The sequence below is a fragment of the Phyllobacterium bourgognense genome (assembly GCF_003337575.1).
GTDB classification, from domain to species: domain Bacteria; phylum Pseudomonadota; class Alphaproteobacteria; order Rhizobiales; family Rhizobiaceae; genus Phyllobacterium; species Phyllobacterium bourgognense.
The window spans coordinates 1-56830 of record NZ_QPJM01000014.1; the positions used below are offsets into that span (position 1 = coordinate 1).

General features: G+C 55.9%; 55 protein-coding genes and 1 pseudogene (1 of these 56 cut by a window edge). 35 read left to right on the plus strand and 21 right to left on the minus strand.

All coding sequences use genetic code 11. The features are described from left to right. Positions 1–153 (minus strand): acetyl-coenzyme A synthetase N-terminal domain-containing protein (locus tag C7476_RS29155; RefSeq protein WP_147274691.1); only part of this gene is annotated, 153 nt, incomplete at its 3' end. A gap of 294 nt (positions 154–447) precedes the next feature. On the opposite strand from C7476_RS29155, the gene C7476_RS20305 reads away from it, so the two are divergent. Beyond that, positions 448–984 carry a YcbK family protein gene (locus C7476_RS20305; protein WP_114431689.1) on the plus strand — a complete coding sequence of 179 codons (537 nt, stop codon included), beginning with the start codon at positions 448–450 and terminating at the stop codon, positions 982–984. Between the two features lie 13 nt (positions 985–997). Here the strand turns inward: C7476_RS20305 and C7476_RS20310 are convergent, their stop codons facing one another. Further along, on the minus strand, positions 998–1660 hold the full coding sequence (locus C7476_RS20310) for a YggS family pyridoxal phosphate-dependent enzyme (protein WP_114431690.1): 663 nt from the start codon (positions 1658–1660) through the stop codon (positions 998–1000). A gap of 279 nt (positions 1661–1939) precedes the next feature. Between C7476_RS20310 and leuS the strand changes: the two genes are divergently transcribed. From leuS to C7476_RS20345, 7 genes and pseudogenes are all read left to right on the plus strand, one after another. Further along, positions 1940–4558 (plus strand): leucine--tRNA ligase, encoded by a 2619-nt coding sequence (gene leuS, locus C7476_RS20315; protein ID WP_114431691.1) that lies wholly within the window; start codon positions 1940–1942, stop codon positions 4556–4558. Next, complete coding sequence (gene lptE, locus C7476_RS20320) at positions 4545–5123, plus strand: LPS assembly lipoprotein LptE (protein ID WP_114431692.1); 579 nt, start codon at positions 4545–4547, stop codon at positions 5121–5123. Before leuS ends, lptE begins: the two co-directional genes overlap by 14 nt. 24 nt (positions 5124–5147) lie before the next feature. After that, positions 5148–6305, plus strand: coding sequence for an AAA family ATPase (locus C7476_RS20325; protein ID WP_114431693.1), 1158 nt, complete (start codon positions 5148–5150; stop codon positions 6303–6305). 205 nt (positions 6306–6510) lie between these two features. Next, positions 6511–7466 (plus strand): annotated as a pseudogene (locus tag C7476_RS20330) (sulfonate ABC transporter substrate-binding protein). A 78-nt stretch (positions 7467–7544) separates the two neighbouring features. Then, positions 7545–8699: an FMNH2-dependent alkanesulfonate monooxygenase gene (gene ssuD, locus C7476_RS20335; protein WP_114431694.1), complete on the plus strand. Its 1155-nt coding sequence runs from the start codon at positions 7545–7547 to the stop codon at positions 8697–8699. Then, complete coding sequence (locus C7476_RS20340; RefSeq protein WP_114431695.1) at positions 8696–9475, plus strand: ABC transporter permease subunit; 780 nt, start codon at positions 8696–8698, stop codon at positions 9473–9475. Before ssuD ends, C7476_RS20340 begins: the two co-directional genes overlap by 4 nt. Before the next feature lie 9 nt (positions 9476–9484). Continuing rightward, positions 9485–10279 (plus strand): ATP-binding cassette domain-containing protein, encoded by a 795-nt coding sequence (locus C7476_RS20345; protein WP_114431696.1) that lies wholly within the window; start codon positions 9485–9487, stop codon positions 10277–10279. 55 nt (positions 10280–10334) lie between these two features. Here the strand turns inward: C7476_RS20345 and fsa are convergent, their stop codons facing one another. After that, positions 10335–10988, minus strand: a complete 654-nt coding sequence (fsa, locus tag C7476_RS20350) for a fructose-6-phosphate aldolase (RefSeq protein ID WP_114431697.1) — start codon at positions 10986–10988, stop codon at positions 10335–10337. 123 nt (positions 10989–11111) lie between these two features. Here fsa and C7476_RS20355 point away from each other — a divergent pair, with 123 nt between their 5' ends. From C7476_RS20355 to C7476_RS20410, 11 genes are all read left to right on the plus strand, one after another. After that, positions 11112–13295: a primosomal protein N' gene (locus C7476_RS20355; RefSeq protein ID WP_114431698.1), complete on the plus strand. Its 2184-nt coding sequence runs from the start codon at positions 11112–11114 to the stop codon at positions 13293–13295. Positions 13296–13465: 170 nt separating this feature from the next. Beyond that, positions 13466–13855 (plus strand): AGROH133_08824 family phage infection protein, encoded by a 390-nt coding sequence (locus tag C7476_RS20360; RefSeq protein WP_114431699.1) that lies wholly within the window; start codon positions 13466–13468, stop codon positions 13853–13855. A 245-nt stretch (positions 13856–14100) separates the two neighbouring features. After that, positions 14101–14661: a F0F1 ATP synthase subunit delta gene (locus C7476_RS20365; RefSeq protein WP_114431780.1), complete on the plus strand. Its 561-nt coding sequence runs from the start codon at positions 14101–14103 to the stop codon at positions 14659–14661. Next, positions 14661–16190 carry a F0F1 ATP synthase subunit alpha gene (gene atpA, locus C7476_RS20370; RefSeq protein WP_114431700.1) on the plus strand — a complete coding sequence of 510 codons (1530 nt, stop codon included), beginning with the start codon at positions 14661–14663 and terminating at the stop codon, positions 16188–16190. Before C7476_RS20365 ends, atpA begins: the two co-directional genes overlap by 1 nt. A 21-nt stretch (positions 16191–16211) precedes the next feature. Next, positions 16212–17090, plus strand: a complete 879-nt coding sequence (locus tag C7476_RS20375; RefSeq protein ID WP_112532178.1) for a F0F1 ATP synthase subunit gamma — start codon at positions 16212–16214, stop codon at positions 17088–17090. 18 nt (positions 17091–17108) lie between these two features. Further along, complete coding sequence (gene atpD / locus C7476_RS20385) at positions 17109–18734, plus strand: F0F1 ATP synthase subunit beta (RefSeq protein WP_181872531.1); 1626 nt, start codon at positions 17109–17111, stop codon at positions 18732–18734. Between the two features lie 57 nt (positions 18735–18791). Next, on the plus strand, positions 18792–19199 hold the full coding sequence (locus tag C7476_RS20390) for a F0F1 ATP synthase subunit epsilon (protein WP_114431701.1): 408 nt from the start codon (positions 18792–18794) through the stop codon (positions 19197–19199). Positions 19200–19369: 170 nt separating this feature from the next. Next, complete coding sequence (locus C7476_RS20395) at positions 19370–19612, plus strand: hypothetical protein (protein ID WP_114431702.1); 243 nt, start codon at positions 19370–19372, stop codon at positions 19610–19612. A gap of 94 nt (positions 19613–19706) precedes the next feature. After that, positions 19707–20492 (plus strand): LssY C-terminal domain-containing protein, encoded by a 786-nt coding sequence (locus tag C7476_RS20400; protein WP_114431703.1) that lies wholly within the window; start codon positions 19707–19709, stop codon positions 20490–20492. Between the two features lie 85 nt (positions 20493–20577). Further along, complete coding sequence (locus C7476_RS20405; RefSeq protein WP_114431704.1) at positions 20578–21420, plus strand: phytanoyl-CoA dioxygenase family protein; 843 nt, start codon at positions 20578–20580, stop codon at positions 21418–21420. Between the two features lie 106 nt (positions 21421–21526). Further along, positions 21527–22279, plus strand: a complete 753-nt coding sequence (locus C7476_RS20410; protein WP_114431705.1) for a GGDEF domain-containing protein — start codon at positions 21527–21529, stop codon at positions 22277–22279. A gap of 24 nt (positions 22280–22303) precedes the next feature. Here C7476_RS20410 and C7476_RS20415 read toward each other — a convergent pair whose 3' ends face one another. The 3 genes from C7476_RS20415 to C7476_RS20425 are packed head-to-tail and all read right to left on the minus strand — an operon-like array spanning position 22304 to position 24755. Then, complete coding sequence (locus C7476_RS20415; RefSeq protein ID WP_114431706.1) at positions 22304–23197, minus strand: SIS domain-containing protein; 894 nt, start codon at positions 23195–23197, stop codon at positions 22304–22306. A 2-nt stretch (positions 23198–23199) separates the two neighbouring features. After that, on the minus strand, positions 23200–24153 hold the full coding sequence (locus C7476_RS20420) for a shikimate dehydrogenase family protein (RefSeq protein ID WP_114431707.1): 954 nt from the start codon (positions 24151–24153) through the stop codon (positions 23200–23202). A gap of 29 nt (positions 24154–24182) precedes the next feature. Next, positions 24183–24755: a glucose-6-phosphate isomerase gene (locus tag C7476_RS20425; RefSeq protein ID WP_181872538.1), complete on the minus strand. Its 573-nt coding sequence runs from the start codon at positions 24753–24755 to the stop codon at positions 24183–24185. Positions 24756–25059: 304 nt separating this feature from the next. Here C7476_RS20425 and C7476_RS20430 point away from each other — a divergent pair, with 304 nt between their 5' ends. The 6 genes from C7476_RS20430 (at position 25060) to C7476_RS20455 (ending at position 32051) form a co-directional block, all read left to right on the plus strand. Further along, a complete protein-coding gene (locus C7476_RS20430; protein ID WP_114431709.1) occupies positions 25060–25935 on the plus strand; it encodes a carbohydrate ABC transporter permease in 876 nt (291 codons plus the stop codon). Then, complete coding sequence (locus tag C7476_RS20435) at positions 25932–26960, plus strand: carbohydrate ABC transporter permease (RefSeq protein ID WP_114431710.1); 1029 nt, start codon at positions 25932–25934, stop codon at positions 26958–26960. The genes C7476_RS20430 and C7476_RS20435 overlap by 4 nt, the downstream gene beginning before the upstream one ends. Before the next feature lie 43 nt (positions 26961–27003). Continuing rightward, positions 27004–28458 (plus strand): extracellular solute-binding protein, encoded by a 1455-nt coding sequence (locus tag C7476_RS20440; protein ID WP_114431711.1) that lies wholly within the window; start codon positions 27004–27006, stop codon positions 28456–28458. 116 nt (positions 28459–28574) lie between these two features. Continuing rightward, complete coding sequence (locus tag C7476_RS20445; RefSeq protein ID WP_114431712.1) at positions 28575–29666, plus strand: ABC transporter ATP-binding protein; 1092 nt, start codon at positions 28575–28577, stop codon at positions 29664–29666. Continuing rightward, positions 29656–31158, plus strand: a complete 1503-nt coding sequence (locus tag C7476_RS20450) for a xylulokinase (protein WP_114431713.1) — start codon at positions 29656–29658, stop codon at positions 31156–31158. The genes C7476_RS20445 and C7476_RS20450 overlap by 11 nt, the downstream gene beginning before the upstream one ends. 32 nt (positions 31159–31190) lie before the next feature. Further along, positions 31191–32051, plus strand: coding sequence for an alpha/beta fold hydrolase (locus tag C7476_RS20455; protein WP_114431714.1), 861 nt, complete (start codon positions 31191–31193; stop codon positions 32049–32051). Positions 32052–32087: 36 nt separating this feature from the next. Here the strand turns inward: C7476_RS20455 and C7476_RS20460 are convergent, their stop codons facing one another. The 4 genes from C7476_RS20460 to C7476_RS20475 all read right to left on the minus strand — a co-directional run bounded on the left by C7476_RS20460 (position 32088) and on the right by C7476_RS20475 (position 36563). Next, a complete protein-coding gene (locus tag C7476_RS20460; protein WP_114431715.1) occupies positions 32088–32612 on the minus strand; it encodes an RNA pyrophosphohydrolase in 525 nt (174 codons plus the stop codon). 26 nt (positions 32613–32638) lie between these two features. Continuing rightward, complete coding sequence (locus C7476_RS20465; RefSeq protein ID WP_181872532.1) at positions 32639–33778, minus strand: divergent polysaccharide deacetylase family protein; 1140 nt, start codon at positions 33776–33778, stop codon at positions 32639–32641. A 99-nt stretch (positions 33779–33877) separates the two neighbouring features. Next, a complete protein-coding gene (locus tag C7476_RS20470) occupies positions 33878–35203 on the minus strand; it encodes a S41 family peptidase (protein ID WP_112532191.1) in 1326 nt (441 codons plus the stop codon). Beyond that, positions 35193–36563 carry a murein hydrolase activator EnvC family protein gene (locus tag C7476_RS20475; protein WP_245426438.1) on the minus strand — a complete coding sequence of 457 codons (1371 nt, stop codon included), beginning with the start codon at positions 36561–36563 and terminating at the stop codon, positions 35193–35195. The genes C7476_RS20470 and C7476_RS20475 overlap by 11 nt, the downstream gene beginning before the upstream one ends. Positions 36564–36862: 299 nt before the next feature. On the opposite strand from C7476_RS20475, the gene C7476_RS20480 reads away from it, so the two are divergent. Then, complete coding sequence (locus C7476_RS20480; RefSeq protein WP_114431785.1) at positions 36863–37582, plus strand: glycosyltransferase family 2 protein; 720 nt, start codon at positions 36863–36865, stop codon at positions 37580–37582. Here C7476_RS20480 and C7476_RS20485 read toward each other — a convergent pair. From C7476_RS20485 to C7476_RS20495, 3 genes are all read right to left on the minus strand, one after another. Then, entirely contained in the window at positions 37524–38990 is a 1467-nt protein-coding gene (locus tag C7476_RS20485) for an ArnT family glycosyltransferase (protein ID WP_114431716.1), read from the minus strand. The genes C7476_RS20480 and C7476_RS20485 overlap by 59 nt on opposite strands. Before the next feature lie 148 nt (positions 38991–39138). Beyond that, positions 39139–39303, minus strand: a complete 165-nt coding sequence (locus C7476_RS20490; RefSeq protein ID WP_027231091.1) for a DUF1328 domain-containing protein — start codon at positions 39301–39303, stop codon at positions 39139–39141. Positions 39304–39379: 76 nt separating this feature from the next. Then, on the minus strand, positions 39380–40174 hold the full coding sequence (locus tag C7476_RS20495; protein WP_114431717.1) for a response regulator: 795 nt from the start codon (positions 40172–40174) through the stop codon (positions 39380–39382). Positions 40175–40359: 185 nt separating this feature from the next. Between C7476_RS20495 and C7476_RS20500 the strand changes: the two genes are divergently transcribed. From C7476_RS20500 to C7476_RS20510, 3 genes are all read left to right on the plus strand, one after another. Further along, the gene (locus C7476_RS20500) at positions 40360–40563 is read left to right on the plus strand and encodes a NepR family anti-sigma factor (protein WP_112532194.1); all 204 of its coding nucleotides are present in this window, start codon (positions 40360–40362) and stop codon (positions 40561–40563) included. Positions 40564–40574: 11 nt separating this feature from the next. Beyond that, positions 40575–41126, plus strand: coding sequence for an RNA polymerase sigma factor (locus tag C7476_RS20505; RefSeq protein ID WP_112532195.1), 552 nt, complete (start codon positions 40575–40577; stop codon positions 41124–41126). A 208-nt stretch (positions 41127–41334) separates the two neighbouring features. Then, the gene (locus tag C7476_RS20510; protein ID WP_181872533.1) at positions 41335–42723 is read left to right on the plus strand and encodes a sensor histidine kinase; all 1389 of its coding nucleotides are present in this window, start codon (positions 41335–41337) and stop codon (positions 42721–42723) included. Between the two features lie 8 nt (positions 42724–42731). Here C7476_RS20510 and C7476_RS20515 read toward each other — a convergent pair whose 3' ends face one another. Further along, entirely contained in the window at positions 42732–42953 is a 222-nt protein-coding gene (locus tag C7476_RS20515) for a hypothetical protein (protein ID WP_114431719.1), read from the minus strand. A gap of 283 nt (positions 42954–43236) precedes the next feature. On the opposite strand from C7476_RS20515, the gene C7476_RS20520 reads away from it, so the two are divergent. Continuing rightward, positions 43237–44622, plus strand: coding sequence for an HWE histidine kinase domain-containing protein (locus tag C7476_RS20520; RefSeq protein WP_181872534.1), 1386 nt, complete (start codon positions 43237–43239; stop codon positions 44620–44622). Here the strand turns inward: C7476_RS20520 and C7476_RS20525 are convergent. The 3 genes from C7476_RS20525 to C7476_RS20535 form a co-directional block, all read right to left on the minus strand. After that, positions 44599–45018 carry a YwiC-like family protein gene (locus C7476_RS20525; protein ID WP_147274693.1) on the minus strand — a complete coding sequence of 140 codons (420 nt, stop codon included), beginning with the start codon at positions 45016–45018 and terminating at the stop codon, positions 44599–44601. The genes C7476_RS20520 and C7476_RS20525 overlap by 24 nt on opposite strands. Positions 45019–45076: 58 nt before the next feature. Continuing rightward, positions 45077–45415 carry an ElaB/YgaM/YqjD family protein gene (locus tag C7476_RS20530; protein ID WP_114431722.1) on the minus strand — a complete coding sequence of 113 codons (339 nt, stop codon included), beginning with the start codon at positions 45413–45415 and terminating at the stop codon, positions 45077–45079. 245 nt (positions 45416–45660) lie between these two features. Further along, entirely contained in the window at positions 45661–45819 is a 159-nt protein-coding gene (locus tag C7476_RS20535; RefSeq protein WP_114431723.1) for a DUF3309 family protein, read from the minus strand. A gap of 182 nt (positions 45820–46001) precedes the next feature. Between C7476_RS20535 and C7476_RS20540 the strand changes: the two genes are divergently transcribed. The 4 genes from C7476_RS20540 to C7476_RS20555 all read left to right on the plus strand — a co-directional run bounded on the left by C7476_RS20540 (position 46002) and on the right by C7476_RS20555 (position 49804). Next, positions 46002–47969, plus strand: a complete 1968-nt coding sequence (locus C7476_RS20540; protein WP_114431724.1) for an AI-2E family transporter — start codon at positions 46002–46004, stop codon at positions 47967–47969. 380 nt (positions 47970–48349) lie between these two features. Continuing rightward, on the plus strand, positions 48350–48541 hold the full coding sequence (locus C7476_RS20545) for a CsbD family protein (protein WP_114431725.1): 192 nt from the start codon (positions 48350–48352) through the stop codon (positions 48539–48541). 124 nt (positions 48542–48665) lie between these two features. Next, positions 48666–49472, plus strand: a complete 807-nt coding sequence (locus C7476_RS20550) for a transglutaminase-like domain-containing protein (RefSeq protein ID WP_114431726.1) — start codon at positions 48666–48668, stop codon at positions 49470–49472. A gap of 77 nt (positions 49473–49549) precedes the next feature. Continuing rightward, positions 49550–49804: a DUF768 domain-containing protein gene (locus tag C7476_RS20555; protein WP_114431727.1), complete on the plus strand. Its 255-nt coding sequence runs from the start codon at positions 49550–49552 to the stop codon at positions 49802–49804. Here C7476_RS20555 and C7476_RS20560 read toward each other — a convergent pair. The 4 genes from C7476_RS20560 to C7476_RS20575 all read right to left on the minus strand — a co-directional run bounded on the left by C7476_RS20560 (position 49798) and on the right by C7476_RS20575 (position 55808). Next, positions 49798–53043: an error-prone DNA polymerase gene (locus C7476_RS20560; protein WP_114431728.1), complete on the minus strand. Its 3246-nt coding sequence runs from the start codon at positions 53041–53043 to the stop codon at positions 49798–49800. The two genes, C7476_RS20555 and C7476_RS20560, sit on opposite strands and share 7 nt — an antisense overlap. Continuing rightward, positions 53043–54488: a Y-family DNA polymerase gene (locus tag C7476_RS20565; RefSeq protein WP_114431729.1), complete on the minus strand. Its 1446-nt coding sequence runs from the start codon at positions 54486–54488 to the stop codon at positions 53043–53045. Before C7476_RS20565 ends, C7476_RS20560 begins: the two co-directional genes overlap by 1 nt. A gap of 13 nt (positions 54489–54501) precedes the next feature. Continuing rightward, complete coding sequence (locus tag C7476_RS20570; protein ID WP_114431730.1) at positions 54502–55287, minus strand: ImuA family protein; 786 nt, start codon at positions 55285–55287, stop codon at positions 54502–54504. 92 nt (positions 55288–55379) lie between these two features. Further along, entirely contained in the window at positions 55380–55808 is a 429-nt protein-coding gene (locus C7476_RS20575) for an Lrp/AsnC family transcriptional regulator (protein WP_114431786.1), read from the minus strand. Positions 55809–55929: 121 nt separating this feature from the next. Between C7476_RS20575 and C7476_RS20580 the strand changes: the two genes are divergently transcribed. Continuing rightward, on the plus strand, positions 55930–56830 hold the 5' portion of the coding sequence (locus C7476_RS20580; RefSeq protein WP_114431731.1) for a saccharopine dehydrogenase family protein. 203 nt of this gene lie beyond the right edge of the window; 901 of the gene's 1104 nt are visible here — the first part of the coding sequence; its start codon is at positions 55930–55932; the stop codon falls past the right edge of the window.

The following is a 56830-nucleotide window of genomic DNA, read 5'->3' on the forward strand; positions in this document are numbered from 1 at the left end:
AAAAGGCTTGAACCAATCGATGCGCTTTCCATGCTTGGCCCAGAACTTCTCCGGATCCTTGATGCTCTGCTTGTACCAGCTCTGATAGGTTTCATTGTCGATAAGCGCGTTTTTCTTCGCGCTTGCCAGCACGGGATGAACCTTCTCGGACATCAACTTCCTCCAGAACCTGAGATGACGGGCCTCCACCCGAATACCTCCCGAGCGGGAGGCGGATCGTTCTCATTATCATCAAGCAAATCAATGCGTAAATATGGCAAATCACCAGAATCGAGTGTTGTCAGGTCATGCAACACACCACGCGTAGTAATATACCGTTACATTTTGTCATGGAACCCGGTCCATTTTGAACACATTTCGGCGTGAACGGTCGCCGCATTGACTTGGGAGGACACATAAGGCGCGCCGTACAATCATAAAAATCTGCGCCACACCAAGGATCGAAGAATGACAATTCAACCCTTGCGCAGTGTTGTGTTCCGCGCGAAATTCACGGTGCTCTTTCTGATGGTGCTCGCGCTGGCAATCCCCGCGGATGCAGGAACGTTGCCTGAACCGTCAAATCCTCAAGAGCGGATCGGCGCTCACATGTTCGATGACGAGCACGCACATCTCTTGAAAGATTCCGTCTTCGACAAGATAAGCCCTCTGGTGCTCGCTGCCATGCCTCGCGGCAAGGCCTATATCGATTACAAGGCCCCGTCGAAGTGTGTCCCGGAACGTTTAAGGAGTGTACTCAATCGCGTGTCCGCCAAGTATGGCCCGATAACCGTCAACTCTACCGTTCGTTCGCGATCACGCAATCGTAGTGTCGGCGGCCGGGACAAGTCATATCATCTCAACTGCCAAGCTGTTGATTTCCGTGTACATGGCGGCGCGTCCGGATTGATCGGGTTTCTTTCTTCCGCGAAAGATGTGGGTGGGCTGAAGCGCTACCCGGCGGGTTATTATCACATCGATACCGGGCCGCGCCGTAGCTGGTAGGCCAATCTACGACCTAGCGAGTGCCGAAAATCGCCGAGCCGACGCGCACCGACGTCGCGCCGAAACCTATGGCGATCCGGTAATCGCCCGACATGCCCATGGAAAGCTTCTCCACGCCGGCATCGGCCGCAATCTTGCGCAAAAGGGCAAAATGTGGCCCGGGGTTTTCATCGGCTGGCGGAATGCACATCAGGCCCTCGATTATCAGGCGATGCACTTCACGGCAGCGCGTTATGAAGGCCAAGGCTTCCTTTGGTTCTATACCGGCTTTCTGGGGTTCCGAGCCGGTGTTGACTTGAACGAAGAGTTTCGGAAAGCGGTTCTGCTTCTTCATTTCCACGGCCAGAGTTGAAGCAATCTTCTCGCGATCGACAGTTTCGATCACATCAAAAAGAGCGACAGCTTCCTGCGCTTTGTTGGATTGCAGCGGGCCGATCAGGTGCAATTCGATATCCGGAAAATCGCTACGCAGGTACGGCCATTTCGCTTGAGCCTCCTGCACGCGATTTTCACCGAAAACGCGCTGCCCCGCTTCGATGATCGGGCGAATAGTGTCGCCATCAAAAGTCTTGGAGACGGCTATCAATGTCACCGAGCCTTCTGAGCGATTGGCCTCGGCTTCGGCTTTGCGAATTTCGCTTTGAACGGCAAAAAGTTGTTCAACGGCATTGGGCATGGCGCAGTTGAGTCCTATTTATGATACACGAGCCCGGTTTTCGCGGGTTCCTTCAGCTTCAAATGGTTGACGGTCCCACCAATACGTGGTGAAGGTCCCGCAAGGGTGTGTCGAGATTCACGCCATGGTGGCCTGCAAATGGTACTTTTCTGCGCTTCCGGTACTCATGAACCAAAAAGTTCACTCCGTTCCGGTTCTCGAAAATTACCATTTTCGGCTCACCCTGACTTGAACTTCGACGCACCCTAATCCAGTATCCTTTGCAAGAGAATCCCGTTCATGGCAACCGAACGATACAATCCCCGTGTAGCCGAAAAGCATTGGCAGAAGGTTTGGGACGACGCCAAACTTTTCGAAACGCCGAATGACGATCCGCGTGACCCGTACTACGTGCTCGAGATGTTCCCCTACCCTTCGGGTCGCATCCATATGGGCCACGTGCGCAACTATGCGATGGGTGATGTCGTTGCACGCTACAAGCGCGCCAAGGGATTCAATGTGCTGCATCCGATGGGCTGGGACGCCTTCGGCATGCCCGCGGAAAACGCCGCGATGCAGAACAAGGTTCACCCGAAGACCTGGACCTATCAGAACATCGCGACCATGCGCAGCCAGCTCAAATCCATGGGGCTGTCGCTCGACTGGTCGCGCGAGTTCGCAACCTGCGATGTCGAATATTATCATCGCCAGCAGATGCTGTTCCTCGACTTCGTCGAAAAGGGGCTGGTGACGCGCAAATCCTCCAAGGTCAACTGGGATCCGGAGGACATGACCGTTCTTGCCAATGAACAGGTGATCGATGGCCGCGGCTGGCGCTCCGGCGCGCTGGTCGAACAGCGTGAGCTAACGCAATGGTTCTTCAAGATCACCGATTTCAATGAGGAATTGCTGAGCGCGCTGGACGATCTCGACCAATGGCCCGACAAGGTGCGGCTGATGCAGCGCAACTGGATCGGCAAGTCCGAAGGCATGCTGATCCGCTGGGCGCTGGATGATACATCGCACGCCGGCGGCGAGAACGAGATCGAGGTTTATACGACACGTCCGGATACGCTGTTCGGTGCGTCATTTATCGCGATCGCGGCAGATCATCCGTTGGCGAAGAAGGCCGCGGAAACCAATGCAGCGCTGGCGAAGTTCAACGAGGAATGCCGCCAGGCCGGCACGTCCGTTGTTGCGCTGGAGACGGCTGAGAAGAAGGGCTTCGACACCGGCCTGCGCGTTGAGCATCCGTTCGATCCGAACTGGAAGCTGCCGGTTTACGTCGCCAACTTCGTGTTGATGGATTACGGCACGGGTGCTATTTTCGGCTGCCCGTCGGGCGATCAGCGAGATCTTGATTTCGCCAACAAATATGACTTGCCCGTAGTCCCTGTGGTCATGCCGAAGGATGCGGATGCAGCGACATTCCAGATCACCGAGACGGCCTATGTCGATGACGGGGTGATGATCAATTCGCAATTCCTTGACGGGCTGACGCCTGCTGCGGCCTTCGATGATGTGGCGAACCGGCTGGAAAAGCAGACCATCGGCAACCGGCCACAAGGGGAGCGGAAGGTCAACTTCCGTCTGCGCGACTGGGGCATTTCACGCCAACGCTACTGGGGTTGCCCGATCCCGATGATCCATTGTGACGACTGCGGTGTTGTTCCTGTGCCGAAAGCCGATCTGCCGGTCAAGCTACCGGACGATGTCGAGTTCGACCGTCCGGGCAATCCACTTGACCGTCACCCGACCTGGCGACACGTCAACTGTCCGCAGTGCGGCAAGGCCGCGCGTCGTGAAACCGACACGATGGACACTTTCGTCGATTCGTCCTGGTACTTTGCGCGATTCACGGCGCCCTGGGAGAATGAACCCACCGATCCGAAGATCGCCAATCACTGGCTGCCGGTCGATCAATATATCGGCGGCATCGAGCATGCGATTCTGCATCTGCTCTATTCGCGGTTTTTCACGCGGGCGATGAAGGTCGCGGGCCATCTGGACATCAGCGAGCCGTTCAAGGGCCTGTTTACCCAAGGCATGGTCGTACACGAGACCTACAAGGGCAAGGACGGCTGGGTTATGCCAGCGGAGGTCAAGGTCGAAGAGACTGAAGGCAAGCGCCGCGCGATCCTGATCGAAACTGGCGAAGAGATCGAGATCGGCTCGATCGAGAAGATGTCGAAGTCCAAAAAGAACGTGGTCGATCCGGACGATATTATTGCTTCCTATGGTGCCGATACAGCGCGCTGGTTCATGCTGTCGGATTCGCCGCCCGAGCGCGACGTGATCTGGACGGAGGCAGGTGCCGAAGGTGCACATCGCTTCGTGCAGCGCGTGTGGAGATTGATATCGGAGGCAGCAGACGTGCTGAAGGCTGCCGAGCCTGCCACCGCCTCCGAGGGCGAAGCGCTGCAAATTTCCAAGGCAGCACACAGGACGGTCAAGCTGGTCGGCGAGGATATCGAAAAGCTCGCCTTCAACAAGGCCGTCGCCCGGCTGTACGAACTGGTGAATATTTTGTCCGGTCCCCTGCAGAAAATCGCCGCCGGGGAAGCTGACAAGGCGATGATCGCCGCGTGCCGCGAAGCGACCAACATGCTGTTGGCGATGGTCGGGCCGATGATGCCGCATCTGGCTGAGGAATGCTGGAAAGCGCTGAGCGACAAGGATCTTATAGCACATCAGCCATGGCCAACCTATGATGAGGCGCTGATCGTCGAGAACGATGTGACATTGCCGGTGCAGATCAACGGCAAGAAGCGTGGTGATTTGACAATTGCCCGCGATGCGGATCAATTGGCGGTCGAAAAAGCCGCCCTCGCGCTTGATTTCGTCAGGGCCGCGTTGAATGGTAATCCGCCAAAGAAAGTCATTATCGTACCGCAGAGGATCATCAATGTCGTTGCCTGATCGTTTTCAGCCAGGATCGCGTTCCGGGCGTCTGTTGTTGCGGGTCTGCGTGCTCGGTATGGCTCTCATTGCCGCCGGATGCCAGGTGAGGCCGCTGTACTCGACTCCCAGCCCCACGGTGACCGGAAGCGTCAACGACAACATACGCTCGAAGCTCGCCGGCATCTCGATCAACCAGCCCGGCGACCGCGTTACTCAAGAAGTACGCAACAACCTGATTTTCCTGTTTGCCGGCGGAGCAGGAGAACCGGCCAGTCCCGCCTATTCGCTGACGCTAAGCGTTTATTCCAGGGATCTGTCGCTGCTGCTCGTGCAGAATGCAACGAATGACAAATCCGGCCAGCCAACAGCTGGTTCGATGCGCATGACAGGCTCCTATACCTTGACGCGCCTCTCCGATGGAAAGGTTGTTGGTACCGGAACACGAATTGTCACTGCGGATTACGACGCGCCAAGACAGCGTTACGCCGTACTCAGGGCGCAGCGCGACGCAAACAATCGCGCGGCGCGGGAGCTCGCGGAGTCGCTCAATCTCAGTGTCGCGCAGGATCTATCCAAGATTTAGGCAGACAACGTCGAGATACAGACAATGCGCCTGACCTCGCTTTCCGCGAATGGTTATCGGTCGTTGCGTTCGATACGGCTCGATATCGGTTCGCTCGCACTGTTTGTCGGCGAGAACGGCGTCGGCAAATCCAATCTCTATCGAGCAATGCAGCTGATCAAGGCATCGGCGCAAGGGACGCTTTCTTACGAGATTGCGCGCGAAGGTGGCATGCAGTCGGCTCTGTGGACCGGCAAGCGCCGATCCGGTCCTGTCCGCATGGTTTTCACTGCTGAATTTGATGACGATGACACCGCAATCCGATCGGGTTATTCCGTTGAAACCGGTCTTGCCCCGAGTTACCAAGTGGAGGTCGGGCTGAGACCGCCCGCCGCCGCCGGTTTTGCTTTCGAGCCGCAGATCAAGGAAGAAACGCTGAGCATCGACAGCGGCCGTAGACCGGTCGAGATGATGAGCCGCAAGGGGCCGGCGGTGTTTGCAAGGGATGATTCCGGCCGGCGCGTCGAGCACCCGGTCAAGCTTCTCGATTCCGAGACGGGATTGGCAATTCTTGGCAGATCCGGGCGGTATCCCGAGATTGGCGATCTGCGCACCACGCTGCTTGGTTGGCGCTTTTATCACGGCTTTCGTACCGATCGCGATTCGCCCGTTCGACGGCCGACATTGGCAATTACGGCGCCGATGCTGGACGAAGACGGGGGCAATCTTGCTGCTGTCTTTGCAACGCTGGTGCATATCCGCCAAGACACCGTTGATCTCGATCGCTGCATTGCCGAAGCGCTAGCCGGTGCCACCCTTGAGGTGCCGGTTCCGGGAGAGACCGCAACTTTTGGTCTGCGCCTTCCCGAATTTCCACAGCGCCTGTTTCGTCCGGAAGAACTGTCGGATGGTCAGATAAGGTTTCTGGCGCTGGCAGGGGCACTTCTTTCTTATCGGCTGCCGCGGCTGATCGCCTTGAACGAGCCGGAGACCAGCCTGCATCCGTCCATGCTGCCGGCTCTTGCCGACATGATCAGCCAGGCAGCGGAGCGCACGCAGTTGTGGATCGTCACGCATTCGCGTGCGCTGGCAGATGAAATTTCTGCCCGGACCGGCGTGCGCGCCATGACCGTAGTCCGCCAGGACGGCGCAACATCCATCGAGGGATTGAGGCTAGACGGCCGTTTAGGCCACGATGACTAGTGAGTGGCGTTGGAGTTCATAGCCTGTAAGTAGATGCAATCGGCGGCTCCTTCCTAACCCAGCGATGAGAAAACTAATTCTTTCACACAAGATTCTATGGAATTTCTTTTCTCTATCAGATTGGTCGAGTTAACTAGCATTGGACCCAATTCCCGGTCGGGCGGGAAGGCTTTCATCAACAAAGCCCGCATCCGCAGAGGGACCAATGTCCAGATTGACACGTAGAGCATTTGGCGCGGCGCTTTTTACTGCGGCCATGCTCGCCACCACATTCCTGCACGCTGCCGAGCCCTTGAGGGAGTTGAAGATCGGCTTCCAGAAGACGGGCCTGCCGGTCGTGGCCCGACAGCAGCAGGTGATCGAAAAAGCACTTGAACCGAAGGGTATTGCGGTTAAATGGGTCGAGTTCACCGCAGGACCACCGCTTGTCGAAGCGCTGAATGTCGGCAGCATCGATGTCGGCTGGGTCGGCGATGCGCCGCCTATTTTTGGCCAGTCGGCAGGCTCCGCCATTGTCTACGCCGCGGCTCTAGCGCCCAATGGCAAGGGCGAAGCCATCATCGTCAAGCCGAACTCGCACATCCAGTCGCTTGCCGACCTCAAGGGCAGGAAAGTAGGCGTAGGCAAAGGGACAAGCGCCCACAATCTTCTCATCGCGGCGCTGGCGAAAGCCAATGTGGGCTACGATGAAATCACCCCGGTTTTCCTGAGCCCGGCCGATGCTGCGGCGGCGTTTGCGAGCGATAAGATCGATGCCTGGGCAATCTGGGATCCGTTCTTCGCTATTGCCGAGACGCGCTATAATCCGCGCATTCTGGTTCGCACGAGCGACGTTCTCAACGTCAACACCTACCTCATTGCCAATCGCGATTTTGCCAAGGTACATCCAGAAGTGGTGACGGAGACGATCGGCGCACTGAAGGTCGCAGCTGATTGGGCCAACGCCAACAAGGACAAGGTAGCCGAAGCTTTGCACGAAGTGACCGGCGTGCCTCTCGACGCACAGACCCTCGCGGCGAACCGTTCCGTTTCAGCGTCGAACCGATTACACCGGCAATAATCGCGCATCAGCAGGAAACCGCTGACCGCTTCTTCAAGCTGAAGCTCATTCCCAATGCCATCAGGATTTCCGATGCCGTATGGACGGCCCCAAGCAACTAGCAGCCGAGGATATTCACGCCATGCTGGCCTGCAAACATCTGCCAGCCTCGGCCCACAAAATCAGGATTGGATATTCTAATGACGCAGCAAGGCCCACTCGATTTCTTCTGGTTCATCCCGACGCACGGCGATGGCAGCTATCTTGGTTCGGAACGGCAGCAACGGCCGCCGGAACATGATTACCTCCGCGAGATTGCGCAAGCGGTCGATCGCCTGGGCTTCCCGGGTGTGTTATTGCCAACGGGGCAAAGCTGCGAGGATTCCTGGATCACCGCAGCGGGGCTCGCCGCGCATACGGAGCGGCTGAAGTTTCTGGTGGCATTGCGTCCGGGTGTGACGTCCCCGGTTTTCGCAGCGCGGCAGACGGCGGCACTGGACCGCCTGAGCAACGGGCGTCTGCTGCTGAACGTGGTCGTTGGCGGCAATCCCAAGGAACTTGCAGGCGACGGCGTCTTCCTGCCGCATGATCAGCGCTATGAACAGGCAGCCGAATTCCTGAAGATCTGGCGCGATCTTGTCTCCGGCAAAACGGTCGACTTCGACGGCAAACATTATCGGGTCGAAGGCGGAAGGCTTGACCTCCTGCCTGTACAGGAACGCGCGCCGCTCTATTTCGGCGGTTCATCCGATGCGGGACAGGATCTTGCTGCAGAACAGGTCGACATGTACCTGACCTGGGGCGAGCCGGTGGGACAGGTTGCCGAAAAGATCGAGCGTGCACGGGCAAAGGCGGCTCTCAAAGGTCGCAAGCTGCGCTTTGGCATCCGGCTGCATTTCATCGTACGCGAGACCGAGGATGAGGCGTGGGAGGCCGCAGACCGGCTGATCAGCAAGATCACCGATGAGCAAATCGAAGTCGCGCAAGCGCGGTTCCTCAAGGAAATGGATTCTGTCGGACAGCGCCGCATGGCGGAACTGCATGGCGGACGCCGCGACAAGCTTGTTGTCGGTCCCAACCTTTGGGCGGGCGTTGGCCTCGTACGTGGCGGTGCCGGCACCGCACTTGTCGGATCACCGCAAAGCATTGCTGCACGTATTCGCGAATATCAGGCGGTTGGCATCGATACGGTGATCGGTTCGGGCTATCCGCATCTGGAAGAAGCCTACCGTGTTGCGGAACTTCTGTTTCCGGAACTTGGTCTTGGCGGAAATGCGCGTGCCCCGCGCCGTTCGATCGAGAACGAGTTTGGCGTTGGCTTTTATGGCGACAAACGCCTGCAGGCTTCCTCATGAGCAGGGCGCTCCGTTCTATCGGGCGCAGCGCGCTGGGCTGGCTTTTGCCCGCCTTGCTGCTTGCGGGATGGGAAGGCGCGTCGCGAGCCGGGCTTATACCGGCCAACGTCTTGCCAGCACCGTCCGCTGTCGCAGAGGCGTTCTGGAAATTGCTCCTGTCGGGCGAACTCATCGAGAATATCCGCATTTCGACATTGCGTGCTCTCAGCGGCTTTCTCGTCGGCGGTAGCATCGGTTTCGTACTCGGCCTTGCCAATGGACTATCGGCGCTCAGTCGTGAACTGACCGACACGACGCTGCAGATGATCCGTAACATTCCACATCTGGCGTTGATACCGCTGGTCATCCTGTGGTTCGGGATAGACGAGGAAGCGAAACTGTTTCTCGTTGCGCTCGGCGTGTTCTTTCCAATTTACGTCAACACACTGCTTGGCATTCAGGGTGTCGATCCGCAGCTGGTGGAGATGGGGCGCATCTATGGCATGTCACGGACACAGCTCTTCCTGCGCGTAATCCTGCCGGGCGCGCTGCCCTCGATCTTCGTGGGCTTGCGCTATGCGCTTGGTATCATGTGGCTGACATTGATCGTCGCCGAAACGATTTCCGCGTCCTCGGGTCTTGGCTACATGGCGATGCAGGCGCGCGAATTCCTGCTGATCGACGTCGTTGTTCTGTCGATCTTGATCTATGCGCTGCTCGGCAAGCTGGCGGATTCGCTGGCGCGGTTTCTCGAGCGGATATCACTGCAATGGCACCCTGCCTTCCAGACTGTTTGAGGAACCAAGATGACTGCAGCGACCGTAACAGCCCGCAAATCCTACTCCACGACGACGCCAGCCTATACGCCGGCACCGCAAGGCAAGGTCTCGTTCTCGTTTCGCAATGTGGCCAAGCAGTTTGGCGGCAAGGCAGTGCTGCAAGGCATCAACCTTGATGTCTACGAGGGACAATTCGTTGCGGTCATCGGCAAGAGCGGTTGTGGGAAGAGCACGCTGTTGCGTTTGCTCGCCGGGCTCGACAAGCCGACATCGGGCGAGATTGTTACAGGAGTCCTGGAAGCTGATCAGAAACGTACCCGCATCATGTTTCAGGAGCCGCGACTTCTGCCTTGGGCTCGTGTGGTTGCTAATGTTGACGTTGGGCTGACCGGTATTGAAAAAGGCAGGGCTGCGCGCAAGAAAAGCGCGGAAATTCTGGCCGAAGTCGGACTGGCGGATCGTGGCGGCGAGTGGCCGTCCGTGCTTTCAGGCGGGCAGCGGCAGCGCGTTGCTCTTGCGCGGGCGCTGGTGGGGCACCCATCCATATTGGCACTCGACGAACCACTGGGCGCACTGGATGCGCTGACTCGGATCGAGATGCAACAACTGCTGGAACGAATCTGGCTGGCGAAGAAATTTACCGCGGTTCTGGTGACCCATGATGTAGCCGAGGCCGTTTCGCTTGCCGACCGCGTTGTCGTCATAGACAGCGGACGCATTGCGCTCGATCTGGCGATCCCGGTTGAACGTCCGCGCCGGCATGCTTCGCCCGAACTGGCGTTTTTTGAGCGTCAGATACTGGATCAGTTGTATAATCGATAAGAAAACACCCGCCTACGATGTCAGCGGGTGTTGCATTCAGATAGTAATACTCAGATCAGGCGATCTTCTGGCCGGTCTTTGCCCAGTCAGCGAGGAAAGTCTCGAGACCCCTGTCGGTCAGCGGATGCTTGACGAGCGCCTTCAGCGTTGCTGGCGGCGCGGTTACGACGTCTGCACCGATGAGTGCGGCTTCCTTGACATGGTTGACTGTGCGGATCGAGGCCGCAAGGATTTCCGTCGGATAGTCGTAGTTGTCGTAGATCGTACGGATTTCGGAAATCAGCTCAAGGCCGTTGATGCCGATGTCGTCGATGCGGCCAATGAAGGGCGAGATGAATGTTGCGCCCGCTTTCGCGGCCAGCAGCGCCTGATTGGCGGAGAAGCAGAGGGTCACGTTAACGAGGTGTCCGTCGGAACGAAGTGCCTTGCAGGCCCTGAGGCCGTCGAGTGTAAGCGGTACCTTGATGCAGATGTTGTCCGCGATCTTGGCAAGCACCGCCGCCTCTTTCATCATCTGCTCATATTCGACCGCTGTCACTTCGGCCGAAACAGGTCCCTTGACGATGCTGCAGATTTCCTTGGTGACCTCGAAGATGCTGCCGCCGGATTTGAGAATCAACGAAGGGTTGGTTGTCACGCCATCGAGTAATCCAAGATCGTTGAGTTCACGGATTTCCTTTACATCGGCGGTGTCGACAAAGAATTTCATCGGAGCAGTCCTTCCTTATATGACTGATGGCCCAGCATTAGCTGCGCCGAATATGAGAGATGGGATATTTCTCTCGGAAAGTGACTTTTCTTTATCCGAAAGCCGCGTCAAGGTCACGCCCATATGAGCCAGGATTCGTTCATCCCGCAAAAAATAGTTCCCGTGCTTGTGCCGATGCCGGCCGAGCGGCCCTATAGCTATGCCGTGCCGGACGGCATGGAGGTCAAGGCCGGTTCGATCGTGCGCGTGCCACTGGGACCACGCGAGGTCGCGGGCATTGTAACGGAGGGTTCGACAGACTCTATCGATGCGAAAAAGCTGCGGCCGATTTCGGAACTCTTTGACTGTCCTCCGGTCGATGATGGCATGATGCGGTTCATGCGCTGGGCTGCTGACTATACGATATCGCCGCCTGGCATGGTGGCGCGGATGGTATTACGGGTGCCTGCCGCCTTCGACCCGGAACCGCCTGTTCAGGGTTTGCGATTCTCCGGCCGCGAGCCTGACAGGATGACGGGCGCCCGTGCCCGCGTATTGGAACTTGCGGAAGATGGAATGGCCTGGACCCGAACCGGGCTCGCTCATGCCGCTGGCGTGTCGGCAACTGTCATCGATGGTCTCGCCGCGCAGGGTGTGTTCGAACAGGTGATGATCCCGGCACGGCCAATCGTAGCTGCTCCCGATCCGGATTATGCGAAAGCAGCCTTGTCTCCCGATCAGACGCAAGCTGCAGATCAACTGGTCGAAGCGGTATCGACGAATGGCTTCTCGGTATCCTTGCTCGATGGCGTCACAGGCTCGGGTAAGACGGAGGTCTATTTCGAGGCGGTCGCCAAGGCTATCGAATGCGGCAAGCAGGTGTTGATCCTGCTGCCGGAGATTGCGCTGACCCAGCAATTTCTCGATCGGTTCCACGACCGTTTCGGTTCGAAACCTGCGGAGTGGCATTCCGACCTCGCTCCTCGCTCACGCGAGCGGGTGTGGCGTCAAGTTATGGAGGGTCAGGTCAGAGTTGTCGCTGGCGCGCGCTCGGCATTGTTCCTGCCGTTCAAGGATCTGGGATTGATCATTGTCGATGAGGAGCATGATCCGGCCTACAAGCAGGAGGATCGCGTGTTTTACAATGCGCGCGACATGGCCGTGGTGCGCGGGCATATCGGCAATTTTCCTGTGGTCCTGGCATCGGCAACACCATCGATCGAAAGTCAGGTCAACGCCCAACAAGGACGTTATACGCGTATTCGCCTGGCGGGCCGCTATGCGGAAGCTGCGATGCCCGACCTCAAATCGATCGACATGCGCAAATCACCGCCGCGACCGGGTGGTTTCCTTTCACCGGCGCTGGTCGAGGCGATCAACCAGACCTTGCAGCGCAAGGAGCAATCGCTGCTGTTCCTCAATCGCCGTGGCTATGCGCCGCTGACTTTATGCCGGGTATGCGGCCATCGGTTTCAGTGCCCCGACTGTTCAAGCTGGCTGGTGGAGCATCGCTTTCGTGGTCAGCTCGTCTGTCATCAATGCGGGCACCGTGAGGCGAGGCCGGAGGCTTGTCCATCCTGTGGTACGCTTGACCATCTGGTCGCTTGCGGCCCGGGTGTCGAGCGCATCGCCGAGGAAGCGGAGAAGACATTCCCCGATGCGCGTATCATCGTCCTGTCATCCGATCTCATGGGTGTGAAGCGTCTGCGGCTTGAACTCGATGCAATTGCGCGCGGAGAAGCGGATATCGTCATCGGCACACAGCTCGTCGCCAAGGGGCATAATTTCCCCAACATGACGCTCGTCGGGGTTGTCGATGCGGATCTCGGGCTTGCCAATGGCGATCCGCGCGCTGCCGAGCGCACGTTTCAGTTGCTCAACCAGGTAACGGGGCGCGCCGGACGAACCGGCAAAAAGAGCCTTGGACTGTTGCAGACCTATCAACCGGACCATCCCGTCATGCGCGCGATCGTTTCTGGTGATGCACAAGCCTTTTACGAGCGTGAGATAGAGGAGCGAGAACGCTCCGGGCTGCCGCCATTCGGCCGCCTGGCAGCATTGATTATCTCGGCAGCAACACGGCCAGAGGCGGAAAATCATGCCCGGGCTTTACGGCGTGCAGCGCCTGCCTCACCGCAGATCAGCGTGCTCGGTCCGGCGGAAGCGCCACTCGCGCTTGTTCGGGGGCGCCACCGCTTCCGGCTCCTGATCCATGGCACCCGCAAGGCGGATATTCAGGGCTTTATCCGCGCCATGCTGGCGGCAGGACCAAAAGAACGGGGATCGGTGCGCGTGCAGGTTGATATTGATCCGCAAAGCTTCTTATAAAACTCGCCACGGCGGGCTGCAAATGGCGCTTTTCTGTGCTCCGGTGCTCACGTACCGAAAAGTACGCTCCGCTCCGGTGCTCGAAAAGCACCATTTTCGCTACCCCATGACGAGTTTTGGGTCGGCGCTATGAAAGCAGGATTACAGGTAATTTGGGGAAGGGATAAGAAATGGAACTTTATTGGCCGGCGACTACTGGCGAATGGCTGGCTTGGTTGTCAGCGGCAATCACAGTCATCTTCGGATTGATCCTGTTTTTTGCTCCTCGTGTCGCACTGAAAATCATGCGCCTGCAGACCAAACCCGAGCGGCCCGAAGCCATATCTGAAGTGCGCGCCACGTTTGCCGGATTTTATCTCGGACTTGGGCTAAGTGCGCTGGTTTTTTCCCAGCCGTTTCTCTGGATCGCGCTTGGCGTTTCGTGGGGCTTTACAGTCTTCGGCCGGCTGATCTCGATGATGTCGGATCGGGGCAACACTGTTTATAACTGGATGTCGGTGCTTGTCGAAATTGCGCTGGCAACGGGCCCCTTGCTCTTTGCCTTCGGCTTCATTGCATAAACATGACAGCATTAGTTGAATCAGTTGCTCATAATTATCCAGAGCTGCGGCGATTCGGACGGCCTTTTTAGGGGATTCGCGTGTTGCGAGTCCTGAGTTCCTATGCTAGACGGCATTCAAATCTCGTCGGATACGGCTCTCGGGTTGTGCCTTCGGCGGTAAAAAAATCAATAATGCCAAAGATTTGACCGAAAATCCTTTCCGGTTTCCAGATTTTTGGCTCCAACGCAGAGAGCTTGTCGTTCGTGGCAGAAACTTCGTCGCTCATTACCGGTGTTGCCCAGCGTTACGCGGGTTCGTTGTTCGACCTTGCGTTGGAGACGAAATCCGTTGCCGAGGTGGAGAAGAATCTCGGCGAGTTCGAGGCTCTCATCAATGGTAGCGCTGATTTGAAGCGACTGGTTCTGAGCCCGGTCTTCTCATCTGGCGATCAGGTCAAGGCGATTTCCGCCATCCTCGCAAAGGCCAAGATTGGCGGCCTCGTCGGCAATTTCCTGCGTGTCGTCGCCCAGAACCGGCGCCTCTTCGCGGTGCCTGCTATGATCCAGTCATTTCGCCAGATCGCCAGCGCCCAGCGCGGCGAGGTCTCGGCGGACGTTACTTCGGCGCATGCCCTGACGGCGGCGCAGCAAACAGAATTGAAGGCCACGCTGAAAAGCGTCGCCGGCAAGGACGTGACAATCAATGTCACTGTTGATCCGTCGATCCTTGGAGGTCTCATCGTCAAGTTGGGGTCCCGCCAGATCGACACTTCACTTCGCACAAAACTTTCTTCGCTTAAGCTTGCACTGAAAGAGGTCGGCTGATGGACATCCGCGCCGCGGAAATTTCCGCAATCCTGAAAGAGCAAATCAAGAATTTCGGTCAGGAGGCAGAAGTCTCCGAGGTCGGTCAGGTTCTGTCCGTCGGTGACGGTATTGCTCGTGTATATGGTCTGGACAATGTTCAGGCCGGTGAAATGGTCGAGTTCCCGGACGGTACCCGCGGCATGGCCCTGAACCTCGAAAGCGACAATGTTGGCGTCGTTATTTTCGGCTCGGACCGTGACATCAAGGAAGGCGACACTGTCAAACGGACCGGCGCCATCGTTGACGTTCCCGTTGGCAAGGAATTGCTTGGCCGTGTTGTCGATGCGCTCGGTAATCCGATCGACGGCAAGGGTCCGATCAAGGCAACGCAACGTTCGCGCGTTGACGTCAAGGCGCCAGGCATCATCCCGCGCAAGTCGGTGCATGAGCCGATGTCGACCGGCCTCAAGGCTATCGATGCGCTGATCCCGGTCGGCCGCGGCCAGCGCGAGCTGGTCATCGGCGATCGCCAGACCGGCAAGACGGCGATTATTCTCGATACGTTCCTTAATCAGAAGCCGGCTCACGATGCAGGCAATGAGAGCGAAAAGTTGTATTGCGTCTACGTCGCTATCGGCCAGAAGCGTTCGACGGTTGCGCAGTTCGTCAAGATTCTCGAAGAGCGCGGTGCGCTTGAATATTCGATCATCGTTGCAGCCACAGCTTCCGATCCCGCGCCGATGCAGTATCTGGCGCCGTTTGCCGGTTGCACCATGGGCGAATATTTCCGTGACAACGGCATGCATGCGCTGATCGGCTATGACGATCTATCCAAGCAGGCCGTCGCTTACCGCCAGATGTCCCTGCTGCTGCGCCGTCCTCCGGGCCGCGAAGCCTATCCGGGCGACGTTTTCTATCTGCATTCCCGTCTGCTGGAGCGCTCTGCAAAGCTCAATGACGACAACGGCGCTGGTTCGCTTACCGCATTGCCTGTCATCGAGACCCAGGCGAACGACGTGTCGGCCTATATTCCGACCAACGTGATCTCGATCACAGACGGTCAGATATTCCTTGAAACCAACCTGTTCTACCAGGGTATCCGTCCGGCCGTGAACGTCGGTCTGTCGGTTTCCCGCGTTGGTTCTTCCGCGCAGATCAAGGCGATGAAGCAGGTTGCCGGTTCGATCAAGGGTGAGCTGGCTCAGTACCGCGAAATGGCGGCCTTTGCGCAGTTCGGTTCCGATCTCGACGCCTCGACACAACGCCTGCTTAACCGCGGCGCGCGCCTCACCGAGCTGTTGAAGCAGCCACAGTTCTCGCCGCTGAAGACGGAAGAGCAGGTTGCGGTGATCTACGCCGGCGTCAATGGCTATCTCGACAAGCTTGCCGTCAATCAAGTCAATAATTTCGAGCAAGGTCTGCTCACATGGCTTCGTACGGAACACAAGGATGTTCTCGCGACGATCGCCAAGGAAAAGCAGATCAGCGACGAGACCAAAGGCAAGCTCAAGGCCGCCGTTGACGGCTTTGCCAAGTCCTTCGCTTAACAATACGGACGGGATGAACGGATGCCTTCGTTAAAGGATCTGAGAAACCGGATCGCCTCGGTCAAGGCGACGCAGAAAATCACCAAGGCGATGCAAATGGTCGCCGCGGCGAAGCTGCGTCGTGCGCAGGAGGCTGCGGAAGCCGCTCGTCCCTATTCGCAGCGCATGGCTGCGGTGCTGGCGAACATCGCTTCCAATGTCGATGGCGATGATGCGCCTGTGCTGATGAGCGGGACAGGCAAGGACGATGTGCATCTGCTTGTCGTCTGCACTTCTGAACGTGGCCTTTGCGGCGGGTTCAACGCGCAGATCGCGCGTCTGGCTCGTGATCATACCCGCCGGCTTCTCGCCGACGGCAAGACGGTCAAGATCATTACCGTTGGCAAGAAAGGCGCAGATATCCTGCGCCGTGATCTCGGCAAGAACATTATCGATCACGTCAATCTGCGCGAAGTCAAAACGCTTGGTTTTGTCAACGCTGACGAGATCGGACACAAGATCATTACGCTCTTCAATGAAGGTGCGTTCGACGTTGCCACGCTGTTCTATTCGGAATTCAAGTCGGTGATCGCCCAGATACCGACTGCCCAGCAGTTGATTCCGGCCAGTGCCATCGGCGATGTCGAGCCGGAGAGCGCAGGCGATGCAGTTTATGAATATGAGCCGGATCCGGCCGCCATTCTCGGCGATCTGATCCCGCGTAATATTTCCGTCCAGGTTTTCCGCGCTCTCCTTGAAAACGCGGCATCGGAGCAGGGTGCACGTATGTCCGCCATGGACAATGCAACCCGCAATGCCGGTGACATGATCAACAAGCTGACAATGTCGTACAACCGCCAGCGTCAAGCCCAGATCACCAAAGAACTGATTGAAATTATTTCGGGCGCGGAAGCGCTCTAATCGCGAAGGTAAGGATCGATGGCTAAAGCAGCGACCCCGAAAACACCCGCAGCCGCCAAGGCTGCCCCGGCAGCAAAGACAGCTGCAGCAAAGACCGAGGCCGTGAAGCCGGTTGCGAAAGCCGCTGCACCAAAGGCAACCGCTAAAGCAGCTCCAGCTGCAAAAGCCGCAGCTCCGGCAAAGGCAACAAAGTCAGCGGCACCCAAGACTGCTCTCAAGGCAACCGGCGTTGCCGGCCGCGTCAGCCAGGTTATCGGCGCCGTTGTCGACGTGGCCTTCGATGGCGGTGTTCTGCCGCAGATCCTGAACGCGCTGGAAACCGACAACCTCGGCAACCGCCTCGTTCTCGAAGTTGCTCAGCATCTCGGTGAGAACACTGTGCGCACGATCGCCATGGACTCGACCGAAGGCCTGATCCGCGGTCAGGTTGTGTACGACACCGGTTCGCCTATCATGGTGCCGGTCGGCGAGGAAACGCTCGGCCGCATCATGAACGTCATCGGTGAGCCGGTCGACGAAGCAGGCCCGATCAAGACAAAGCTTTCCCGCGCCATCCACCAGCCAGCCCCTGCATATGTCGAGCAGTCGACCGAAGCCGAGATCCTTGTCACTGGCATTAAGGTGGTCGACCTCCTCGCGCCTTATGCACGCGGCGGCAAGATCGGTCTCTTCGGTGGTGCAGGCGTTGGCAAGACCGTTCTCATCATGGAACTGATCAACAACGTTGCCAAGGCACATGGCGGTTATTCGGTATTCGCCGGTGTGGGTGAACGTACACGTGAGGGTAACGACCTTTATCACGAGATGATCGAATCCGGCGTTAACAAGGAGGGCGGCGGCGAAGGCTCCAAGGCCGCACTCGTCTATGGCCAGATGAACGAGCCACCAGGGGCACGCGCCCGTGTTGCTCTGTCGGGTCTGACTGTCGCCGAGCATTTCCGCGACCAGGGCCAGGACGTTCTGTTCTTCGTGGACAACATCTTCCGCTTTACGCAGGCCGGTTCCGAAGTGTCCGCTTTGCTTGGCCGTATTCCGTCCGCCGTGGGCTATCAGCCGACGCTGGCGACCGATATGGGTCAGATGCAGGAACGCATCACCACGACGCACAAGGGTTCGATCACATCGGTTCAGGCTATTTACGTTCCTGCCGACGATTTGACCGATCCTGCACCTGCGACTTCATTTGCTCACCTTGATGCAACGACGGTTCTCAACCGCGCGATCTCCGAGAAGGGTATTTACCCGGCTGTGGATCCGCTTGACTCGACATCGCGCATGCTCGATCCGCTGATCGTCGGTGACGAGCACTACCAGACCGCCCGTCAGGTGCAGTCGATCTTGCAGCGCTACAAGTCGCTTCAGGACATTATCGCCATCCTTGGCATGGACGAGCTTTCGGAAGAAGACAAGATTGCTGTGGCCCGTGCGCGCAAAATCGAACGCTTCCTGTCACAGCCGTTCTTCGTCGCTGAAATCTTTACCGGTTCGCCGGGCAAGCTGGTCGATCTGGCGGACACCATCAAGGGCTTCAAGGGTCTTTGCAATGGTGATTATGATCACCTGCCGGAAGCTGCGTTCTACATGGTTGGCTCAATCGACGAGGCGATCGAAAAGGCACAGCGTCTGGCTGCGGAAGCGGCTTAACGCACGACTGATGGCGGGCTGCGGCCCGCCTTTCGCCACAGGATTTGAGTGAATATCATGGCAGAAGCCTTTCAGTTCGAACTCGTGTCACCGGAGCGTCTGCTTCTTTCGGAGCAGATCACCGAGGTCGTCGTGCCAGGTACCGAGGGTTATATGACTGTCATGGCGCACCATGCGCCATTGATGGCAACAGTGAAGCCGGGCGTCGTCGCCGTGAAGACACCGGACGGCAAGCTGGACCGTTACGTCGTTTTCGGCGGCTTCGTCGATATCACGCCCGACGGCTGCACGCTCCTTGCAGAATCGGCAGTACACGTCACCGATATAAGGGCCGATGAGCTGCAGAACCGCATAAAGGACGCCCAGGAAGACTTCGAAGACGCGACAACCCGCGAAGATCGGGCCAAGGCAGAAGACCTTCTCGGCCAACTGAAGACGCTCGAGGAAGCCATCAAGGCTGCTTGATTGGGCCAAACGGATCAATGATAAATCAAGCGGGCTCCGGCCCGTTTTTTTATGGCGTTGTTCTGGCAATCAAAGGTGAATGGGTCTAGGTGGCGAATGGCGGGTTCTAGCGGAACAAACACGGCAACGGCTGGTTGATAAGAAACGACAACTCAGCGTGGAGCCTAGCTATGTCCGAACCAGCCACCACCATGATAGCCGTCGTGGTTTTCGATAAAGATGATTCCGGAACGCTCTATTCTGTCGGCGAACCGCAGGCACATGGGACAGAAGAGCTCGCCGTGTCAGCGGCGAAGGAACTGGCTTCCCAACATGACGGAGTTATTGCATGGAAACGGGAGGGTAGCAGCACTGATGATGCTGGCCGGCTTACGATCCTTTATAAGGCGGGTGAAGCCATAGATATGGAGTAACGGCCGCGCCGGTGATGAACGGCCGGATCATGTTCTTTCCAAAGCTATCGCGCTAAGATCGTTCCGAGAGACTATAGGGCGGGGCGAGAAAGAAATGAGGCGTCTGTTTGTCGGTGCTGCTATCGTCGTTGCCGTCTACCTGTTGCTGGCGTATGTGGCTCTTCCAATGGCCTGGACTCACTATGAACGACAGCCAGGCCTCGCCGATCATCCCATGGTGACGAAGACTGGACGCGGCATTCCGGGCGACCCGCTTAACGTAGGACTCATAGGTAATCGTGAGGACATCATCCGTGCCATGCATGCCGGTGCCTGGTATCCTGCTGATCCTGTCACCTTGCGTTCCAGCATTGATATCATTGGAAGCGTGATGCTCGACCGGCCTTACGACAAGGCTCCGGTCAGTCCGCTATTTTATGAAGGCCGCCGCGAGGACCTCGCTTACGAAATGCCCGTTGGCAGCAGTGCAAAGCAGCGACATCATGTTCGTTTGTGGAAGGTGCTCGATACGGGCGTAGAACAACGGCCCGTGTGGCTCGGTTCCGCAACCTTCGACCAACGCGTGGGATTCAGTGAGTATACCGGTCAAGTAACGCATGACATCGCACCGGATATCGATGCCGAGCGTGATTATTTTGCCAATAGTCTTACGCAGGCGGGTATGGTGGAGACGATCTATCAGGTCTCGGGCGTCGGGCCGACGCTGAATGGCCGCAATGGCGAGGGCAGCCCGTATTTTACCGATGGCGAAATTCGCATGCTGACCTTGGTCCATGACGGGCAACGCCGGAGCCAACCGCCTGAAATATTGGCCTCACCGCCGCTCATTCAAGCCAAGGACAATGCCTGGATGACAATCAAGGATGCGTTGGGCAACTAAGCGCGGTTGTTCAGCCGAGATTTTGACAGCTGATAATATATTGCCCATCGTTGGGCCAGTGAGAACGCTATTCCTGGAGGAAGCCATGAGCGCACACCCTTCGCATACTGTAAGCGCTGATACCGATAAAGATCTCAATACCCTGCAAACCGACGGTATTGTTGGCAAGAAGGGCGCGTTCTCGCGCGAATGGGCGGAGAATATGCGTGAGGACATGATGACCGCTTTCTGGTCAGCAATTCAGCGGCCGGGCGGTGCTGTTGGTCGCGGGCCGCGGCGCTGGTATGTCGAGATACATCCAGAGGAATTTGGCGGCTTTGTCGATCTCGTCACACATCCGTGGGTCATGGCCATGTGCGAGAATGCTTTGGGCAGGGATTATCAGATCGTCGAGATTGGTTTTGATGTGCCATTCCAAGGTGCGAAGTACCAGCCATGGCATCGCGATTTTCCTTCTCCGCGCGAGACTTATGAAGGGCGACGCATTACATCGCTGGCGTTCAACCTGACCGGCGTAGACGTGACGGAAGATATGGGACCTTTCGAGGTTGCGCCTGGCACTCAGTATGAAGATGGACGGACGTGGAAGCATGAGATGTTTCCTTCGAGGGAGATATGGCCGATGTTTCAGGAGCGGGCAGTCAGGAAATATCCAGAACTTGGCGACATATCCTGTCGTTCGGCGCTGACGGTACACCGCGGAACCGAGCACGCTTCACCGATCGCCCGGCCCGTCATGGTGCTTGGCGTCGATGCCCCGGGGGCAGGGCACGCCGAATTGCACGACTTGATGGTGACGCAGAATTACTTCGACGCGCTGCCTCTATCAGTCCGTGAGCATCTCGTTTGCCGCGTCGTCGACAAACTCGTGCCGGTCACCCAGAAACATGACATTGAGGGCCTTGTCATGGGGGCGGATCCTGTGTGATGCCTGTTGAGGCGGCCAGGAATGACAACGCGGTAGAAGGCCGTCTTTACCGCATCTTTCATTGTTCGAGCCTATAAAGTGCCGACCGGATCTCTGGAAGGCATCGATGAACACTTTCAATCGCTGGATGACGATGTTCGAGGCTTTGTCGCCCGTCAGGCAGATACTGCTGTTGCTCGGTCTCGGCTGTGTCCTCGCCAATGGCCTGGCTGCCCTCTTCTTCAAGCTCGGCGGTTACGACAGTCTCGACAAGACGATCCTTCTAACAACGCTTATCGTTATCGTCGTCGGAGGGCCGCTTGGAGCATTTCTGGTCGGATTGAACTATCGCCTGAAGGTTATGGCGCACGAGCTCGACATCGCATTCCGCAAGGACGGGATGACAGGACTGTCAACGCGTCATGAGTTTTATCTGCGGGTCGAGCAAATGATCCTTGGTAACAATCCTGCTCTCAGTGCCGGGGCCGTGCTTTATATAGATGCCGATCACTTCAAGTCGGTCAACGATCGGTTCGGCCACGCCGCTGGAGATGATGCGCTACAAGAGATCGGAACTCTCATTGGAAAGCGGTTGGGTCGGCGGGACGTCGGCGCGCGCTTTGGCGGCGAAGAATTTGCAGTTTTCCTAGCCGATGCAGACTATGGCAAAGCATCATGGGTGGCGCACGGCATACTGCTCGATGTTCGAGGCATATCGCGGAAAGTCGCCCGGACCGAATTGTCGTTGACGGTCAGCATCGGCGTTGCGTTTCATGAGCCTGGGCAAACACTGGAACAACTGGTCAATGCTGCGGACGAATGCCTTTACCGGGCCAAGAACCAAGGGCGCGACCGCATCGTTTACGAGATGGCTTCGTAGGACCAGGGCACTAGCTCCAGGCTATCAAATCGTCTGGACTTTGCGCATATCGCTCAGTTGCCGCTTCATATTGTGAAACCGTGCTTGATCTTCGAGGGGACGGCGCATCGCGACGCTGGTCGAAAGAATATCGATCACGACGAGCGCTGCGATGCGCGAGATCGTCGGCGTATACATATTGGTGTTCTCAAGAGTCTCGACGATCAAAGCCACGTCACAGTAACTGGCGAGCGGCGAGTCCGAGCCCGTCAGACAAATAACGGCGGCGCCATTTGCGCGAGCAATACGGGCAATCTCTATAATGGAACGGGTTGTTCCCGTATTGGAAATCACAAAAGCAACATCGCCCTGCTTCATCATCGAGGCGATCATGATTTGCTGATGCGAATCGAGCTGTGCCCCGCAAGGAACGCCAAAGAGTGGAAATTTCTGCTGGGCGTCGTGCGCAACGATGCCCGACGCGCCAAAGCCAAAAAATTCGATAGTCCGGGCGTTGGCGAGAATATCGATGGCTTTGTGCAGCGCTGCCCTGTCGAGGTGTGATCTCGCCCAATCGAGACTGGTCATGGTGTACTCGAAGATCTTTTCGGCCACGGTCTCCGGATCATCGGTCTCGAGCAAGACTGAATGGGTCGCCGGTGTACCAAAAGCCAGGCTTTGCGCGAGCCGTATCTTGAAATCCTGAAAACCTTTGCACCCGATTGCCATAGCAAAACGCAGAACCGTAGGCTGACTGACCTCGGCAAATGTTGCTGTCTCGCCCACTGTCGCGTTCAGGATCCGCTGGGGGTCCTTCAGAACCACATCCGCGACCTTACGATCGGATTTGCGCAGCTCGGCGCGCATCGTGCGAATAATTTCTATGATGTTCCGACCTGAGCGGGTCTCCCTTTCGTTATCGTCTGCTTCTCTATGCATCGCTAGCGCTCCGATGCTTCCAGAGCGATTGCGGAAATCCGGTCGAACGATGGCCCCGCCACAGGGATTTCAATATTGAAGACTTCGGCGATTACCTGCGTCCAGCCATGCAGGAAGTAGGTCCATCCATCCACAACCTGCAGATTGCGGCTCCGTTGCTGGTTGCGTGCCTGGTCGAGAAAAATCAGATCGCCTCGATAGTTGAGGTCCCATACCACAGAGCGCTCAGAAAATTGGCAGCCGCTGGATAATGGCGAGCCAGGTGCATCCTTGCCGAGGCCCGTGGCATTGATGACGAGCGAGCCCGGTTTGAGCCTGCGTAAGACATTGTCGTTGGCTCCAGTCCCAGGGGTCAGGACGTACTCTATGGGGACGACGCTTTCGATCCGCTCATGAATGCGGCGGATTTCATCCAGCCGTTCCTGGCTGCGATCGGACACGAGTATCCTCCCCGGGACGTCCTCACCGCGCGAACGGTGCATCAGATGCCATGTAATCGCAATTGTGGAGCCGCCTGCGCCCATGCAGAAGAGATCAGCTTCACTGCCGGAAAAATACTGCTCGCCGAGAAAGCCATCTATGGCAAGACCAGACGAAATTGGATCTTTCGCATGACAGATCAGGCTGCCATCCCGTTTGGAAATGCAGCTGGTTTCACCCATCAATTGTGCGAGCGGATCGATGGTGTCGAACATGTCGCGGCAAGCATGGAAGAGATCGATCTTGTGGGTCGTTACCAACGCGCCAAGTGAAAGGGGGTCGTCCCGAATGAACGCCACAGCCTCGCGGTAGGCGGCAGGATCGTCATGGAGTTTGAAATCGATGCCCTTGATGACAGCGTTTTCAAGCCCGAGATACTCGGCCCAAGCGGGAAAGACCTTCATGATGGAGCTTTTGCCGGTTGTGACGCCGATGAAGTAAAGTGTGGGCAGCGTCGCTGGTGAGTAAGATGTCACTTACGGTTCTCCAGATGAGTGGTTTTTGATCAGGTATAATTCTTTATGAGCGCAGCGACCTCTTCGCCTGTTCGCGGGTTGTAAGAGGTGTTGTCCACGAGTTCCCACCCGTCACCACTGCTCATAACACGATGGCGCATTCCGTTTGATTTTTCGATGATGCTGTAATCCTGGCCGCTGTCGGAAGGGTAAGCGAAGACCATCACAAGGTCCGTTTCACCGATGTTGATGGAGCGATGAATCCAGTATGGCGGAACATAGCAGATGGTCTGGGCCGTGATTTCGATGATGCGCGTCTCACCCTCCGGCGATTCCAATTGCATGAGACCATGCCCGCTTTGACCGTAATAAATCTCGGGCCGATCCGCCTTCGCGTGAATGTGGCCACGCGTGAGGAAAAACTCCTTGCCGACGCGACCGGGATTCATGCGGGTGACGCCGTAATTAAGATCGCCGGCATGCGAGCCCGGTCGAAAATCTTCGACACTGTAGACGACCGGATCATTCAGGCTTTTTACGAGCGCCGCATGTGCGTCTGCGTTCTCATAGACTCCGGTCAGGTCGCTCAAGCGTTTTTCATAGCGACCGGTGTGGCCGCTCATTCGGCCGGCAACAGGGTCTACGAGGCAGGCGACCGGTTCGCGCACGATAGTATCAATCTCCGTTCTGTAGTAAAATTACATAAAACTACAAAAGTGCGCGTGCAAGCGAATATTTGGAATGCGAGCGGACCGCTTGCTCGCGGTCGTTCGGGGTAGAATTGTGTTGACTGACAAAAATTGCGTAATTACGCTACAAATAGTTCGGGGGGATACATCAAGGTCAGGCCCTTGATGGGAGGAGAGAGATGTCGTTTTTTGAGGTGCCCTGCTTCCGGATCGCAGTCTATTGCGTCAGCGGTGCGGCATGACTCGAAATGATCCGATCAAGCATTTTTTCATCTGGCCAGCGCTGCTGATCGTCCTGGTGATTTCCATATTTCCGTTGATCTATTCGCTAACGACCAGCTTCATGAGCTTGCGGCTCGTCCCGCCAATTCCGCCAAGATTCGTCGGATTCGGCAACTATGCCGAGCTTCTGCAGAATCCAAGGTTCTGGCACGTCGCGTGGACGACGACGATCATCGCCTTCATCTCTGTGGCCCTGCAGTACGTCATAGGTTTCTCCGTGGCGCTCGCTCTCAACCGAAATGTTCCGGGCGAGGGTCTGTTTCGCGTCAGTTTCTTGCTGCCGATGCTTGTAGCGCCAGTTGCCGTTGCTCTGATCGCGCGGCAAATCCTCAACCCGACCATGGGTCCGCTCAATGAGCTAATGACAATTTTCGGCTTTCCCAACCTGCCTTTCCTGACACAGACGCGATGGGCTATCGGCGCGATTATTTCCGTTGAGGTTTGGCAATGGACACCTTTCGTCATGCTCATGTTGCTTGCAGGGCTGCAGACCTTGCCGGATGATGTCTACGAGGCGGCGGCGCTGGAGAATGCCAACTCATGGCAGCAATTCTGGGGGATCACCTTCCCGATGATGCTGCCAATTTCGGTGGCGGTGGTCTTTATCCGGCTGATCGAGAGCTACAAAATCATCGATACGGTGTTTGTCATGACCGGTGGAGGTCCGGGGATTTCAACCGAAACCCTGACGCTTTTCGCCTACCAGGAAGGCTTCAAGAAGTTCAATCTTGGTTATACGTCGGCGCTATCCTTCCTGTTCCTGATTGTCATCACAGTCATTGGCCTCGTCTATCTTGCGATCCTGAAGCCCTATCTGGAGAAGCACAAATGAGTGTGAGGGATCTGAAGGGGAATGGACGCTGGTGGGCACTTGCTGGCTGCCTGCTTTGGCTGGCGTTTACGTTCTTCCCGCTCTATTGGGTGGCAATAACGTCGTTCAAATCGCCATTGGGCGTTGTCGGCGGGCCGACATACCTGCCCTTTGTCGATTTTGAACCGACATTGACTGCCTGGAGTGAACTTTTGTCGGGCCAGCGCGGACAGTTCTACAATACCTTCATGGCATCGACGATTGTCGGCCTCTCGGCTTCGGTCATCGCGACAGCGGTCGGTTCGATGGCAGCCTACGCCCTCGTGAGGTTTACCTTCGAGGTCAAACTTCTGACGGGCGTTATATTCGTCGTAGTGGCTTTCGGTGGATACCTGCTCGGACGACATGTTGCGGGTTTTGGACAAGCAACATCGCTCATTTATGCCTTTGTCGCAGCCCTCGCTCTCGCGATCGGCTCCAGCCGGATACGGCTCCCCGGTCCCATTTTGGGCAATGACGACATTGTCTTCTGGTTCGTCAGCCAACGCATGTTTCCGCCGATCGTTGCGGCATTCGCGTTGTTCCTGATGTATACTGAAATGGGAAAGCTCGGATTCAAGCTCGTCGATACCTATACCGGACTGACCTTCGCCTATGTGGCTTTTTCACTACCGATCGTGATCTGGCTCATGCGCGATTTCTTTGCCGCATTGCCCATCGAAGTGGAGGAAGCGGCGATGGTGGATAATGTTCCCTCGTGGAGAATATTCTTTGGCATCGTGGTGCCAATGTCGAAGCCAGGACTGATAGCGACGTTCATGATCACGTTGGCGTTCGTCTGGAACGAATTTTTGTTTGCGCTGTTTCTGACGAACTCCAGATGGCAGACTCTTCCAATTCTCGTCGCGGGTCAAAACAGTCAGCGCGGCGATGAATGGTGGTCGATTTCTGCGGCCGCCTTGGTGGCCATCATACCCATGGTTATCATGGCTGGAATTCTGAGCAGGCTGATGCGCTCCGGCCTGCTTTTGGGAGCGATAAAATAAGCATTCACAATAACTGATCATCGTAAATTCCAGGGAGGACAACATGAGAAGATTGCTATTGAGTACTACGGCTGCGGGTCTGCTGGCGATGGCGGGCGCGTCATCGGCACTTGCCTGCGACCCCGACTATACCGGCATCACCCTGACAGCGACGACGCAGACCGGACCATATATCGCCTCCGCGCTGCAGCTTGCGGCCAAGGGCTGGACGGAGAAAACCTGCGGCAAAGTGAATGTCGTTGAATTTCCATGGTCGGAGCTTTATCCGAAGATCGTAACATCGTTGACATCGGGCGAAGACACGTTTGACGTGATTGCCTTCGCGCCAGCTTGGGCGCCGGATTTCACTGACTACCTCTCAGAAATGCCCAAGGCTATGCAGTCCGGAGCGGACTGGGAGGATATTGCTCCAGTTTATCGCGAACAGCTGATGGTCTGGAATGGCAAGGTTCTGTCGCAGACGATGGACGGCGATGCGCATACCTATACATACCGTATCGATCTGTTTGACAAGCCAGAAAACCAGACGGCATTCAAGGCCAAGTACGGCTACGATCTGGCGCCGCCAAAGACCTGGAAGCAGTATCTCGATATCGCTGAATTCTTCCAGCAACCGGCGAACGGACTGTGGGGTACGGCAGAGGCTTTCCGCCGCGGCGGACAGCAATTCTGGTTCCTCTTCAGCCATGTTGCCGGATATACAAGCCATCCGGACAATCCGGGTGCCATGTTCTTCGATCCGGACACGATGGATGCCCAGGTCAACAATCCTGGCTGGGTCCGCGGGTTGGAAGAATATATAAAGGCGTCGAAACTCGCGCCGCCCAATGCGCTCAATTTCTCGTTCGGCGAAGTGAATGCGGCGTTTGCCGGCGGTCAGGTGGCGGAGTCGATTGGCTGGGGTGATACCGGTGTTATTGGCGCCGATCCCAAGCAATCCAAGGTTGCCGGCAATGTCGGCTCGGCATCGCTGCCTGGATCTGACGAAATCTGGAACTACAAGACCAAGAAGTGGGACAAGTTCGACCACGTCGTCCAAACATCGTTTATGGCGTTCGGCGGGTGGCAGGCGGCTGTTCCCGCTTCGTCCAAAAATCAGGATGCGGCTTGGGATTATATCAAGTTCCTGTCCAGTCCCGCTGTGTCAGGACAAGCGGCGATCACCGGTGGCACCGGGGTCAACCCGTATCGCATCTCGCATACGACCAACGCCGATCTTTGGTCGAAGATATTCTCGCCGCGTGAGGCCAAGGAATATCTCGGGGCTCAGAAGGATGCCGTCACCGCGAAGAACACCGCGCTTGACATGCGCTTGCCGGGTTATTTCTCCTACACGGAAATTCTCGAGATCGAGCTGTCGAAAGCATTGGCTGGCGAGGTAACGCCCCAGCAGGCGCTCGATACGGTGGCGCAGGGATGGAACAAGCTGACCGATGATTTTGGCCGCGACAAGCAGCTTGCGGCCTATCGCTCGTCAATGGGCCTCCCGGCAAAATAACGACAAAAGCCGCTATCCCGCCCGCCTCAGGTGTGGGCGGGATAGTTCGAGACGGGAAATGAGGCGTCCGTCGCCGCTGTAGCAGCGCGACGGAGTTCGTATGAAAAAGGCACAGCATGTCCCTAGTGCGTTTGCAACAGGTCACCAAATCGTTCGGCAAGGTCGAGGTTATTCCACCACTCGATCTGGTGATCGCTGATAAGGAATTCGTTGTGCTTGTCGGGCCCTCAGGTTGCGGGAAGACGACAACCCTGCGCATGATCGCCGGCCTGGAGCAGGCGACGTCCGGAGAAATCCGCATTGGTGACCGCGATGTCACCAATCTCCGTCCAGGTTTGCGCAACTGTTCAATGGTGTTCCAGAACTACGCGCTTTATCCCCACATGACGGTCGCCGAGAATATCGGTTATGGCATGAAGGTGCGGGGCACGTCGAAGGCCGACATTGAAACCTCGGTCGCAAACGCGGCTCGGATTCTCAACCTCGGGGCATATTTGCAGCGCAAGCCGAGCGCGCTTTCGGGCGGACAACGCCAGCGCGTCGCCATCGGCCGTGCCATTGTACGCCAGCCGGAAGTCTTTCTATTCGACGAGCCCCTTTCCAATCTCGATGCCAAGCTGCGTATTGAAATGCGAACCGAGATCAAGCTTCTGCACCGCCGCCTGAAAACCACCATCGTCTATGTGACGCACGATCAAGTAGAGGCGATGACGATGGCCGATCGCGTGGTGGTGATGAACCAGGGACGTATCGAACAGGCGGCGGACCCGATCACACTTTATGAGTCGCCGAAGAATCTGTTCGTCGCCGCCTTCATCGGGGCACCAAGCATGAACTTCATCGAAGGCCGGCTTGAGCGGGATGGTAACGGGCTCAGCTTTCGGGCGGGAAATGATGTGAGGGTGCCAATACCGGCTAATCGAACACAAGCGCTGACGAGCGCGGCCGGCGAAGAGGTCGTGCTTGGCATCAGGCCGGAGCATACCATGACTGCGACGGGTTCGTTTCCAACGGTGCCGCTGAAAGTGGCTGATATCGAGCCGCTCGGACCACACACGCTTGCCATTGGCAAGACAGGGACTGCGCCATTCACGGCACAGGTTGCCGCGGGCTCGCCGATCCGTCCCGATGATGTCGTCAACATTCCGATCGATGTCGAAAGGATGCATCTGTTCTTGAAGAGTACGGGCGAAGCACTTGGCAGGTAAGCTCACGCTTGCGATCGATGTAGGCACGGGAAGTGTGCGAAGCGCGCTGGTGGATTCCAGGGGCAAAATCCTGGTGATCGCCGCGCGGGAACATGAGCAAATCGTACCGCAATTCGGCTGGTCGGAGCAGCGGCCCGGCGATTGGTGGCAGGGCGTCGTGGCGACGATCCGCGAGGTGCTCGACAAGGTTCCACGCGCGCGCGCCAATATCGATGCCATTGCCGCCTGCGGCCAGATGCATGGAACCGTGCTCGTAGACGATGCCGGCAAACTGGTACGTGACACCGCACCGCTGTGGAACGACAAGCGCACCGTCGGTTATGTCGCCGCCTTCGAAAAATTGCATCGGCCGGAAAGCTATCTCGCTGACTCTGCCAATCCGGCGACGCCCGCCTGGCCGGGTTTCAAGCTGCAGTGGCTGCGCGACAATGACCCTGATGCCTATCGGAGGGCGGCAGCAGTCCTTATGCCGAAGGACTATATCAATCTGCGCCTGACCGGCGAGATTGCCATGGATCGCACCGATGGTGGTGCAAGCTTCCTCATGGATCCGAGGACCATGGAATGGTCGGAAACGATGGTCGGGCTTCTTGGCCTAGACAGGATCAAGCTGGCGCCATTGCGTAATCCGCTGGAGATTCTTGGTCACGTCACGGAAAAAGCTGCGATAGAGACTGGCTTGCGCGAGGGGACGCCGGTCCTTGTCGGGGCAGGGGACTATCCGGCCGCGCTCCTTGGATCGGGTGTGTGCCGTCCGGGCATCGGATCGGAAGTCATGGGCACTTCCGCGATCATAACTGCCGTTGCGGACCAGCCGCTGCTTGAGGCGGCCGTTTGCAATGTTGGAACGGTCGAGGGCAATTGGGGCGCCTTCATGCTGCTGGAATCGGGCGGCGACGCCATGCGGTGGGCTCGTCGGGCTTTCCACGAAAAGCAGCTATCATATTCCGATATCGTTGCGAGGGCAGAAGAAGCCCCGCCGGGTTCGGAAAGGCTGTTCTTCGTGCCGTATCTCGCGGGCGAACGGCTTGGCGAACATCGCAATGCGCGTGCACAATATTTCGGGATAGGTGCATCGCACGGGCTGGCGCATATGCACCGTGCAATACTTGAAGGTGTTGCCTTCGCGGTGAAGCGTCACATCAATGTTCTCGATGGGATTTCTGCGGTGCCCCTTCAACGGATAGTCGCGTCGGGCGGCGGCGCGAAGACGAGCCTCTGGTTGAGGATCAAGGCAAGCGTCTACAACATACCGATTCTTGTGCCCGCTGAAGCTGAATGCGGCATCATCGGCTGCGCCATCATGGCAGCCACAGCGACGAGGCGCTTCGCTAGCCTGGAAGCGGCCGCGGACGCCCATGTTTCCTACGTTGATGAAATAATACCGGACCCGCGCTGGTCGGAAACGTACGCGCCGATGCAGATATTCTTCGAGAAACTGTATAGACACAGTCAGGCGCTCTACAACGATTTGGACCGATTGCCCCAATGACATTTAGCGAGTGAATCTAGAGGGTGACGCATATGCAAACGAAACTGGTCAAGACAGATGAGATCGAGCTGGCAACTGAAGCATTCGGCAATCCGGATGACCCGGCAATCCTGCTGATCATGGGTGCAATGGCCTCGATGCTGTGGTGGCCGAAAGAGTTCTGCCAGCGTCTCGCAGCCAAAGGCAGCTACGTCATTCGCTATGACAATCGTGATACGGGGCTTTCGACAAACTATCCGGCCGGCAAACCTGAATACAGCTTCGACGACATGACCGATGATGCGATCTGCGTGCTGGATGGCTACGGCATCTCGTCGGCGCATATCGTTGGGATGTCCATGGGAGGCATGATCGCACAACTTGTGGCATTGAAATATCCCGAACGATCGCGAACGCTGACACTGATAAGCACATCACCCGTCGGCGTTGATACCACTCATCTGCCCGGAATGACTGCCGCCTACGCAGAGCATTCCGCCAGCTACGCCGATCTCGATTGGTCAGATCGCATGCAGGTTATCGAGTTCATGCTTGCCGACGTCCGCGCGATTTCCAGTACGAGGCATTCGTTTGATGAGCAGAGTGCACGAGACTTTATCGCAACGGACTATGACCGTGCGCGGCGATTTGAAAGTGCAACCAACCATTTCCTGATTTCCGGCGGAGACCAATGGAAGGACCAACTCACCGGCCTTCAACCGCCGCTTCTCGTCATTCACGGCACGTCTGATCCCATCTTTCCTGTCGAACATGGTCGCGAATTCATCAAGATCGTACTAAAGGCGCAGCTGGTTGAGATTGAAGGAGGTGGTCATGAACTGCATCCAGACGATTGGGACACAATGCTCGAGGCGTTGATCGGGCACACAACGAGAAAAGAGAATACACGTTGATCGGTGAGATCCGGCACGCGGGCCCGAAGATTAAAATTAGTCCAGTAGATGCCTGAACGCTGCGACCACCTCTTCATAGACCTTGCGCTTGAAGGGAACGACGAGATCGGGCAATTGTGCCATTGGCTTCCACGCCCATTCGTCGAATTCGGCCGTATGACCGCCGGGAGGCGGGTTGATCGCAATTTCGGCTTCATTGCCGTCGAAGCGATAGGCGAACCATTTTTGTGTCTGACCGCGATATTTGCCTTTTAGCGCAACGCCAACAAGATGAGCAGGCAAATCGTAGTTGATCCAACTTGGCGCTTCGGCGAGGAGTGATACGGATTTCATACCTGTCTCCTCATAGAGTTCGCGCAAGGCCGCCGGTTCGGGATCTTCTCCTAGATCGATGCCGCCTTGCGGCATTTGCCATAGCTGCGTTGCACCATCCATTTCGTCATTGGCAGTGACGACGCGGTGCCCGGCCCAGACCAGACCTTGCCCGTTTAGCACCATGATACCAACGCAAGGCCGGTAGGGCAGGGATTCAGGATCGACAGGTTTCTTGTTCTTGCTCATGCGAAATACTCCGGGGCCACCGGGTGCTAACCTTTTTGCGGATCGCGGACAAGGGCGGAGATAGGAACGATCTCTATACCTCGGGCCTTCGCCTCATTGGTCCATGATGTGACCGCCTCCACTGTTACGTCGAAAGCGGAGCCCGTGGCGATGGCACTCCCCTTGGCACGGGCAATGCGCTCCAGCTCATCAAGCTTCTTCAGAATGGTACCGCGATCCTGTGACGCATCAATCAACAGGTCGGCAGCGGCGAAGGGTGCGCCCTGTTGCGCGGCAATGCTATCGGACTTGCTGCGCGCCGATGTGCCGTCGTCCAGATAGAGCAGGCCACGCTTGGCAACATCCTGAATAACAGTGGTCATCGCTTCTGGTTCAGCAGTGAAGCGCGCGCCCATATAGTTCATGACACCTGTATAGTTGGTGATACGGCCCATTGTCCGGTGTAGGTTTTCCAAAGTCGCCGCCGGGGACGCATCCACGGTCAGCGTGTTGCGTCCCGGGTTGACCCGCGGATAGTCGTAGGGTTCGAGCGGGATCTGCATCAGGACTTCATGGCCATCCTGACGTGCTGCCTGCATCCAGCGGAGAAGGCTGTTGCCTTCCGGCGAGAAGGCCAGTGTCACTTCGGGAGGCAGCGCCCGTATCGCCTGTTGGGACCCCGTTTGCGACAGGCCTAACCCCCCGATGACAATGGCGACGCGAGCACCGCGCGTACCCGACCATGGCCGGGCATAGATATCGAGTGGGCGACGGCCATCGGGCGCAATCATGGGCAATGGCCCCTGCGGGCTTTGCTCCAGCATATCGGGTTCGGGGATATGAGCAGTGCGCGGATCCTGGGCGCGCCGCGCAGGATCGCCAACGACGATTACCTTGGGGCCGCCTTCAGGCGCCGTGACGATATTGCTTGGCTGGCTTTTACTGTCCTGGGCTCGGGCGGGGGGCGGGATAACGGTCGGTGTGGCTTCCGCAACCTGCGGCTTTGGCAGTTCAGGTGCGGGCCGTCGGAAGCCTTGATGGCTGGTGTAGGTGACGAACGAGGCAAGACCGAGGACGCAGACAATCGCAGCCGATGGCAATAGCCAGCGGATTGGCGATATCTTGTCAGATTTTGAGTCTGGCCGTTTGCCGTTTTGTCCCAGCGGCCGGTTGAGATCGGAGTTCACGCGTTTTGGCCGCAGTGGATATCAGGGAAGGAAACATGGTTGGGAAAATGAACCATGGGGACCAGACTATAGGAGAAAAGTCCGGTCCCCATTTTCATATCAGTTAGGCACACCCTTCTTGGGATCAGCCGGGAAGGCTGCATTTGCCTGTTCGCCGCGCAGAAGCTTCAGCGCCTGGATCAGCTGCAGGTCGTCCTTCGGATCCGGCGGTACATAGGCGATCGACCCGGAACCCTCGGCATCTTCTTGCACGCCTTTGATGTGACCCTTCAGGCTGGATTCACTCATTGGCTCCGCCTTGCCCTGAAGGTCGGCGGGAAGCGGCTGGTCGACAGCTATGTCCGGGACGATTCCCTTGCCCTGGATGGATTTTCCAGCAGGCGTGTAATAAAGCGCCGTCGTCAGACGCAATGCGCCGCTTTCGCCGAGCGGTATAATGGTCTGTACCGAACCCTTACCGAACGAGCGCGTGCCGAGGATCGTTCCACGGCGGTGATCCTGCAACGCGCCGGCTACGATTTCCGACGCACTGGCCGACCCGCCATTGATCAGGACGATCAGGGGCTTGCCATTGGTCAGATCACCAGGCCTTGCGTCGAACCGTGTGATATCCTGCGGATCGCGGCCACGTGTCGAGACAACCTCGCCCTTGTCGAGGAAAGCATCGGAGACGGCGACCGCCTGGTCGAGCAGACCACCGGGGTTCAAGCGCAGATCGAGCACAAAGCCCTTGAGCTTGTCATCCGGGACCTTGCTCTGGATATCCTTGATTGCCTTCTGCAGGTCCTCGAAGGTCTGTTCGGTGAAGGAAATGACGCGGACATAACCTACGTCGTTATCGACCCGGGAGCGGACAGCTTTGACCTTGACCACGTCGCGGACAATGGTGAGCTTGATCGGCTTGTCGGCACCTTGACGAATGAGCGTCAGTTCGATTGGCGTGTTCACCTCACCGCGCATCTTGTCGACGGCGTCAGTAAGCGTCATGCCACGCACCTCAGTGCCGTCGATTTGCGAAATATAGTCGCCCGCCAAGACGCCAGCCTTCGATGCCGGCGTGTCTTCGATGGGAGCGATGACCTTCACAAGTTCGTTTTCCATGGTGACTTCGATACCGAGGCCGCCGAATTCACCCTTGGTCTGAACGCGCATGTCCTGCGCCTGTTCGGCATTCATGTAGGATGAGTGTGGATCGAGCGAGGTCAGCATGCCGTTGATGGCGCTCTCGACCAGTTTTTTGTCGTCGGGTGGCGTGACATATTGGGCGCGGACGCGTTCGAAAATATCACCAAAAATTGATAGCTGTTTATAGGTATCGGTGCCCGCAGCTTCTGCAGCGGTTGTGGGCAGAGCTCCCTGCACAACGACCATTGCCGTCGCACCCAACAGGGCTCCGGCCATGAGAAGCGTTAGCCTACGTATCATTTGCGGTCCTTCCAGCAAGCCTTTCCGCCCACCAGGGAGCGGGATTAACAGGTTTTGTATCCTTCCGGAACTCAATGTAAAGCATTGGAGCTCCATTTCCCATCGGAACAGGTGCGGTACTCGCAATAAGTTGCTTGTTCATCACACCGACCGGTTCTCCAGCCAGTACAAACTGGTTCTGAGAGACGTTGATTTTATTCATTCCCGCCAAGACAACATGATATCCATTGCCCGCGTCAAGTATCAAGAGTTGACCGTATGACCTGAATGCGCCCGCATAAAGGACTACGGCGTCGACCGGTGAGGTAATCGTGGCACCTGGAGCGGTCGCGAGCGTGTCACCCTGAACCGTGCCGCCTACGCCGTCATCGTCGCCGAAATTCTTTACCAGCTTGCCTGCTGCTGGCATGGAAAGATGGCCTTTCAGCGACGCAAAATTGACCTGTGCCGAAAGGCGGCTTTGGTTGGAGGCGAAATCATCGGCACGTTGCTGGCTTGCGGCCATCTTCTGTTGCTCCTGTGCACTCGCAGCTTCGGCAGCCTTCTTGACCTCCTGCATGTCCTTTTCCATGGTGGTAATCAGATCACGCAGCGACGTGGCGCGCTTGGCGAGGTCCTCGGCATGCTGTTGCTCGGCGAGTCGCGTTTCTTCAGAGGCGGTTTGCATTTTTTGCTTCTCAGCCAGCAGCAGATCAAGTCGTGCCTTTTCTTCCGCCTGCCCTGAAAGTGCGGCGGTCAGACGGCTCCGTTCCTCGTCAATCGAGGTCTTGACGCGGGTTAGGTCCTTGAGATCTGCAATCAGGGTTTCGGTTTGCTGACGCATTTCGGGAACAACAGCACCGAGAAGAACCGCGCTTCGCACCGATGCGAGGGCATCATCAGGACGAACTAGAATTGCCGGCGGCGGATTAAGGCCCATGCGCTGCAAGGCTGCCAGCACTTCGGCGAGCGCACCACGCCGGGATTTCAGCGATGTCTTTATGCTATCTTCCCGTTCGCGCAGACCGGCGAGCTTGTCGCTGAAGCCGGTTATATCCTCACTCAACTTTTTCTCGGTCTTGGCCGACTGGATGAGTGCGGCGGTTATCGTGGTTTGATCCTTTTTGAGCGCTGCGATTTCATTGTCCAGCGCCGTGACACGCTCCGAGGACAGCGATATCTGCCCGGTCAGGTCTTCAAGTTCCTTGGCAGTTTGCGCGCGCTTTGCATCCAAAGGTTCCGGAGCCGGTTGCAAGCCATTTTCTTGCGCTTGAACAAACGATGGAATGACTGACATGCCGGCCAAGGCTACAATCAGGAAAACGACATGTGAGAATGTGCGTTTGACTTTCAGTGTTGCCTTTAATGCCTCAAATTTCATTGCTGGACCGGACTAGAGCGATGGTTTGATCCCGACTTTAGGAAGACTTCGATTAATGAAGTATTAACCATAAACCAGCCGCGTCGAAAGTCGGATGATTTAGCATTCATGGACGTGGCGGAATTACGGCGCTCCGATAGTCGCATTGACCTTTGGTCGATGCTTCTTGACGTGGATACTGTCCAAGGGGATGGAATTCGCTCCAACATATCTATATTTAGGTGGTGGCTGCATCTGCAAAATCACTCAGTGATATTGGGCATCCGGATGTGGCATCCCCTTCACCAATGGTTCTCAACATGACCGATTTGACGATCGTAATCCCATGCTACAACGAGTCCGGCAACATCGGAAACCTGGTGAGGGAAATTAATACGGCGCTCTTATCCGGCCCATCCTATGAAATCATTGTGGTCGATGACGGGTCCGCTGATGGATCGGCGCAGGAAGCAGCAGCGGCCGGCGACCACATCCGTGTGCTGTGCCACAAAAAACGCACCGGCAAATCACGCGCCTTGATCAGTGGCTTTCGGGCGGCCCAAGGCCGGTGGATTGCGACGCTGGATGGCGATGGCCAGAATGACCCGATGGATATTGCGCGATTGTGGCCTCGCCTTGAGCGCGCATCTCCGGCGCTTTTCGCGGGTGTAAGGAAACGGCGTAACGATGGTATCGTCAAACTGTTGACTTCAAGATCCGCCAATTTCGTGCGCAAACGGCTGCTGAAGGATGATTGCCGGGATGCGGGCTGCGGTTTCAAGATTCTTCCGGCTGTAGTAGCGCAAAGTCTGCCCTATTTCGACAACATGCATCGGTTTATTCCGGCTTTGTCGCAACGGGCCGGGCTGCCAGTAATCGAGGTCGACGTCGAGGACCGGCCAAGACTGGCCGGCGTATCGAAATATGGTTTTTTTGACCGCGCCGCGGTGGCGTTTCTTGATACAGTCGGCGTTTTCTGGCTCATCCGCCGCTATTCTGATCCGGTATCGGTAACCGAGATGAATAGCGCTGGAAGCTAAAGGTTCGCAATTCACCATTGAAGTTTCGCACTCGCGCGGTCACCCGTGTTACCGGTCCGATCGGCTGTGCGTCGGTGGGTAATCGCGCTAGTGCTTCTTCGCCAGGGTCGTCATTACCCTGCCAGACCAGAACAATATCCGAGGCTTCGCCCCGTTCAGGCGGCCAATGCAAGAGCGCTGCCACATTGCCCGCATCATCCTGACGGTTGGACGCGATCCTCGCAGGCGTGGGATTCTGTGCGCGGATCGCATCGGCTACGCCGTCGAAGGGAAAATTGAATCGAGGGGTGCCGAACAGGGCAATCATTGCGACTGCCAGGGGGGCAAGGATGTACATTGCGCCTGATATGACCAGTACATTGCGTGCGCCAAGTACCTGCGGCAAAGAAAGCGCCAAAAGGATCGCAGTTGGTGCCAGAATCGGGGCCATATAGCGCTCTGCGACGGAATGGTAATCGGCAATGAAAACCAATACGGCAAAGGCGCCAAGGCCGATCAGTATCGTGCGAAGCAGGAGCTTGCGGACATCCGCGCCGCCATCCGGCGGGGGACGTGGATGATCGCGACTCCGACCAATCCAGAAGATTATGAGCGCAGGGCCAGCCCACAGGAAAGTTGAAATCAGGAGGCTGGCTAGCCCGTCGATCCCTACCCGCGGAAGATCGAATGATTCCAGGTAGCCGATGGCCTGCGCAAGCTTATGCATTCTGCCGGCTGTCGCCGCCAAGGGTGCGTTGAGGGAAGCGACAATGACGGGTGTAAAAGCGGCAATGAAAATAGCAATCGAGATCCAGATCCGCCGCTCGAACAATTGACGGCGAATTGGTGCAGTCATCGCCGCGGCGATGAAGAAGCTGACCAGAAAAATGAAGAAGTTATATTTGGCCAAGGCCCCGATTGCCGCCCAGATACCAAACCAGATGTATGCCCGCGTACCCTTCCCCTCACGCAACAGGGCAAAGGCATGAACGATGCCGATTGATGCGGAAATAACGAGAATAGTATGTGCTGTAGTCTGGATGGACATCCAGACGATCTGCGGCAGAAACGCCGACGCAGTTAATGCTAGTACGCCTGCGCGGTCACCACCCAGTCGGCGCGCAGTATCGAAACTAAGCCAGTGATAGAGCCCAAGCAGGGAAAGGCGCACCAGAGCGACAGCAAGAACCCAGTTCCAACCAGTTAGTTCGAGCGCGAGTCGCACCAGCCAATTGTACATTGGCGGATGCGAGTTGCCATAGTTCCAAGCGAACGCAACTTCGCCAACGAATTGCGCCTCATCAATTTCCATAAACCGTGAAAGAAAGAGGCGCAGTACTAAAATGGCAAGGATGTACAGAACGATTGCACGCGGAGCGAGGCGCGCAAGTTTTGACCAATTGATTGGTGGGCCATCAAGTGAGGCCATGCTGAAATTTCGCCAGAACACCCTTGGCTCCCACGCTTCATATAGCGTGACCTACTACAAAAATTGAGTTTGCCGCAATCCCAGGCAGGTGCTCTAAAAACACAAAAACCGCCGGTACGAAACCGGCGGTTTTTGTGATTTGCCGCAGCTAAGCGCGGCGTATGATACTGGCGATCAACGAGATCAGCAGCAGCGCCAGGAACACATAGAAAATGATCTGGGCGATGCCCGCCGAGGCACCGGCAATACCGCCGAACCCTAACGCTCCTGCCACAAGTGCTATGATCAGAAAAATTACAGCATAATAAAGCATTTATCATCTCCCTGTCTTGTCGGATTCAAAACGGCCAAGACGCCCTTTTGTTCCCGAGGCAGGAGGTTGACCCGCTCTATGCTTTGGCTTTGCTGCTTTCTTTGAAGAACAGTGCCTGGGTGATTAATGCCTTCACCATATCAGGGTTGAACGGTTTGGTGACAAGGAATGTGGGTTCCGGCCGTTCTCCTGTCAGCAACCTTTCGGGGAAGGCGGTGATGAAAATAACGGGAACGGCATCCTGGCTGAGAATGTTGTTCACCGCGTCGATACCGGAGCTTCCGTCTGCAAGCTGGATATCTGCCAGAATCATGCTCGGATGGGTGGCGGAGTAAATCTTGAGCGCCTCGTCGCGCGTGCGCGCAATGCCGACTACGCGGTGCCCGAGCGTCTGGACCATGTGCTCGATATCCATGGCGATCAAAGGTTCGTCCTCAATAATCAGAATGTCGGTTGCGATCTGTTTCGAAATGCCGACGGATGCTTCATCCAACAGCCCGTAAAGTTCGCTATCCGTCACTTCTAGAATTTCCATCGTCTCTGACTGGCTGAAACCTTCAAGGCTGATCAGCAGGAAGGCCTGGCGGGCTTTCGGCGCGATGGCAGTAAGGTTGGCCGCTGCGTGTCGCTCCCAGCCGAACTCGGATTTCAGTTCGAGAGGCCGGACATTGACGGAGTTGAAATGTTTGATCAGCAGCTTGTAGAGGCTAGCACGATCGGAGCCTGCTTGAGGGAAAAGGGAAACGTCGGTGATGAGAATTTCAAGCGTCGCCGCAACATAGGCATCGCCGGAAGATTGCGAGCCGGTGATAGCGCGAGCGAAACGGCGAAGATATGGCAGATGAGGGGCTATCCGGGTGGACAATGACATTATAGTGATTTCCCTGTTTCGGGTGGGGTACTGAGGCGTGGTGAGTTCCTTCCTGAAACACTTTCGCAAAAAAAAAGTTCCCTGTAACGGAACTTTCTTCTTTGTCAGGAATTGTCATCATTAATGTGCCTTGGGTACAGGCTCTATTCATACTACAGCGACGAACCACCAGCAAAGATCAGACAATGAACGCCAAAAAGAATTCTATTGACGCTCCTGAAAAGGTGCGAGTTCGTCGCCGCGACATCAAGAATGCTGAAACAGAAATTGGTCTGAAGTTACGCGCGCTTTACGCATCGGTGCAGGAGGAAGAAATACCGGCTCGTTTTCTCGATCTTCTTGAAAAGCTTGATGAGGCTGAACGCAATCATACGCAATCATCCAAATAACAGGCTGTTGAATGGTACATGAATCTGCCGACTTCAAGAGAGATTTGATTGCTGCCTTGCCGAAACTGCGAGCATTTGCAGTGTCACTGATCGGTAATCCGGACAGGGCGGATGACCTTGTGCAGGATACGATTATGAAAGCATGGGCCAAACAGGATTCGTTCGAGCCCGGCACCAATATCAAGGCTTGGCTGTTTACGATCTTACGCAACGAATTTTACAGTCAGATGCGCAAGCGCGGGCGTGAAGTCCAGGATTCCGATGGGATATTTACGGAGCAGTTGTCCGTTCATCCGGCACAATACGGCTCGCTTGACCTGCAGGATTTTCGCAAGGCGCTCGAAAAACTGCCCGACGATCAGCGCGAGGCGATCATACTGGTCGGCGCTTCGGGCTTTTCCTACGAGGAGGCTGCCGAGATCTGCGAGTGCGCCGTCGGAACGATCAAAAGCCGCGTGAGTCGCGCCAGAACTCGTCTGCAGGAATTGCTCGAGATTCAGGGAGAAGTGGACTACGGTCCTGATTCGATTGCGACGCAAGTCACCTCAAACAAGTTCGCCTGAGCACAACTCGAGCATTTGCGTCAGTCGACAGGCTCGGGCACGGTCGGCAGATCAACGGGCCCCCCACTAAGAACCACCCAACGGATGCAGATTCCCGATGCAGGACAATTCTGGATCGCCGGGTTTGCCGGGCAGGCTCCGACCATATATCAAAGGCATTTCGAACATACGGAGGGTACACTGTTTGTGGTGGTGGCGCAGAATTGTCATGAGCTTTTCACAGAGGCCGCTGAGGGGCTTGGCGATCGTACTTTCACTCGGCATGATTATTGGTTCGGCCGGCTCAACGATTATCCTCGCGCGCAGCGTCAACAATCAGATCGACGATATCCTCGCGACCTACAGGGTGCGCGAACAGGCGTATGTTTCGCTGTCATTGATGACCGAGGCTCACAACAGCCAACGCGGGTTCATCTTGACGCAGAGCGCACTGCTCCTCGATCAATATCGGAACGTAACAGCCCGGCTCGACGAGAGTCTAAACACGCTTACGGAAATGACGAAGGGAAATCCGCGGCAGCACGCTACGGCGACTCGAATCCGCGATCTGGCAAAAGCAAAACAGAGAAACGTCGACGCGGCAATTGCCCAGGCGGTCGCGGGGATGAATACGGAAGCGCGAGAGTCCCTCGGATCAAATTTCGGCGTTGGTCAACTCGATGAAATCAACAAAACTGTCGACAGCTTTCTCGCAGAAGAAGATCGAAGGCTGATTGAACGAAACATTGCTGTGGATCGAATGAGAAGCTGGCTAACGATTGCTGCGCTCTCTTCCCTCGGGGGTGCCCTCATTCTGGCAGTCATACTTGCGAACCGAACCAGGCGTTATGTTCGCAAGCTGACAGAGGGACAAACATTGCTTCGTTCAGAAAAAATGATTTTGGAAAGCATGGTCCAGAACAGGACGGCGGAGCTCGAAAAAGCCATGCTCTTGGCAAAACGGGAGCGGGCGCGCGTGGAAACACTGCTGCAGGATTCCGATCATCGTATCGGAAATTCGCTTGCGACCGTCTCGTCGCTACTCGGTATCCAGATGCGGGACGTATCATCGGAGGAAATACGCGCAGCACTTGGAGCTGCGCGCGACAGAATTCAGACCATTTCGTCCGCCCACAGACGTCTGCGACTTGGCAAGGATCATGAGACCGTCCGCGCTGACGAATATTTGCCGGACGTCATCGCTGACATCAAGCAGTCGACCGCCCATGACCGGGATATCAGGATTGCTGCGCAGCTCGGCCCAATAAACCTCAGCTCTCGCGATGCGACCACTTTGGGAATCATCATCGGCGAGTTGACGATGAACGCCATAAAGCACGCTTTTCCGGGCAACAGGCCGGGAGAAATAAGAATTGATCTTGTGCGCGATGAAGGTGATGTCCTGCGACTGGAGATTGCCGATACGGGGATCGGCATGCAGAAGAGGTCAAAAAAACGCTCACCTGGACTTGGGTCGCTTATCGTCGATCAGCTTTGCCAGCAGTTCGGCGGGTCCGTTTCTTACTCTGTCAATCCGGGTGGAGGCACCTTGGTGAAGGTGGCGCTACCGGGCCTCATGGAGGTAAAGCCAGAGGAGGCCACCGAAAAAGATGAGTGATGCCTTGGTCACAGCGTTGCCGCACCTGTTTCCGGTTTTTCGGCGTTCAACTGGTCAAGGGCAAGTTCGATATCCCGCAAATTTCGCGTCACACCATCATCGGGATCCATACCACTTTCTGTGGCTGCTCGCTGTAGTCCCCGAGCCTCGCTCAACAGTTCTTCCAGTTTGGCGATCTTCTGCACCCTGCTCAGGCTTTCGTCAGAAAGAATGTCATTCGCTTCAAGCATTTCGGCCTCCTTGGATAGCCTAGTGAAAACGAAGGTGCTGCATAAATGTTCCGATCAAGGAACAAAGGCCAAAGGGTTGCGTTCTTGAGGAAGCTGAATAGGTGGGTATGAGTAGGGTGGCCATGCGTGCCATCATGTGGATATGAGATCGGAAAACATTTCAGAAAGCACGTTAGAATTTCTGTCGGGGTCGTCGCGTCGTGATGTTCTTTCGAGTTTGAGAACGCTTGAAATTCGCGAACGTGACAGTGAACTTCATTGTTTGACGGAACTCGCACTGTCCATGTCCAACAGCAGAGGCGCACAGATCACGCTTGTGGATGAGAAAAGAAGCCGTGTCCTGTCCTCTGCCGGCCGTCTTGGTATAGCCAACATCTGGGCTGTTGAAGCCAGTTCACTGGCCGCACCTGACAGGAGTTGCCTGATCATACTGGACGCTGCCGAGGATGTGCGCTACTCCGAAATCGATGCTGTAACCCATGGGCCAAATCTTCGTTTCCTGGCCGTTGCACCGATCTGTGTCTCCGACGAATGCATTGGAGCTCTCAGTGTCCTGTCAGACGAGCCGCGAACGGAATTCGCTTCAATCCAGCAAGAGCAACTCATGCATCTGGCAAGACTTGCCGGTTCGTTTATCACGCTCAAACGAGAATTCCGCACGGGAACCGATGCCGTGGCAAGGATGCATCAGGATGAAGATCGTAATTCCATGGCACTTGAGGTCGGCAATGTCGGCAGTTGGGTATGGGATCTGCGCACGGGCAAGTTCACCGGCAACAGGATGGCCTATTCCATGCTTGACCTTAGTCCCGATCATCCTGTCAGCGGCGAAGACGTCTTCAGAGCAATGCACCCAGACGATTTTCCAAGGATGAAATCAGCCTTCACACGCGCACTCATCAACAATCAGGATTATGTCGGAGAATTCCGCGCTGCGTCATCAGGTCAATGGCTTCTAGGGCGCGGCCGTATTTTCGAACGCGATGCCCAAGGGAGACCGGTGGTTGCCGTTGGTGTCAATATTGATATTACGGACACAAAGAAGGCTGCCGAAAAGACGCGGCTTTTGCTGCGCGAGTTGAACCACCGTGTCAAAAACACCTTGGCGATGTTGCAATCACTGGCACGGCAGACGCTCAATCGAACGTCCGATCCAGCCGAGTTCATGGAAGCGTTTTCGGGGCGCCTTCGGGCCATTTCGGAAGCACACACATTGCTTTCTGATCGGGAATGGAGCGGCATCAGCCTAGTCGATCTAATTGCCAAGCAAGTGGAGCCTTATGCGGGTTTTGATCCTCGGCAAATCGAACTTTCCGGAGAGGACATGGTGCTGCCGCCGGACCACGCGCTCGGGCTTGGCATTGCGCTGCACGAGCTTGCGACCAATGCAGCGCGACATGGGGCCCTTTCCGTCGCCGACGGTCGTGTGCGGGTCTCATGGCAGATAGAGCCCGGTCTCGATGAGTCCCGCGTTACAATCCACTGGGTCGAATCCAACGGTCCAAGAGTGCTGCCTCCGGAAGTGCGAGGGCTTGGTGAAAGACTGATCGAGCGCAGCCTTGATAAGGTTCTGTCGAGCAGCGTCAGGTTAAGCTATCCCGAAACTGGTATGGAGGCGTTGATTTCCATGCCAATCCGCGATCATTCAAATATCCTTGCCCAGAGATGAGGTGTCTTCAGGACGCCGTTTCTTCTTCTTCTTTGGTTTCGTCAGAAGCGATAGACCTCCGAATGCCACGAGAGGAACTGCGAGCAGCATGAGCGCGCGCGATCGCAGAACAACCGGTGCTGCAGCAAGAGCTGCCACTGTAAGAAGAGCAGATGTGTCAACCTTTGCACGTTCGCGCTGGCGATTTCGCGCGGCGCGTTCGACAAACTTCATGACGATGTAAGTAATGATAGCCAAGCCGAATGCGCTACCGGCGAGGATCAACGATGCACGCATGTCGCCGTAGCGCTCGGCAAGGGCGATATAGGCAGCCACAACCAGGAAAATCACTCCGATAGTTGCCAGCACAGCGATAACGCCAGAGAAGATAGCGTTGCGCTTCAGTCTGCTTATCACGAGGCCAACCTCACCCGCGGCGACGCTGGTAAAAAGTGGAGCTAACAGTTTGAGCATGTCAGCGGCGGGCGATCAGGGCGAGAAGAAAACCGACACCGGCGGCGACGGCAATCGTGGTCAAGGGATGTTCACGAACAGTCTCGGTGAGCTGGTCTTCGAGCTCACGAGCCTGCATGCGAAGATCTTCCAACGTTTCCTCACTGCGGACTTTTGCAGTTTCGTAAGAACTTGCTGCGCTGCGCGTGGCGTCCTTGGCAGAACTCTTTCCAATCTTGGCAAGCGTTGCTGCGATGTTCGCGATATCCTCCTTCAGAGCCGTGACCTGGGCTTGCAAATCCGAATTGCTATCGGTCGCGTCGTCAACCGCTTTGCGAATTTTTGAAGTAACCGTAGCCATTGAAAAACTCCTTGAGAAAACGTCGGGATATCAGTCGAGAACTTTGGTCTGCAGCATTTGTTCCATGCATTGGAGACCGCTGCAAGCGGTCAACCTTTTTCAAGCTTATGAGAGATAGCCCATAAGCCACAAAATCAGGATGATCGGAAGGGGCAGACCAATCAGCCAAAGCAAGACACCGCGTAACATTGTAAAACTCCTTTTAAGCTGTCGGACGATTGCTCGTACTTAGGTCTAAAAATGCGTCAAATTCTGCCCATCAGAAGTAAAATCAACAGAACGACCAGAACTAATCCGACGAGTCCGGAGGGACCGTAGCCCCAATTCCTGGCGTGAGGCCAAGTTGGAAACACACCGATAAGCGCCAAGATGAGAATTATGATCAGAATTGTCGTTAGGGACATTCCTTCCTCCCTCGCCTCGAAAACTGCACAGCTCCGAAACACGCGAACGAGGATTTGGTTCCCACGTGATCAGGTTGAACCAGTGGCCAGCAACGAAAATGCAACCAAATTGAGCCGACTTCGTTCCTGTCGCGGGGTTTCAATGGAGATGGATTTTATGGATGTCATGCCGGTAGGTTTTTATGCCTTCTGAAGAAGCCGGGGGGACATCGCGTGCCGTCGAACGGGTAACCCAACGATCGATCTATACACCTGTTTCGGCGAATGCGGCGAATCGGTTTCCACCGGTTATTGTCGCGATTGCCGTTGTCGCAGCGCTTTATTTTGCCCGCGACATTTTCGTGCCATTGGCACTGGCTTTGCTCTTGACCTTTGCGCTGTCACCACTGGTCACCCGCCTGCACCGTTCGGGTGTGCCGAAGGGTGTTGCTGTATTGAGTGTTGTTACAACGGCGTTTCTTGTGATCTTCATTTTCGTCAGCATCGTTGCGAGTCAGCTCACTGTGCTGGCGCAAAACCTGCCAAGCTATCAATACAATATCGAGACGAAGATTCGCACGATCAAGGACGCGCAGTCGGGCAACAGTATTTTTGATCGGGGAGCACGCATGTTCAAACGCTTCAGCGAGGAAATTGGTCGGTCGGACGAAGTGGAACGTTTTGAAAGCGATAACCGAGCAGCGACCAAACCAGACCCGGCGCGACAGCCTCCCCAAAATGTTGCACCGCCTGCCCCTCTACCACCCCTGCGCGGAACAGATCCCAACAAACCCGTACCTGTGGAGATCCGCAATCCACCACCAGATCCCTTAAGTCTGCTACAGACCTTTGCCGGACCGTTAATCCAACCCTTGGCGACGATTGGCATTGTCATTGTGGTGGTCATTTTCATGCTTATGCGGCGTGAAGATTTGCGCGACCGTTTCATAAAGTTGGTGGGAGCCAGCGATATTCACCGAACGACAACTGCTCTGCATGATGCCGGCAAGCGCGTCGGTCAATATTTGCTGATGCAGCTGATCATCAATATCAGCTTCGGTGTGCCCATCGGGATCGGGCTGTGGTTCATTGGTATTCCCAACCCGATGCTGTGGGGCATGCTGGCGATCGTTCTCCGTTTTGTGCCCTATATAGGACCAATCATCGCAGCTGCGTTTCCACTTATACTGTCGCTGGCGGTCGATCCGGGTTGGATGACGCTCTTCTGGACGGCCGCATTGTTCATCGTGCTGGAGCTCATCAGCAACAATATCATGGAGCCGCTTCTCTACGGTTCCAAGACCGGTCTCTCCCCCGTTGCGATTCTGATGGCCGCCATTGTCTGGACCTGGATCTGGGGGCCGATCGGATTGATCCTGTCGACACCGCTCACCGTGTGTCTTGTCGTTCTTGGAAGACATGTGCCGAAGTTCGAGTTTCTCGATGTTCTTCTCGGCAATGAGCCGGTGCTCCTTCCGCCCCAACAGCTATATCAACGGCTGTTATCTGGCGATCCGGATGAAGCAACAGAGAAAGCAGAGGAATATTTGCAGTCAGCGACCGTCATGGATTACTACGCTTCGGTGGCCATCCCTGCGCTGCTGCTCGCCGAACACGATCGAGGCCGGGGTGTGCTTGACGAGCCGAGGCGCAATCGTGTGGCGCAAAGCATGATCCTGCTCGTCGAAAACCTTTCAGAATACCATGATGTTGAAGACGAAGAAGTGAAGGAAGCCGAGGCGGAAGCCAAAGGCAAAAAGGCTGGCGCTGACGAAAAAAAGTCCAAAATTGAAAAGTCGAAAACGATTGTCTCTGCAGGTGGACGCGGCGACCTCGATGATGCCGCAGCGGTTGTTCTAGGCGATATTCTGGAGCGCAAGGACTTTGATATTCGAGATATTTCCCATGACGAGCTTGAGGCGGTCAATATAGGCAAGCTTGATCTTAGTAACGTCAGCACCATCTGCATAAGCTATCTCAACACGTCTTCGGTCGCTCACGCACGATATCTCGTCCGCCGCATAAGGCGGCGAAACGCGCGTATACAGATCGTTATCGGATTCTGGGCGGAAAACGCGGATGACATCGACGGTGAGAAGATCGTTGGATCAACACGCAATTGTTTTTTTGTATCGTCGATTGAAGCGATGATTCAACAGGTTTGCGAGTGAGCGCCTCCAGGGATTCTCACGGATTCCAAGTCGTAAACTCATAAAATCTGATGGAATGGCGGACGGTTCGGCGGAGGGAAGACCCCGCCTTCCCGGTTCTCCTCGCATCGTCTTGCCGTTTCAGGCGCCATTTTCACCAGATTTACGCGTTTACGACCAAGCTTTCGCGGAACCAAGAGCGAGCTGTCTACGTTTCCATCCAGCTGATCGAGCTTCGATCGGTAACTAGAGACCCGGTGCCTGTTCCCCCGTGGGCGCCGGGTCGTTGGCTACCGCAATAAAATTATTATTTTTCAAATGCTTGTAAAGTTTGAACCAGCGGAACAAACGCAAAACCCGGCCGCTTAATTCAGGTAGATGAACGCTTTAAGGAGTTCCTGATGGGTAGTACCACCGATAAACTTTCCGGCGCGGCTAACAAGGCTGCTGGCAATGTCAGGCAGGCTGCCGGCAAGGCAACCGGATCGAAGGAAATGCAGGCGAAGGGCAAAATGCAGGAAATGAAAGGCGAAGCACAGCAGGCCAAGGGAAAAGCGAAGGATGCTGTGAAAAAGGTTGTCGATAAGGCCTGATCGCCTTTGTCACCTCGAATTTTAGCTGGTCCCTTGTCGGGGCCGGTTGCTTTTCGTGCCAGAGTCTGTCGTGCTGTGTTTTTTAGACGAAATCAGACTTTCAAGCTTTAAGGGAAAACTGCCGATGAGGATTAATGTGGGGTGTGAACTGACGTTCGAGTTTACGCAGGAAACGCCTCTGATTGCCATTTTGAACGTGCATCATTCGCGTTTTGCCGATCTGGAAGGTATCGAAACGTTCCAGACAACATTTGGTGCCAGTGTCGCTGGCTATCACGACCAGTTCGGCAACTGGTGTAATCGTATTCTCGCTGCGCCGGGCACATTTTTTTGCTCTACAAATGCCGTCGTCAACGACAGCGGCATGCCAGATCCTGTGGTTCTCGATGCTGTTCAGCACCGGGTGCAAGATCTTCCGGATGAAACGCTGGTCTATCTTATGGGCAGCCGCTATTGCGAGACGGATTTGTTGAGCGAGGAGGCGTGGCGCCTGTTCGGCCACGTACCGGAAGGCTGGCAACGCGTTCAGGCTGTGTGCGATTTCGTGCACAACCACATTGTGTTTGGCTACGAGCATTCGAACCCCACTCGCACAGCATCCATGGGATATTTCGAAGGCCGTGGTGTGTGCCGTGATTTCACGCATCTTGCAGTTGCCTTTTCCCGCTGTCTGAACATTCCGACGCGCTATTGCACTGGTTATATCACCGATATCGGCATACCATTGCCACATGCGGAAATGGACTTTTGTGCATGGATGGAGGTTTACCTCGGGGGTCAGTGGCACGCTTTTGATCCTCGGAACAACCGACCCCGAATAGGCCGGATCAAGGTCGCGCATGGGCGCGACGCGGCGGATGTGCCGCTGACGAATATATTCGGGCCGAATGTTCTGACGAAATTCAAAGTTTGGGCCGGTGAAGCTGTTTAATCGCGTATTTTTCGCAACCTTCTGCGCTTCCCGCAGTTTTGTACGGGAGACGTTGGCGATGCCAAGGAGGAAAATGTATGAGCCAAAGAGCGATCGATTTCGTTAATAATTGGATCGACACGAATGTCGATGCAAACAAACCGGCGGATATGGCACATCACGATCGTCGGCCCAAGCAGCTGGCCGAGAAATGTGCTGCGGATGCGGAAGCTGCGGGTATTTCCGAATCAGAGATCAAGGATGGACTGGGTGATCTGGAAATTTGCATGATCACTGCGATAGACCGGGCAGCATTGGCCAAGGAGAGCCAAGCAGGCTTGAACGGTCAGTGAAAATCTCTTGATCTTGGTAAGATACGCACCTTGCGTGGATGACTGGCCCGTGGTCGATCCGGGACCGGATGTATTACCTCGTCGCTATGAGACACAGGTATGACAGTTCGTTGCTCGGAAAGACGGTGAAGATCTTCAGTCCGGTCGAAAAGTTTTCTGGCAACAATGTGCACGACATTATCGGCGCTTTGAACAGTACCTTCGATCAGGATAAGGCGTGATCCCATGACTTCCTTGCGATATTTTTCCAGTAGTTTTGCCCAGACAACGATGTTGGCTATGCCAGTTTCATCCTCAATTGTCATAAAGACGACTTTGCCATTGCCGGGCCTTTGCCGGACTGTAATCACGCCGGCAAGTTTGACCCGCCGATTATTGTTCAGACTGTTTGCCTGCTTGCATGTTACAATGTTTTCCGCCGCCAACACTTCACGCAGGAACTGCATTGGATGGCCTTTGAGTGAAAGCCGCGTCGATTCATAGTCGGCAATGACGTGCTCGGACATTTTCATCTGCGGTAGCCTGGTCTCGGCTTCACTTGCCAATTCATTCGTTTCAGCAACCTGGAATAGCGGCAGAGTTTCATTGTTGGGGAAACGACGGACCGCCCAGAGCGCTTCGCGGCGATCAATTTCCAGCGAACGGAACGCATCGGCATCAGCAAGGAGAACAAAGGCTCGTCTTTCCAGTCGCGTCAGGCGGCGCAGTTCTTCGATGTCACTATAGTGGCGCTCGCGTCTTGCACAAATCTCGTCCGCCCAGGCTTTCGAAAAGCCTTCGACTTGTCGAAAGCCCAGACGCAAGGCAAGATTATTCTCGTCCATGCGTTCCAGCGTGTTGTCCCACTCGCTGAAGTTTATATCAACGGGACGTACCTCGACATCATGCTCGCGTGCATCGCGGATGATCTGTGCGGGAGCATAAAAACCCATCGGTTGGGAGTTTAAAAGTGCTGCAGCGAATGTCGCTGGATGATGGCATTTGATCCAGGAAGAAATGTAAACGAGGATCGCAAAACTCGCTGCATGGCTTTCCGGAAAACCATACTCACCAAAGCCCTTGATCTGGTTGAAGCAGTTTTCGGCAAAACTTCGCTCATAACCACGGCGGACCATACCTTCCACCATTTGTTTCTCCATTTCGTGGATCGTGCCTACATTGCGGAATGTGGCCATGGAACGGCGCAGTTTATTGGCTTCGTCGGGAGTGAATTTTGCTGCCTCGATGGCAATGCGCATTGCTTGTTCCTGGAATAGAGGGACACCAAGGGTTTTTTCGAGGACATTGCGTAGTTCATCCTTATCGCCTTCGTCAGGGGAAGGAGATGGATAATGGACGTCCTCTATTTTGTTGCGCCGGCGCAGATAGGGATGAACCATATCGCCCTGGATTGGACCAGGACGAACGATGGCAACCTCGATCACCAGATCATAGAATTTTCTTGGTCGAAGACGCGGCAGCATGTTCATTTGTGCGCGGCTTTCCACCTGGAACACGCCGAGGGAATCGGCATTGCAAAGCATGTCGTAAACCGCGGGGTCTTCTTGGGGAATCGTTGCCAGTTCGTAACGGTTGCCCCCATGCAGATGAATGAGATCAAAAGCCTTGCGAATGCAGGTCAGCATACCAAGTGACAGCACATCCACCTTCATGATGTTGAGTTCGTCGATGTCATCCTTATCCCACTCTATGAAGGTACGGTCTTTCATGGCCGCAGGCCCGACAGGGACGGTTTCGTCCAAGCGCTCCTGCGTCAGTACAAATCCGCCCACATGCTGGGAAAGGTGGCGTGGAAAACCAATCAATTCGGTCGCGAGCCGGACGGCGCGCCGTATCATGACATTATCGGGATCCAGTCCCGCTTGCCGGATCTCGTTCTTTTCAACCGCCGTACCCCAACTGCCCCAGACCATATTGGCCAACGCAGCAGTAACGTCTTCGGTCAGTCCTAAAGCCTTGCCAACATCACGGATAGCGCTGCGCGGGCGGTAACTGATGACAGTGGCCACGATGGCTGCACGATCGCGGCCATAACGCTTATAGACCCATTGCATCACTTCTTCGCGGCGTTCATGCTCGAAATCAACATCGATATCCGGTGGTTCCTTCCGCTCCGCCGAGAGGAATCGTTCGAACAAGACATCCGTGTGTTTTGGATCAACTGCTGTGATTGCAAGACAATAACAGACCGCGGAATTGGCAGCGGAGCCGCGGCCTTGGCAAAGAATATTTTGCGAGCGGGCATATTTGACGATGTCATAAACCGTGAGGAAATAGGGCGCATATTCAAGCCCTTCGATTATCGCCAGCTCCTTCCGTAGAATCGCACATACCTTTTCCGGAATGCCTTCAGGATAGCGCAGTGCAGCACCTTTCCACGTTTCCTCGGATAGATATTGTTGCGGTGTCTTGCCCGGTGGCACAGGTTCGTCAGGATAGTCATATTTCAGCTGATCGAGCGAAAAGCCGATCGGCTCAACGAAACGTTGCGTTTCCTGAAGCGCTAGAGGGAAATGCCGGAAAAGTCGCTGCATTTCATCAGGCGATTTCAAATGCCGTTCCGCATTCTTTTCCAGCTTGCGTCCGGCCGTATCGATCGTGACATGTTCGCGAATGCAGGTCAGTACATCCTGCAATGGCCGCCGCGCAGCGGCGTGATAGAGCACATTATTGATCGCCAGCAAGGGAACGTTGGCCTCAGTTGCAATACGCGCCAGCTTTTCGCCGTACCGCCGGTCTGCACCCTGATGCGGCACTGCAAGGGCAAGCCAGACAGAGCCCGGTGCAGCAATGACAAGCTTTCTCAGGAACGCAGTCAAGATTTTATCTGCCCGTAACGGTGGAACGACCGCGATCTGAAAATCTTTTGCTCGAAAAAGAAAATCTTCGAAAAGGAGGTGGCACTCACCCTTGATTTTCGCCCGATCCTTGCCCTCGCTCAATAGACGGCAGAGCTGACCGTAGGCGGCGCGGTCGCGTGGGTAGACGAGCAGGTCTGGCGTGTCGTCGATAAAGACCAACCTGCATCCGATAAAGAGGTTCAGTCGTATTCCTGCTTTTTCCTTGAGCTCATTATGAGCCTTATAGGCCCGCACCACACCCGCGAGTGTGTTGCGGTCAGCGATGCCTATGCCATCGAGCCCGAGTATGGCTGCAGCCTGCACCAGTTCATGCGGTTGCGAGGCGCCTTCAAGAAAGGAAAAATTACTGGTGACAGCAAGTTCCGTATAAGGCGGCATCAGGCGAAAATCCCGTGCAGAAACCAGCGCGGTGTGGGATCGCCACGCTCGTACAAGCCTTCGCGAAACACCCAGAAACGACGGCCTCTATTGTCTTCGAGGCGGTAATAATCCCGCGTCAGCGCGCCTGCATGTTCGCGCCACCACTCGGGGGCGATGCGTTCCGGTCCCTCAGCCAAGGTGATAATATGTTGAACCCGGCGCCAGGTGAATCGTGCCGGGGCGGCATCAGGGACTTCAAACGTCGCATCAATCCGCTCGGGTGGCTGAAACAATCGGATCGGCCGCTCCGGAGGATTGCCCGGATTATGTTCTGGCGTCCGTTCAAACGCCATGTCCTGTCTTGCTGAGGCGGCAGGTTCCAGTGAAACTGCGCGTTCGGGAATATGCGTATCGACAGGCAGCGGGCGCAGCACACGGGAATTGCCAAGACGAATGGAAAGCCGGTCGACAAGCGTGTTGATCTCCTCTGTTTCTTGTACTCTGTCGTCGAGGCTTTTCTGGATCGCTTGGCTCTGCTCCACACGAACAGCGGCAAGCCGGATGATATCAAAACCATAACCGGCATCGAGCGGATCGCTAAGTGTGGAAAGCCGCTCTTTCAATAGTCGAAACATGGGTTTTGTTTCGGTAATGGGACGTCCGGTCTGAATGCTGATGCGACGTACATTGCCATCGGCGCGAAAGAAGCTGGCTTCGATCTCGCGGGCACCCTCAACTCTTTGTTGCAGGCGACGGAAAAGTTCGTCGCTCAAGGACAGAAGAACGTGCTCTACGGATTCCATGGCGATAAGCGGTTCTGCCATACGACGCTCGACCATACAGACAGGGACGATACGGCGAGGAGTAATAGGTTCGTCCTGACGACCGAACAATGCATCGAGTCGGCTAACAAGATTTGCGCCAAAACGAGCCGTAAGTGCAGCGCGTGGCAAAACATCGATATCCCCAACGCTGCGTAAGCCCGCTCGCTTGAGACCGGCGAGATGGTTCTCTTCGATATCGAGACTGATAAGCGGCAAGGCGTATAATCTGCGCGTCTCGTCATTCCTGTCGATGATGCCACCGGGCGAGTGTCGAGCAAGGGCGCGTGCTGCAGCGGGATTGCTTGCAAGAGCGGTCCGGACGATCATGCCATTGCACTGAAGGCGCTTATGAATATCTTGAACAAGCTGGCTTTCATTGCCAAAAAGATGAATGCAGCCGGTCAGGTCGAGAAGGAGGCCGTGAGGCTCATCAAGTGCCACAAGCGGTGTGTAGCGATCGCACCAATCGGCCAGCTTTTCGAGCAGGAAAGCATCCTTGCGCGGTGAGGCGAAAGCGATATCCAGTTTTTCAAATTGCGCGCGTGCATCTGTCAGTGCCATGCCTTTATAGAGCCCTGCCTTGGCAGCGTTTTCATCGACAGCTGTCAGCCGCAAGGCATTGGCAAGTTTGTCCACCACGATCAGGTGTTGATCAGTATGGGCGCGTCCCGGATTTTCGCGTTTGAGGCGGTCGGTAGGAAGGTGCGGAAACCATAGTGCCAGAAACCGGCTCGATCTGTCTGAAAACATGATCATCACTTTCCCATTGCAGGATCCAATGGCCTGTCGTTCCCTGTCTGTTACGTATGAGCGTGGCATCGAAAACCGGATGGCCGGGTGCATTGGCGCCACTCGATTGTGAAGATGCTGCCCGGATCAACCAGCGTGTGATGGCGGCATTTTCGCTGGGGTATGCACCCAGTCGTAGAAGAAAAGCCGGCACATCGGTTTGTTGCGCCGTCAGCAGCAATTTGCGCGAGGCGGTCAGGTCCAGACACTTCGGGTTGCTCCACGGCGCGATGATGACGGCGCCTGTGCCACGAATACCGAGACTGTCCGAAGCAGCTTTCAAAACATCCTGCGGTGAGGCGCATCGCACGATGATAAGACGTTGCGGATCAAGCCCGATATTTTGCAAGCCGGGAGCATATGGGAAGCCATTTTCTTGCGCTGCAAAATCTTCTTCCAACCATAGAACAGGGCTTTGGTCCGGAGACGCGCGAAGGACAAGGGCAATAGCGAAACCGGTCGCCGCACCTGCGTCGCCAGCTTCTTCTGCGAAGATTTCATGCACGGCACCGCGCTGCATCCCCTCGCGGAAGACGCGGTCGATATCATTGTCGCCGAAGTCAAAGGCGGAGCGCTGCGCAGCACGCGCATTCCTCTCTCCAAGAGATGCGATGTCGCGTCTCAACGCCGTAAGATCGACGGTTGTCACTACGGTAGCCTTTCAATGTTCATGATATGTTCTATTATGGAATCCGATGACAGCAAGAGTCAAGCAGCATGTATTAGGTTGTGCGCGTGCCATTATCGATCGATACGGGTGGAGAGAATAATCGACGACATGGTGCGTTCGACACCTTCAAGAGCGCCGATCTCGTCGAGCAATTTATCCAGTTCCTGTATCGAAGGTGCTTCAACGATAACGATCATATCGAATTGACCGCTAACAGAATGAAGCGTTCTGACCCAGGCGATTTTTCGCAAGGCAGCCTCAACCTTCATTGCCAGTTTCGGCAAGGCAGTCACCAGCACATGCGCCTTGACCAGGTTCTGTTCGTATTCGGGGGAAAGCTGAACACTATACCCCCTTATCATACCGCGTTTTTCCAGCCGCTCGATGCGGCTTTGCACAGTGGTGCGTGACACGCGCAGCTTGCGGGCAAGCTCGGCAGTCGAGGCTCTCGCATTCTCGCGCAGCAATGAAAGCAGGGCATGATCGGCTTCCGACAGCATAATGACAAATCCAATCGGCATATTGATAAACTAATAGCGTTGTTTCGTCAGTTTATAGACTTCATTTCGCCGAGCAATATGTGAAATTCATATAAAGTTTTTATATGCGAGGGGAATCAAAATGAAAGAGATCGTTGTCGTTGGAGCAGGGAAAATCGGCGGGACCATCGCTAATCTTCTGGCTGGTACGGGAGATTATCGCGTAACGGTCGTCGACCGGGCACAAGCCCAGCTAGATACCTTGGATGTATCGCCGCTCGTTGAAACCGCTTGCATCGAGATTTCCGAAGCCGAAGCGCTTGAAAGCGTTCTCAAGGGCAAATTCGCCGTGCTGAGTGCAGCGCCATTCCATTTGACCACGCGCATAGCTGAAGCTGCCGCCAAATCCGGCATTCATTATCTCGATCTAACAGAAGACGTGGCCAGCACGCGCATCGTCAAGCGGCTGGCAGCGACCGCCAAGACCGCTTTTATTCCCCAATGCGGTCTTGCTCCGGGTTTCATCTCGATTGTAGCCAACGATCTGGCCAAGCGCTTCGATACCCTGGAAAGCGTGCGCATGCGCGTTGGCGCACTGCCGCAATATCCGTCAAACGCACTGAACTACAATCTGACATGGAGCACAGACGGGGTCATCAACGAATATTGCGAGCCCTGCGAAGCGATCGTCGATGGCGAGTTGACGGAGGTTCCACCGCTGGAAGAGCGTGAGGAGTTTTCGCTCGACGGGGTGACCTACGAGGCGTTCAATACGTCTGGCGGGCTCGGCACGTTGTGCGAAACGCTCCTCGGCAAGGTGCGTACACTTAACTATCGCACCATTCGTTATCCGGGCCACGCGGCCATCATGAAGGCGCTGCTCAACGACCTTGGACTGCGTGATCGCCGCGATGTGTTCAAGGATATTCTTGAAAACGCCTTGCCGTCTACCTTGCAGGATGTCGTCGTGATTTTCGTTACGGTCAGCGGCCGCAAGAAGGGCCGTCTCCTTCAGGAAACCTATGCCAACAAGGTCTACAGCG

Excerpts from the sequence above, each read along its gene's own strand:
- C7476_RS20440 (WP_114431711.1), top strand. The coding sequence starts at position 27,004 with ATGAGAAGATTGCTATTGAGTACTACGGCTGCGGGTCTGCTGGCGATG.
- C7476_RS20470 (WP_112532191.1), bottom strand. The coding sequence starts at position 35,203 with ATGATACGTAGGCTAACGCTTCTCATGGCCGGAGCCCTGTTGGGTGCG.
- C7476_RS20305 (WP_114431689.1), top strand. The coding sequence starts at position 448 with ATGACAATTCAACCCTTGCGCAGTGTTGTGTTCCGCGCGAAATTCACG.
- atpD (WP_181872531.1), top strand. The coding sequence starts at position 17,109 with ATGGCTAAAGCAGCGACCCCGAAAACACCCGCAGCCGCCAAGGCTGCC.
- C7476_RS20535 (WP_114431723.1), bottom strand. The coding sequence starts at position 45,819 with ATGTCCCTAACGACAATTCTGATCATAATTCTCATCTTGGCGCTTATC.
- C7476_RS20575 (WP_114431786.1), bottom strand. The coding sequence starts at position 55,808 with ATGCTGTCGGAAGCCGATCATGCCCTGCTTTCATTGCTGCGCGAGAAT.
- C7476_RS20455 (WP_114431714.1), top strand. The coding sequence starts at position 31,191 with ATGCAAACGAAACTGGTCAAGACAGATGAGATCGAGCTGGCAACTGAA.
- C7476_RS20375 (WP_112532178.1), top strand. The coding sequence starts at position 16,212 with ATGCCTTCGTTAAAGGATCTGAGAAACCGGATCGCCTCGGTCAAGGCG.
- C7476_RS20480 (WP_114431785.1), top strand. The coding sequence starts at position 36,863 with ATGACCGATTTGACGATCGTAATCCCATGCTACAACGAGTCCGGCAAC.
- C7476_RS20325 (WP_114431693.1), top strand. The coding sequence starts at position 5,148 with ATGCGCCTGACCTCGCTTTCCGCGAATGGTTATCGGTCGTTGCGTTCG.
- C7476_RS20310 (WP_114431690.1), bottom strand. The coding sequence starts at position 1,660 with ATGCCCAATGCCGTTGAACAACTTTTTGCCGTTCAAAGCGAAATTCGC.
- C7476_RS20355 (WP_114431698.1), top strand. The coding sequence starts at position 11,112 with ATGAGCCAGGATTCGTTCATCCCGCAAAAAATAGTTCCCGTGCTTGTG.
- C7476_RS20430 (WP_114431709.1), top strand. The coding sequence starts at position 25,060 with ATGACTCGAAATGATCCGATCAAGCATTTTTTCATCTGGCCAGCGCTG.
- C7476_RS20340 (WP_114431695.1), top strand. The coding sequence starts at position 8,696 with ATGAGCAGGGCGCTCCGTTCTATCGGGCGCAGCGCGCTGGGCTGGCTT.
- C7476_RS20490 (WP_027231091.1), bottom strand. The coding sequence starts at position 39,303 with ATGCTTTATTATGCTGTAATTTTTCTGATCATAGCACTTGTGGCAGGA.
- C7476_RS20415 (WP_114431706.1), bottom strand. The coding sequence starts at position 23,197 with ATGCATAGAGAAGCAGACGATAACGAAAGGGAGACCCGCTCAGGTCGG.
- C7476_RS20520 (WP_181872534.1), top strand. The coding sequence starts at position 43,237 with ATGTCCAACAGCAGAGGCGCACAGATCACGCTTGTGGATGAGAAAAGA.
- C7476_RS20395 (WP_114431702.1), top strand. The coding sequence starts at position 19,370 with ATGTCCGAACCAGCCACCACCATGATAGCCGTCGTGGTTTTCGATAAA.
- C7476_RS20540 (WP_114431724.1), top strand. The coding sequence starts at position 46,002 with ATGCCTTCTGAAGAAGCCGGGGGGACATCGCGTGCCGTCGAACGGGTA.
- C7476_RS20545 (WP_114431725.1), top strand. The coding sequence starts at position 48,350 with ATGGGTAGTACCACCGATAAACTTTCCGGCGCGGCTAACAAGGCTGCT.
- C7476_RS20555 (WP_114431727.1), top strand. The coding sequence starts at position 49,550 with ATGAGCCAAAGAGCGATCGATTTCGTTAATAATTGGATCGACACGAAT.
- C7476_RS20530 (WP_114431722.1), bottom strand. The coding sequence starts at position 45,415 with ATGGCTACGGTTACTTCAAAAATTCGCAAAGCGGTTGACGACGCGACC.
- atpA (WP_114431700.1), top strand. The coding sequence starts at position 14,661 with ATGGACATCCGCGCCGCGGAAATTTCCGCAATCCTGAAAGAGCAAATC.
- C7476_RS20445 (WP_114431712.1), top strand. The coding sequence starts at position 28,575 with ATGTCCCTAGTGCGTTTGCAACAGGTCACCAAATCGTTCGGCAAGGTC.
- C7476_RS20510 (WP_181872533.1), top strand. The coding sequence starts at position 41,335 with ATGAGCTTTTCACAGAGGCCGCTGAGGGGCTTGGCGATCGTACTTTCA.
- C7476_RS20550 (WP_114431726.1), top strand. The coding sequence starts at position 48,666 with ATGAGGATTAATGTGGGGTGTGAACTGACGTTCGAGTTTACGCAGGAA.
- C7476_RS20435 (WP_114431710.1), top strand. The coding sequence starts at position 25,932 with ATGAGTGTGAGGGATCTGAAGGGGAATGGACGCTGGTGGGCACTTGCT.
- leuS (WP_114431691.1), top strand. The coding sequence starts at position 1,940 with ATGGCAACCGAACGATACAATCCCCGTGTAGCCGAAAAGCATTGGCAG.
- fsa (WP_114431697.1), bottom strand. The coding sequence starts at position 10,988 with ATGAAATTCTTTGTCGACACCGCCGATGTAAAGGAAATCCGTGAACTC.
- C7476_RS20515 (WP_114431719.1), bottom strand. The coding sequence starts at position 42,953 with ATGCTTGAAGCGAATGACATTCTTTCTGACGAAAGCCTGAGCAGGGTG.
- C7476_RS20405 (WP_114431704.1), top strand. The coding sequence starts at position 20,578 with ATGAGCGCACACCCTTCGCATACTGTAAGCGCTGATACCGATAAAGAT.
- C7476_RS20500 (WP_112532194.1), top strand. The coding sequence starts at position 40,360 with ATGAACGCCAAAAAGAATTCTATTGACGCTCCTGAAAAGGTGCGAGTT.
- C7476_RS20345 (WP_114431696.1), top strand. The coding sequence starts at position 9,485 with ATGACTGCAGCGACCGTAACAGCCCGCAAATCCTACTCCACGACGACG.
- C7476_RS20410 (WP_114431705.1), top strand. The coding sequence starts at position 21,527 with ATGAACACTTTCAATCGCTGGATGACGATGTTCGAGGCTTTGTCGCCC.
- C7476_RS20505 (WP_112532195.1), top strand. The coding sequence starts at position 40,575 with ATGGTACATGAATCTGCCGACTTCAAGAGAGATTTGATTGCTGCCTTG.
- C7476_RS20390 (WP_114431701.1), top strand. The coding sequence starts at position 18,792 with ATGGCAGAAGCCTTTCAGTTCGAACTCGTGTCACCGGAGCGTCTGCTT.
- C7476_RS20495 (WP_114431717.1), bottom strand. The coding sequence starts at position 40,174 with ATGTCATTGTCCACCCGGATAGCCCCTCATCTGCCATATCTTCGCCGT.
- C7476_RS20425 (WP_181872538.1), bottom strand. The coding sequence starts at position 24,755 with ATGAGCGGCCACACCGGTCGCTATGAAAAACGCTTGAGCGACCTGACC.
- C7476_RS20400 (WP_114431703.1), top strand. The coding sequence starts at position 19,707 with ATGAGGCGTCTGTTTGTCGGTGCTGCTATCGTCGTTGCCGTCTACCTG.
- C7476_RS20485 (WP_114431716.1), bottom strand. The coding sequence starts at position 38,990 with ATGGCCTCACTTGATGGCCCACCAATCAATTGGTCAAAACTTGCGCGC.
- lptE (WP_114431692.1), top strand. The coding sequence starts at position 4,545 with ATGTCGTTGCCTGATCGTTTTCAGCCAGGATCGCGTTCCGGGCGTCTG.
- C7476_RS20475 (WP_245426438.1), bottom strand. The coding sequence starts at position 36,563 with ATGAAATTTGAGGCATTAAAGGCAACACTGAAAGTCAAACGCACATTC.
- C7476_RS20460 (WP_114431715.1), bottom strand. The coding sequence starts at position 32,612 with ATGAGCAAGAACAAGAAACCTGTCGATCCTGAATCCCTGCCCTACCGG.
- C7476_RS20560 (WP_114431728.1), bottom strand. The coding sequence starts at position 53,043 with ATGCCGCCTTATACGGAACTTGCTGTCACCAGTAATTTTTCCTTTCTT.
- ssuD (WP_114431694.1), top strand. The coding sequence starts at position 7,545 with ATGACGCAGCAAGGCCCACTCGATTTCTTCTGGTTCATCCCGACGCAC.
- C7476_RS20360 (WP_114431699.1), top strand. The coding sequence starts at position 13,466 with ATGGAACTTTATTGGCCGGCGACTACTGGCGAATGGCTGGCTTGGTTG.